59 protein-coding genes (2 of these 59 cut by a window edge) are annotated in these 54160 nt (G+C 70.9%); 35 read left to right on the forward strand and 24 right to left on the reverse strand.

Translation table 11 applies throughout. The features are described 5' to 3' along the window. Window positions 1-433: the beginning of an AsmA family protein gene (locus BLP95_RS11620; protein WP_089679708.1), read on the reverse strand. Its footprint begins 1922 nt before the window's first position; only the first 433 of its 2355 coding nucleotides appear in the window; it begins with the start codon at window positions 431-433; the stop codon falls past the left edge of the window. Beyond that, the gene (locus BLP95_RS11625; protein ID WP_143004421.1) at window positions 430-888 is read right to left on the reverse strand and encodes an acetyl-CoA sensor PanZ family protein; all 459 of its coding nucleotides are present in this window, start codon (window positions 886-888) and stop codon (window positions 430-432) included. Before BLP95_RS11625 ends, BLP95_RS11620 begins: the two co-directional genes overlap by 4 nt. Window positions 889-1044: 156 nt before the next feature. Here BLP95_RS11625 and hisB point away from each other — a divergent pair, with 156 nt between their 5' ends. Genes hisB through hisF form a run of 4 tightly spaced genes read left to right on the forward strand, consistent with a single transcriptional unit; the run spans window position 1045 to window position 3868 of the window. Then, on the forward strand, window positions 1045-1638 hold the full coding sequence (hisB, locus tag BLP95_RS11630; protein ID WP_089679604.1) for an imidazoleglycerol-phosphate dehydratase HisB: 594 nt from the start codon (window positions 1045-1047) through the stop codon (window positions 1636-1638). 30 nt (window positions 1639-1668) lie between these two features. Beyond that, on the forward strand, window positions 1669-2310 hold the full coding sequence (gene hisH, locus BLP95_RS11635; RefSeq protein WP_089679606.1) for an imidazole glycerol phosphate synthase subunit HisH: 642 nt from the start codon (window positions 1669-1671) through the stop codon (window positions 2308-2310). Window positions 2311-2343: 33 nt separating this feature from the next. Beyond that, complete coding sequence (hisA, locus tag BLP95_RS11640; RefSeq protein ID WP_089679608.1) at window positions 2344-3090, forward strand: 1-(5-phosphoribosyl)-5-[(5-phosphoribosylamino)methylideneamino]imidazole-4-carboxamide isomerase; 747 nt, start codon at window positions 2344-2346, stop codon at window positions 3088-3090. A gap of 4 nt (window positions 3091-3094) precedes the next feature. Beyond that, the gene (gene hisF, locus BLP95_RS11645) at window positions 3095-3868 is read left to right on the forward strand and encodes an imidazole glycerol phosphate synthase subunit HisF (RefSeq protein WP_089679610.1); all 774 of its coding nucleotides are present in this window, start codon (window positions 3095-3097) and stop codon (window positions 3866-3868) included. 58 nt (window positions 3869-3926) lie between these two features. Here the strand turns inward: hisF and BLP95_RS11650 are convergent, their stop codons facing one another. Both BLP95_RS11650 and BLP95_RS11655 read right to left on the reverse strand, forming a co-directional pair. Next, window positions 3927-4511, reverse strand: a complete 585-nt coding sequence (locus BLP95_RS11650) for a YjaG family protein (RefSeq protein WP_023004364.1) — start codon at window positions 4509-4511, stop codon at window positions 3927-3929. A gap of 173 nt (window positions 4512-4684) precedes the next feature. Next, window positions 4685-4978, reverse strand: coding sequence for an MGMT family protein (locus BLP95_RS11655; protein WP_089679612.1), 294 nt, complete (start codon window positions 4976-4978; stop codon window positions 4685-4687). A 54-nt stretch (window positions 4979-5032) separates the two neighbouring features. On the opposite strand from BLP95_RS11655, the gene BLP95_RS11660 reads away from it, so the two are divergent. After that, window positions 5033-5728 carry a type 1 glutamine amidotransferase gene (locus BLP95_RS11660; RefSeq protein WP_023004362.1) on the forward strand — a complete coding sequence of 232 codons (696 nt, stop codon included), beginning with the start codon at window positions 5033-5035 and terminating at the stop codon, window positions 5726-5728. Here BLP95_RS11660 and mnmH read toward each other — a convergent pair. From mnmH to BLP95_RS11685, 5 genes are all read right to left on the reverse strand, one after another. Further along, on the reverse strand, window positions 5697-6824 hold the full coding sequence (gene mnmH / locus BLP95_RS11665) for a tRNA 2-selenouridine(34) synthase MnmH (protein WP_089679614.1): 1128 nt from the start codon (window positions 6822-6824) through the stop codon (window positions 5697-5699). The two genes, BLP95_RS11660 and mnmH, sit on opposite strands and share 32 nt — an antisense overlap. Then, a complete protein-coding gene (selD, locus tag BLP95_RS11670) occupies window positions 6821-7858 on the reverse strand; it encodes a selenide, water dikinase SelD (RefSeq protein WP_089679616.1) in 1038 nt (345 codons plus the stop codon). The genes mnmH and selD overlap by 4 nt, the downstream gene beginning before the upstream one ends. A 140-nt stretch (window positions 7859-7998) precedes the next feature. After that, window positions 7999-9381, reverse strand: a complete 1383-nt coding sequence (radA, locus tag BLP95_RS11675; protein WP_089679618.1) for a DNA repair protein RadA — start codon at window positions 9379-9381, stop codon at window positions 7999-8001. Window positions 9382-9462: 81 nt separating this feature from the next. After that, entirely contained in the window at window positions 9463-9912 is a 450-nt protein-coding gene (locus tag BLP95_RS11680; protein WP_023004358.1) for a copper resistance protein NlpE N-terminal domain-containing protein, read from the reverse strand. A 93-nt stretch (window positions 9913-10005) separates the two neighbouring features. Beyond that, window positions 10006-10905 carry an AEC family transporter gene (locus BLP95_RS11685; RefSeq protein WP_089679619.1) on the reverse strand — a complete coding sequence of 300 codons (900 nt, stop codon included), beginning with the start codon at window positions 10903-10905 and terminating at the stop codon, window positions 10006-10008. A gap of 117 nt (window positions 10906-11022) precedes the next feature. Between BLP95_RS11685 and hisC the strand changes: the two genes are divergently transcribed. Then, a complete protein-coding gene (hisC, locus tag BLP95_RS11690; RefSeq protein ID WP_089679621.1) occupies window positions 11023-12087 on the forward strand; it encodes a histidinol-phosphate transaminase in 1065 nt (354 codons plus the stop codon). 82 nt (window positions 12088-12169) lie between these two features. On the opposite strand, the gene BLP95_RS11695 is transcribed toward hisC, so the two are convergent. Then, a complete protein-coding gene (locus tag BLP95_RS11695) occupies window positions 12170-12964 on the reverse strand; it encodes an inositol monophosphatase family protein (protein WP_089679623.1) in 795 nt (264 codons plus the stop codon). Between the two features lie 161 nt (window positions 12965-13125). Here BLP95_RS11695 and BLP95_RS11700 point away from each other — a divergent pair, with 161 nt between their 5' ends. From BLP95_RS11700 to der, 14 genes are all read left to right on the forward strand, one after another. Further along, a complete protein-coding gene (locus tag BLP95_RS11700; protein ID WP_089679625.1) occupies window positions 13126-13875 on the forward strand; it encodes an RNA methyltransferase in 750 nt (249 codons plus the stop codon). A gap of 93 nt (window positions 13876-13968) precedes the next feature. Continuing rightward, the gene (gene cysE, locus BLP95_RS11705; RefSeq protein ID WP_089679627.1) at window positions 13969-14820 is read left to right on the forward strand and encodes a serine O-acetyltransferase; all 852 of its coding nucleotides are present in this window, start codon (window positions 13969-13971) and stop codon (window positions 14818-14820) included. Between the two features lie 300 nt (window positions 14821-15120). Further along, complete coding sequence (gene iscR, locus BLP95_RS11710; protein WP_023004352.1) at window positions 15121-15591, forward strand: Fe-S cluster assembly transcriptional regulator IscR; 471 nt, start codon at window positions 15121-15123, stop codon at window positions 15589-15591. A 32-nt stretch (window positions 15592-15623) separates the two neighbouring features. After that, window positions 15624-16781: an IscS subfamily cysteine desulfurase gene (locus BLP95_RS11715; protein WP_089679629.1), complete on the forward strand. Its 1158-nt coding sequence runs from the start codon at window positions 15624-15626 to the stop codon at window positions 16779-16781. A 37-nt stretch (window positions 16782-16818) separates the two neighbouring features. After that, on the forward strand, window positions 16819-17145 hold the full coding sequence (locus BLP95_RS11720; protein WP_023004350.1) for a HesB/IscA family protein: 327 nt from the start codon (window positions 16819-16821) through the stop codon (window positions 17143-17145). A gap of 210 nt (window positions 17146-17355) precedes the next feature. After that, on the forward strand, window positions 17356-17781 hold the full coding sequence (gene ndk, locus BLP95_RS11725) for a nucleoside-diphosphate kinase (RefSeq protein ID WP_089679631.1): 426 nt from the start codon (window positions 17356-17358) through the stop codon (window positions 17779-17781). Between the two features lie 210 nt (window positions 17782-17991). Then, window positions 17992-19119, forward strand: a complete 1128-nt coding sequence (rlmN, locus tag BLP95_RS11730) for a dual-specificity RNA methyltransferase RlmN (RefSeq protein ID WP_089679632.1) — start codon at window positions 17992-17994, stop codon at window positions 19117-19119. A 122-nt stretch (window positions 19120-19241) separates the two neighbouring features. Further along, window positions 19242-19976 carry a type IV pilus biogenesis/stability protein PilW gene (pilW, locus tag BLP95_RS11735; protein ID WP_089679634.1) on the forward strand — a complete coding sequence of 245 codons (735 nt, stop codon included), beginning with the start codon at window positions 19242-19244 and terminating at the stop codon, window positions 19974-19976. A gap of 37 nt (window positions 19977-20013) precedes the next feature. Beyond that, window positions 20014-21027 (forward strand): RodZ domain-containing protein, encoded by a 1014-nt coding sequence (locus tag BLP95_RS11740; RefSeq protein WP_089679636.1) that lies wholly within the window; start codon window positions 20014-20016, stop codon window positions 21025-21027. 10 nt (window positions 21028-21037) lie between these two features. Beyond that, window positions 21038-22153, forward strand: coding sequence for a flavodoxin-dependent (E)-4-hydroxy-3-methylbut-2-enyl-diphosphate synthase (gene ispG / locus BLP95_RS11745; protein ID WP_089679638.1), 1116 nt, complete (start codon window positions 21038-21040; stop codon window positions 22151-22153). A gap of 28 nt (window positions 22154-22181) precedes the next feature. Next, entirely contained in the window at window positions 22182-23495 is a 1314-nt protein-coding gene (gene hisS, locus BLP95_RS11750) for a histidine--tRNA ligase (RefSeq protein ID WP_281187379.1), read from the forward strand. A 30-nt stretch (window positions 23496-23525) separates the two neighbouring features. Further along, the gene (locus BLP95_RS11755) at window positions 23526-24203 is read left to right on the forward strand and encodes a YfgM family protein (protein ID WP_089679640.1); all 678 of its coding nucleotides are present in this window, start codon (window positions 23526-23528) and stop codon (window positions 24201-24203) included. Next, window positions 24200-25348, forward strand: a complete 1149-nt coding sequence (gene bamB / locus BLP95_RS11760) for an outer membrane protein assembly factor BamB (RefSeq protein ID WP_089679642.1) — start codon at window positions 24200-24202, stop codon at window positions 25346-25348. The genes BLP95_RS11755 and bamB overlap by 4 nt, the downstream gene beginning before the upstream one ends. After that, window positions 25345-26748 carry a ribosome biogenesis GTPase Der gene (gene der / locus BLP95_RS11765; protein ID WP_089679645.1) on the forward strand — a complete coding sequence of 468 codons (1404 nt, stop codon included), beginning with the start codon at window positions 25345-25347 and terminating at the stop codon, window positions 26746-26748. Before bamB ends, der begins: the two co-directional genes overlap by 4 nt. A gap of 234 nt (window positions 26749-26982) precedes the next feature. Here der and BLP95_RS11770 read toward each other — a convergent pair whose 3' ends face one another. Next, window positions 26983-27849 (reverse strand): ATP-binding protein, encoded by an 867-nt coding sequence (locus BLP95_RS11770; RefSeq protein ID WP_089679647.1) that lies wholly within the window; start codon window positions 27847-27849, stop codon window positions 26983-26985. A gap of 276 nt (window positions 27850-28125) precedes the next feature. On the opposite strand from BLP95_RS11770, the gene BLP95_RS11775 reads away from it, so the two are divergent. After that, a complete protein-coding gene (locus tag BLP95_RS11775; RefSeq protein ID WP_089679649.1) occupies window positions 28126-28929 on the forward strand; it encodes a M48 family metallopeptidase in 804 nt (267 codons plus the stop codon). 4 nt (window positions 28930-28933) lie between these two features. After that, window positions 28934-29191: a hypothetical protein gene (locus BLP95_RS11780; RefSeq protein WP_089679650.1), complete on the forward strand. Its 258-nt coding sequence runs from the start codon at window positions 28934-28936 to the stop codon at window positions 29189-29191. A 16-nt stretch (window positions 29192-29207) separates the two neighbouring features. Here the strand turns inward: BLP95_RS11780 and aroE are convergent, their stop codons facing one another. The 5 genes from aroE to BLP95_RS11805 are packed head-to-tail and all read right to left on the reverse strand — an operon-like array spanning window position 29208 to window position 33813. Next, window positions 29208-30020, reverse strand: coding sequence for a shikimate dehydrogenase (gene aroE / locus BLP95_RS11785; RefSeq protein ID WP_089679652.1), 813 nt, complete (start codon window positions 30018-30020; stop codon window positions 29208-29210). Next, complete coding sequence (hemF, locus tag BLP95_RS11790; RefSeq protein WP_089679654.1) at window positions 30017-30943, reverse strand: oxygen-dependent coproporphyrinogen oxidase; 927 nt, start codon at window positions 30941-30943, stop codon at window positions 30017-30019. Before hemF ends, aroE begins: the two co-directional genes overlap by 4 nt. 44 nt (window positions 30944-30987) lie before the next feature. Beyond that, window positions 30988-31545 (reverse strand): L-threonylcarbamoyladenylate synthase type 1 TsaC, encoded by a 558-nt coding sequence (gene tsaC / locus BLP95_RS11795; protein ID WP_089679656.1) that lies wholly within the window; start codon window positions 31543-31545, stop codon window positions 30988-30990. 47 nt (window positions 31546-31592) lie between these two features. Then, a complete protein-coding gene (dprA, locus tag BLP95_RS11800; RefSeq protein WP_089679658.1) occupies window positions 31593-32714 on the reverse strand; it encodes a DNA-processing protein DprA in 1122 nt (373 codons plus the stop codon). Between the two features lie 7 nt (window positions 32715-32721). Next, on the reverse strand, window positions 32722-33813 hold the full coding sequence (locus tag BLP95_RS11805) for a LysM peptidoglycan-binding domain-containing protein (RefSeq protein ID WP_089679660.1): 1092 nt from the start codon (window positions 33811-33813) through the stop codon (window positions 32722-32724). 164 nt (window positions 33814-33977) lie between these two features. Here BLP95_RS11805 and def point away from each other — a divergent pair, with 164 nt between their 5' ends. From def to BLP95_RS11840, 7 genes are all read left to right on the forward strand, one after another. Further along, the gene (gene def, locus BLP95_RS11810; protein WP_089679662.1) at window positions 33978-34490 is read left to right on the forward strand and encodes a peptide deformylase; all 513 of its coding nucleotides are present in this window, start codon (window positions 33978-33980) and stop codon (window positions 34488-34490) included. Window positions 34491-34596: 106 nt separating this feature from the next. After that, window positions 34597-35586 carry a methionyl-tRNA formyltransferase gene (gene fmt / locus BLP95_RS11815; protein ID WP_089679664.1) on the forward strand — a complete coding sequence of 330 codons (990 nt, stop codon included), beginning with the start codon at window positions 34597-34599 and terminating at the stop codon, window positions 35584-35586. Beyond that, on the forward strand, window positions 35583-36944 hold the full coding sequence (gene rsmB, locus BLP95_RS11820) for a 16S rRNA (cytosine(967)-C(5))-methyltransferase RsmB (protein WP_089679666.1): 1362 nt from the start codon (window positions 35583-35585) through the stop codon (window positions 36942-36944). The genes fmt and rsmB overlap by 4 nt, the downstream gene beginning before the upstream one ends. Before the next feature lie 62 nt (window positions 36945-37006). Further along, a complete protein-coding gene (locus BLP95_RS11825) occupies window positions 37007-37213 on the forward strand; it encodes a dodecin (RefSeq protein WP_023004329.1) in 207 nt (68 codons plus the stop codon). Between the two features lie 104 nt (window positions 37214-37317). Then, window positions 37318-38691 (forward strand): Trk system potassium transporter TrkA, encoded by a 1374-nt coding sequence (gene trkA / locus BLP95_RS11830; protein WP_023004328.1) that lies wholly within the window; start codon window positions 37318-37320, stop codon window positions 38689-38691. A gap of 13 nt (window positions 38692-38704) precedes the next feature. Further along, the gene (locus tag BLP95_RS11835) at window positions 38705-40153 is read left to right on the forward strand and encodes a TrkH family potassium uptake protein (protein ID WP_089679668.1); all 1449 of its coding nucleotides are present in this window, start codon (window positions 38705-38707) and stop codon (window positions 40151-40153) included. 257 nt (window positions 40154-40410) lie between these two features. Beyond that, the gene (locus BLP95_RS11840) at window positions 40411-41646 is read left to right on the forward strand and encodes a TraB/GumN family protein (protein WP_089679670.1); all 1236 of its coding nucleotides are present in this window, start codon (window positions 40411-40413) and stop codon (window positions 41644-41646) included. A gap of 152 nt (window positions 41647-41798) precedes the next feature. On the opposite strand, the gene BLP95_RS11845 is transcribed toward BLP95_RS11840, so the two are convergent. The 3 genes from BLP95_RS11845 to aceK form a co-directional block, all read right to left on the reverse strand. Beyond that, the gene (locus tag BLP95_RS11845; protein WP_089679672.1) at window positions 41799-42578 is read right to left on the reverse strand and encodes a tRNA-uridine aminocarboxypropyltransferase; all 780 of its coding nucleotides are present in this window, start codon (window positions 42576-42578) and stop codon (window positions 41799-41801) included. A gap of 63 nt (window positions 42579-42641) precedes the next feature. Further along, complete coding sequence (locus tag BLP95_RS11850) at window positions 42642-43376, reverse strand: SIR2 family NAD-dependent protein deacylase (protein WP_089679674.1); 735 nt, start codon at window positions 43374-43376, stop codon at window positions 42642-42644. A 72-nt stretch (window positions 43377-43448) separates the two neighbouring features. Beyond that, a complete protein-coding gene (aceK, locus tag BLP95_RS11855; protein WP_089679676.1) occupies window positions 43449-45194 on the reverse strand; it encodes a bifunctional isocitrate dehydrogenase kinase/phosphatase in 1746 nt (581 codons plus the stop codon). A gap of 166 nt (window positions 45195-45360) precedes the next feature. Here aceK and BLP95_RS11860 point away from each other — a divergent pair, with 166 nt between their 5' ends. Genes BLP95_RS11860 through BLP95_RS11875 form a run of 4 tightly spaced genes read left to right on the forward strand, consistent with a single transcriptional unit; the run spans window position 45361 to window position 48479 of the window. Further along, a complete protein-coding gene (locus BLP95_RS11860) occupies window positions 45361-46539 on the forward strand; it encodes a cation diffusion facilitator family transporter (RefSeq protein WP_089679678.1) in 1179 nt (392 codons plus the stop codon). Window positions 46540-46592: 53 nt separating this feature from the next. Beyond that, window positions 46593-47381, forward strand: coding sequence for a pseudouridine synthase (locus BLP95_RS11865; protein WP_089679712.1), 789 nt, complete (start codon window positions 46593-46595; stop codon window positions 47379-47381). 4 nt (window positions 47382-47385) lie between these two features. Beyond that, a complete protein-coding gene (tcdA, locus tag BLP95_RS11870) occupies window positions 47386-48237 on the forward strand; it encodes a tRNA cyclic N6-threonylcarbamoyladenosine(37) synthase TcdA (protein ID WP_089679681.1) in 852 nt (283 codons plus the stop codon). Between the two features lie 17 nt (window positions 48238-48254). Next, window positions 48255-48479 (forward strand): DUF1653 domain-containing protein, encoded by a 225-nt coding sequence (locus BLP95_RS11875; RefSeq protein ID WP_089679683.1) that lies wholly within the window; start codon window positions 48255-48257, stop codon window positions 48477-48479. Window positions 48480-48576: 97 nt separating this feature from the next. On the opposite strand, the gene bfr is transcribed toward BLP95_RS11875, so the two are convergent. The 5 genes from bfr to lptF all read right to left on the reverse strand — a co-directional run bounded on the left by bfr (window position 48577) and on the right by lptF (window position 52148). Continuing rightward, complete coding sequence (gene bfr, locus BLP95_RS11880; protein WP_023004318.1) at window positions 48577-49059, reverse strand: bacterioferritin; 483 nt, start codon at window positions 49057-49059, stop codon at window positions 48577-48579. Between the two features lie 151 nt (window positions 49060-49210). Further along, window positions 49211-49417, reverse strand: a complete 207-nt coding sequence (locus BLP95_RS11885; protein ID WP_089679685.1) for a (2Fe-2S)-binding protein — start codon at window positions 49415-49417, stop codon at window positions 49211-49213. A gap of 102 nt (window positions 49418-49519) precedes the next feature. After that, a complete protein-coding gene (locus BLP95_RS11890; protein ID WP_089679687.1) occupies window positions 49520-49990 on the reverse strand; it encodes an RDD family protein in 471 nt (156 codons plus the stop codon). Between the two features lie 14 nt (window positions 49991-50004). Further along, on the reverse strand, window positions 50005-51069 hold the full coding sequence (gene lptG / locus BLP95_RS11895) for an LPS export ABC transporter permease LptG (RefSeq protein ID WP_089679689.1): 1065 nt from the start codon (window positions 51067-51069) through the stop codon (window positions 50005-50007). Further along, the gene (gene lptF / locus BLP95_RS11900; RefSeq protein WP_089679691.1) at window positions 51066-52148 is read right to left on the reverse strand and encodes an LPS export ABC transporter permease LptF; all 1083 of its coding nucleotides are present in this window, start codon (window positions 52146-52148) and stop codon (window positions 51066-51068) included. Before lptF ends, lptG begins: the two co-directional genes overlap by 4 nt. A 137-nt stretch (window positions 52149-52285) precedes the next feature. On the opposite strand from lptF, the gene BLP95_RS11905 reads away from it, so the two are divergent. Beyond that, window positions 52286-53806 carry a leucyl aminopeptidase gene (locus tag BLP95_RS11905; protein ID WP_089679693.1) on the forward strand — a complete coding sequence of 507 codons (1521 nt, stop codon included), beginning with the start codon at window positions 52286-52288 and terminating at the stop codon, window positions 53804-53806. A gap of 296 nt (window positions 53807-54102) precedes the next feature. Then, a protein-coding gene (locus BLP95_RS11910; RefSeq protein ID WP_089679695.1) for a branched-chain amino acid aminotransferase crosses the window boundary here: on the forward strand, window positions 54103-54160 show its start. Its footprint extends 1043 nt past the window's final position; only the first 58 of its 1101 coding nucleotides appear in the window; its start codon is at window positions 54103-54105; its stop codon lies off the right edge, out of view.

Genomic DNA, 54160 nt, shown 5'->3' on the forward strand with positions numbered 1-54160 from the left:
CCTCCTGGTCGGGCGCGGCCAGGCGCTCCACCAGGGGCTCCCAGTTGCCGCGCCCCTGCTCGTCACGAGCCAGGTTGAGGCGCAGGCCGTTGAGGGTCATGCCGTCGATGGCCACCTCGCCGCGCAGCAGCGAGGCCACCCCCAGGCTGACCTCGGCGCGCTGGAAGGCCATGAAGGCGGGATCCTCTCCCGCCGCCTGCGCCGGCAGCCAGGCCTGGGCCTGCTCGACGCTGACCCCGAGCCGCGGATAGAAGGACCAGGCGATGGGCCCCTCCAGGGCGAGGCTCAACCCGGTCTGCTCCTGCACCACCGCCTCGAGACGGGGCTTGAGGTCCTCGGGATCGAGGAAGGTGGTGACATAGACCACCGCCGCCACCGCCAGCACGGCGACGATGCCGATGGCGGCCAGCAGGGTGCTGAGCAGTCGCTTCATCGCGGGACCTCCGGAGGCTGGCCGGGCAGCACCAGGCGATAGTGGTCGCCGTCGCGGTCGAGTCGGTAGCCGAGCCGCGAGAGCAGCACCTGGTCGGCCATCTGCAGCTGGGAGGCCTCGGCGCACAGGCGACGCCCCTCGCCGGCAGCCGCCTGGCCGACCAGTGCCAGCAGGCGTGTGCCCACCCCGCGCCGGCGGGTCGGCTTGCGCACGCAGAAGTGCGACAGCCACCAGGCCGTGCCGTCGTCGCGGCGCGCCACGGCACCGATCAGGCGGTCATTGAAGCGGGCGCAGAGGAAGGCGTGCCCCACCGCCAGATGCTGTTCGATGAAGGCGTCGACCGGAGCGGGCAGCCGCTCGGCGGGGGCATCGGCGTAGATGCGGGCGAGATCGGTTCGGGCCTGGGCATCCGCTTCCCAGGCGCCCCGATCGACGGGGTGCAGAGTCACCGGCATGAAAAGAACCTCCCTGGGCCGGGACGGCAGCGGGCGCCACCGTGCGACGGGCAATATGGTGAATGGAGGCATTGTAGCGGATGGGCGTCGCGATTCTCTATAATGGCGGCTTCGTCATCGCCCCTTCCCACTGCGCCCCGGCGCTGGAGAGCCTCAATGTCCGAGCGTATCGCCACGGTCAGCCGTGACACCCAGGAGACCCGGATCCGTGTCTCCGTCAACCTCGACGGCAGCGGCAAGCTGAACTGCGAGACCGGCGTGCCCTTCCTCGATCACATGCTCGACCAGGTGGCCCGCCACGGCCTGATCGACCTCGACATCCACGCCGAGGGCGACCTGCATATCGATGACCACCATACCGTCGAGGACCTCGGCATCACCCTGGGGCAGGCCTTCGACCAGGCGATCGGCGACAAGCGCGGCATCTACCGCTACGGCCACGCCTACGTGCCGCTGGACGAGGCGCTCTCGCGTGTGGTGGTGGACTTCTCCGGCCGCCCGGGGCTGTTCATGGACGTCGCCTTCACCCGCGCCGCTATCGGCCGCCTGGATACCCAGCTGTTCCAGGAGTTCTTCCAGGGCTTCGTCAACCACGCCCGGGTGACCCTGCACATCGACAACCTGAAGGGCGAGAACGCCCACCACCAGGCGGAGACCATCTTCAAGGCCTTCGGCCGCGCCCTGCGCATGGCCGTGGCGCCGGACCCGCGCATGGCCGGCCAGATGCCCTCCACCAAGGGCAGCCTGTAAGGCCCTGTACCACGCAACGAGGAGCGCCCCATGACCATTGCCGTCATCGACTACGGGATGGGTAACCTGCATTCCGTCGCCAAGGCACTGGAGCACGTCACCCACGAGAACGTGGTGGTCACCCGCGACCCCCGCCGCATCCTCGGCGCCACTCGCCTGGTGCTGCCCGGCCAGGGCGCCATCCGCGACTGCCTCGGCGAACTGGAGAGGACCGAGCTGCGCGGCCTGGTGGAGGAGCTGCTGGCCAACCAGGAGAAGCCCCTGCTGGGCATCTGCGTGGGCCAGCAGATGCTGCTGGAGCGCAGCGAGGAGAACGGCGGCGTCGACTGCCTGGGCTTCCTCGGCGGCGAGGTGAAGCGCTTCCCCGCCGACATGCGCGACGACCTGGGCCAGCGCCTCAAGGTGCCCCACATGGGCTGGAACCTGGTGCACCAGCACCGCCGGCACCCGCTGTGGGAGGGCATCGACCAGGACGAGCACTTCTACTTCGTGCACAGCTACTACGTGGCCGCCAGCGACGAGGCATGCGTGTACGGCACCACCGACTATGGCCGCGTCCAGGCCCACGTGGCCATCGGCCGCGACGCCACCTTCGCCGTGCAGTTCCACCCCGAGAAGAGCTCGCGGGCCGGCCTCAGGCTGCTCGAGAACTTCGTACAATGGACGCCCTGAGCCGCGCCCATCCCGAATCCACAGGAGCCTGACATGCTGGTAATTCCCGCCATCGACCTCAAGGACGGCCAGTGCGTGCGCCTCAAGCAGGGGCGCATGGACGACGCCACCACCTACGGCGACGACCCGGTGGCCATGGCCGAGCGCTGGGTCGACGCCGGCGCCCGCCGCCTGCACCTGGTGGATCTCAACGGCGCCTTCGAGGGCAAGCCGGTCAACGGCGAGGCGGTGACCGCCATCGCCCGCCGCTACCCGACGCTGCCGATCCAGATCGGCGGCGGCATCCGCAGCGCCGAGACCATCGAGCACTACCTGGCCGCCGGCGTCTCCTACGTGATCATCGGCACCAAGGCGGTCAAGGAGCCCGACTTCGTCGGCGAGATGTGCCGCGCCTTCCCGGGCCACGTGATCGTCGGCCTCGACGCCCGCGACGGCTTCGTGGCCACCGACGGCTGGGCCGAGGTCTCCCAGGTCAAGGCGGTGGACCTGGCCAAGCGCTTCGCCGACGACGGCGTCGCAAGCATCGTCTACACCGACATCGCCCGGGACGGCATGCTCAACGGCGTCAACGTCGAGGCCACCGCGGCACTCGCCCGCGACGGCGGCCTGCCGGTGATCGCCTCGGGCGGGGTGACCAACCTCGACGACCTGCGTGGCCTGGCGGCCGCCCGGGAGCCCGGCATCCTCGGCGCCATCACCGGCCGCGCCATCTATGAAGGCAGCCTGGACCTCGCCGAGGGCCAGCGGCTGTGCGACGAACTCGCCCGCGAAGGGAGCTGACACCATGGGACTCGCCAAGCGCATCATCCCCTGCCTCGACGTCGACGCCGGCCGCGTGGTCAAGGGGGTCAACTTCATCGGCATCCGCGACGCCGGCGACCCGGTGGAGATCGCCCAGGGTTACAACCAGCAGGGCGCCGACGAGATCACCTTCCTCGACATCACCGCCAGCCACGAGGACCGCGGCACCACGGTGGAGATGGTCGAGCGCATCGCCGGCGAGGTGTTCATCCCCCTCACCGTGGGTGGCGGCATCCGCACCTGCGATGACATCCGCACCATGCTCAACGCCGGTGCCGACAAGGTCTCCATCAACACCGCCGCGGTCACCAATCCCGAGTTCGTGCGCGAGGCCGCCGAGCGCTTCGGCAGCCAGTGTATCGTGGTGGCCATCGACGCCAAGAAGGTCTCCGCCGAGGGCGAGCCCGAGCGCTGGGAGATCTTCACCCACGGCGGGCGCCGCCCCACCGGCCTCGACGCCGTGGAGTGGGCGAAGAAGATGGTGGAGTACGGCGCCGGCGAGCTGCTGCTCACCAGCATGGACCGCGACGGCACCAAGGCCGGCTTCGACCTGGGCGTGACCCATGCCATCGCCGAGGCGGTGAGCGTGCCGGTGATCGCCTCCGGCGGGGTGGGCAACCTCGACCACCTGGTGGAGGGCGTGGTCAAAGGCGGCGCCGACGCCGTGCTCGCCGCTAGCATCTTCCACTTCGGCGAGTACACCATCCCCGAGGCCAAGCGCTATATGGCCGAGCGCGGCATCGAGATGCGGCTGTAGGCAAGCGAAGGGCCCGCCACTTGGCGGGCCCTTTGCGTTTCGGCCGGCGTGCCGGCGACTACTCCTCGGCGGAGAGCCCCAGGTTGCTGACGCCCTCGTTGCGCCCCAGCCGGCGCAGCGCCTTGAGGGCATCGCGATCCAGCGGGCCCGCCTCCACCGCCTCCAGCACCGCGTCCTGGAAGTCGTTCTCGTCCGCCATCAGCGGATGCTCGCGCACCAGGGCGGCCAGGCGCTCGCCGTCCTCCTCGCCCTCGGTCAGCTCGATGAAGGCTCGCACGCCTCCTCGCGACGCACGGCTCACCTCCAGCACCGCCTCGGGCGCCTCGCCCTGCAGGGTGTCGAGCAGCGCCGAGAGCGCCGCCACCGCTTCGGTGGCACGCCGCGCCCCGAAGCTGTCGTCCCCCTCCGGCGGCGCCAGCTCGGCGAGCTTCTCCGCCTGGCGCTCGAAGTCGATCCGCGCCTCCCTGACCGAGAGACGCTCCCAGACCAGCTCGAGGATGGCGCGCAGCCCCGCCGGGTTGCCGTGGCCGGTGGTCTGGGCGTAGAGCGCATAGTTGGGCAGCAGCCGCTCGCACAGCGCCGCCATGAAGGCCTGCTGGCGGCGCGGCTCGAGGCCCTGCAGGCGCTGAAAGAAACCGCTCATGGACTCTCCTTGACGTGTACCTGTCTAAAATCTGTGCCTTTAAGCTCACAAAATCAGCGAGGCCCCGGGGATAGGGCGAAGAGGGGGTCCGAGGACCAGGGAAGGCCGAGGTAGCGCACAAGGAGGTATTCACAGCGCCCCCTCGCAGACCTATCGCCGGGACAGCCCGAGCGTCACGGCCACATCCGCTCCGCCGGCGCCCGGCCGCGGGCATCCAGCAGTACCCCCTCGGCGGCCAGGCGCTGGCGCTGCTCCGCGGCGCCGGGATGGTCGGCCAGCTTGCGCGAGGCGGTGATGATGCGAAACCACGGCAGGCCGTGGTCGGAGGGCAGCTCGCGCAGGGCACGCGCCACCAGCCGCGGCGTGGCCCCCTCGGCCATGGCGGCGATGCGGCCGTAGGTGGTCACCCGCCCCGGCGGGATCTCGGCGATGACGGTCAGGACCTGTTCCCTCCAGCCGGCCTTCATGTACCCTTGCGCTCCCCTATCCGTTGCATCCGATCCGCTGGCGAGGTTTCCCCCATGCATGTTCATCTGCTGCAGCACGACCCGCACCGGGGTCCGGCACGCCTGGCCGACTGGCTGACCAGCATGGGCCACAGCCACACGGTGTTCCACCTCGACGCCGGCGAACTGCCGCCCAGGCTCGCCGACGGCGACGCCCTGATCCTGCTCGACGGCCCCGAGGGCCCCCTGGACAGCGACCGGCTGCCGTGGCTGAAGGGCGAGCGCAAGCTGGTGGCGCGCGCCCTGGATGGCCACAAGCCGCTGCTCGGCATCGGCTTCGGAGCCCGCCTGATCGCCGAGGCGCTGGGCGCCGTGGTGGCCCGCGGGACCTTCGCCGAGACCGGCTGGCACCCCGTCACCCTGGCCGCGGAGAACGGCCTGGACCTGCCCGAGCGGTTCGACGCCTTCATGTGGCACCGCGAGGTCTTCTCCCTGCCCGAGGAGGCCGTGGCGCTGGGCGGCAGCGCGGCGAGCCCGCTGCAAGGCTTCGCCTGGGACGGCGGCCGCGTGCTGGGCCTGCTCTGCCACCTGGAGGCCACCGCCGAGAGCGTCGAGGCGCTGCTCGCCCATGTAGCCCCGCCCGAGGGCAGCGACGCCAGCCCCCACGCCCAGGACGCCGCGGCGATGCTCGCGGACCCGCGGCGCTTCGACCGCCTCGCCCCGCTGCTCGACCGCCTGCTCAGCCAGTGGCTGCGGAGCGCTGCGGCGTGACCGCCCCCTGCTCCTCGGACCACTGCCGGGCCACCGCCAGGCAGCTCTCCCAGTCGCCTACGTGGAGGAAGTGGCCCGGGTCGCGCTTCTCCAGCTGGTAGCGGTACATGGGGTCGTAGTACTCGGTGAGCAGCGGCGCCAGCCACGCCTCGTGGGCCTGGGGGTTGCCGCGCTCGTGCTCGCGGAAGGCCTGCGCCTGGAGCCGCTGCAGCCGCGCCAGGCGTGCGCTGCCCAGGCGCTTGCGCAGCTTGGCCAGGGACTCCTCCAGCTGCTTGCGCATCAGCGTCCAGCCCAGCCACTCGCCGCACTGGCGACGATAGACCGCCCACAACTCCTCGATGTAGTCGCGATGGATCTGCGCCAGGCGCCAGTCCAGCGGCATCTCCACCCGCACCCGCGGGGCGCGCTGCATCGCCTCCCAGAAGGCCAGCGGCAGGTTGGCGCCGCCGATATGGCGCGACTCGTCCTCGACCACCACGGGGCCCGGCAGGTCGAGCAGGTGCCGCCCCATGGCGTGCTCGAAGTCGATCTGGCTGGGCGCCTCCAGGGGGTGGCGGCCGAAGGCGGAGCCCTTGTGACGGGCGCAGCCCTCGAGGTCGAGGCCGTTGTCCAGGGCCAGCACCAGGTCGGTCTTGGCGCAGCCGGTGAGGCCGCCCACCACCAGCAGCGGCTGTTCGGCGGCGGCGTCGATGCGCGCGCAGAGCGCCTGGCGCATCGCCTTCCAGCCGCCGCGGATGCGCGGCCGGGTGATGCCGGCCTCGGCCAGCCACTGCTGGGCGATCTGCGAGCGCAGCCCGCCGCGGAAGCAGTAGACGATGGCGTCGGGGTGGCGCGCGAGCAGCTCGCGCCAGGCCGCCACCCGCGCCGCCTTGACCTCGCCGCCGACCAGCCGCTCGCCCAGGGCGATCGCCGCGGTCTGGCCGCGCTCCTTGTACTCGATGCCGACCAGGTGGCGCTCGTCATCGTCCATCAGCGGCAGGTTCACAGCCCCCGGCAGCGCTCCCTGGGCGAACTCCACCGGGGCCCGCACGTCGATCAGCACCCGCCCCTCGCGCAGCAGCGCGAGGTCGGGCTCGACCAGCGGCAGCTCGCTCATCCCTGCACCTCGAGGCGCGCCGCGCCCCGCGCCGGGACGATCTCGCCGAAGGGCGCCAGGGTCAGGCCGTGCTGGCGGCCGATGCGCTCCACGTCATCCTCCCAGGCCGGGTCCACGGCGAGCAGCAGGCCGCCGGAGGTCTGGGGGTCGCAGAGCCACTGCCAGTGGGCCTCGTCCATCTCGGGCAGGCTCTCGCCCAGCGCCTGGCGGTTGCGCAGGGTGCCGCCGGGCACCGCGCCCCGGCGGCGATAGGCTTCGGCCTCGGCCAGCCGCGGCAGGCGGCGGAAGTCGATGCGGGCGGCCACCTCGCTGGCCTGGCACACCTCGATCAGGTGGCCGCCGAGGCCGAAGCCGGTGACGTCGGTCATGGCGTGCACCCCGGCGATCCGCGCCAGCTCCTCGCCGATGCGGTTGGCGCGCAGCATGGTCTCCCGGGCCAGCCCCTGGTGGCCGGGCTCCAGCAGCCCCTTCTTCTCGGCGGTGGTCAGCATGCCCACCCCCAGCGGCTTGGTCAGGAACAGCAGGTCGCCGGGCCTGGCGCCCTTGTTGAGCTTGAGGTGGGCGAGGTCGACCAGGCCGTTGACCGCCAGGCCGAAGATCGGCTCCGGGGCGTCGATGGAGTGGCCGCCGGCCAGGGCCACGCCCAGCTCGCGGCACACCGCCTGGGCCCCGGCCATGACGTCGCCGGCCACCTCGGCGGGCAACGTGTCCAGCGGCCAGCCGAGGATGCCCAGCGCCATCACCGGGGTGCCGCCCATGGCGTAGATATCGCTGATGGCATTGGTGGCGGCGATGCGCCCGAAGTCGAAGGGATCGTCGACGATGGGCATGAAGAAGTCGGTGGTGGCGATCATCCCACGGCCGTCGCCGAGGTCGTAGACGGCGGCGTCCTCGCGGCCCTGGTTGCCGACGATCAGCCGCGAGTGGGTCGCCCCGGGGCCGGCCTTGGCCAGGATGCCGTCGAGCACGTCGGGGGCGATCTTGCAGCCGCAGCCGGCACCGTGGCTGTACTGGGTCAGGCGGATGGCGCTCATCGAAGTCTCCTCTGGTTCGTTACCGGTCATTCTACACCAGGGGCCTCGCCGGACGTCTCAGGTGGAAATACCGCTCAAGGCTTCCCCGGTGACAGGCCTTCGCTATCACAGCATGATCAACGCGATAGCCACACACATCGCTACAGCGCCTCCAGGGCGTCGGCGAGCTTGTCCACGGCGACCACCTCCATGCCCTCGGGGCTGCGCTTGGGGGCGTTGCCCCGCGGCACGATGGCGCGGGTGAAGCCGTGCTTGGCGGCCTCGACGATGCGCTCCTGGCCGCTGGGCACCGGGCGGATCTCGCCGGAGAGCCCCACCTCGCCGAACACCACCAGCTCGCGGGGCAGCGGCCGGCTCTGCAGGCTGGAGACCACCGCCAGCAGCACCGCGAGGTCGGCGCTGGTCTCGAGCACCTTCACGCCCCCCACCACGTTGAGGAAGACGTCCTGGTCGCCGGTGAAGAGCCCGCCGTGGCGGTGCAGCACGGCGAGCAGCATGGCCAGGCGGTTGGCATCCAGGCCCACCGCCACCCGCCGCGGGTTGCCCAGCGGCGAGTCGTCGAGCAGTGCCTGCACCTCTACCAGGATGGGGCGGGTGCCCTCCCACACCACCATCACCAGGCTGCCCGGGGCCTGCTCCTCGGTGCGCGACAGGAAGATGGCGCTGGGGTTCTTCACCTCCTTGAGGCCGTGCTCGAGCATGGCGAAGACGCCCAGCTCGTTGACCGCGCCGAAGCGGTTCTTCTGGCCGCGCAGGGTGCGGAAGCGCGAGTCGGCGCCGCCCTCCAGCAGCAGCGAGGCATCGATCATGTGCTCCAGCACCTTGGGCCCGGCCAGGGTGCCATCCTTGGTGACATGCCCCACCAGCAGCAGCACGGTGTCGCTGCCCTTGGCGAAGCGGGTCAGCGCCGCGGCGGATTCGCGCACCTGGGCCACGCCCCCCGGCGCCGAGGCGATCTCCTCCAGGTGCATGGTCTGGATGGAGTCGATGATCAGGATCTCCGGGCGCTCGCGCTCGGCCACCGCCAGCACCGTCTCGACGCTGGTCTCGGCCAGCATCTTGAGCCCCTGGGTGGGCAGCTGCAGGCGGTGGGCGCGCATCGCCACCTGGGAGAGCGACTCCTCGCCGGTGACGTAGAGCACCCGGCGCGACTGGGCCAGCTTGCAGGCGGTCTGCAGCAGCAGGGTCGACTTGCCGGCGCCGGGGTGGCCACCCAGCAGCACCGCCGAGCCCGGTACCAGGCCGCCGCCCAGCACCCGATCGAACTCGGCGAAGGTGGAGGAGAGCCGGGGCACCTCGCCGAGGTCGACCTGGGCCAGGTCGACCACCTCGCGGGTCAGGGCGCCGGCGTAGCCGCTGCGCGCCGCGCCCGCGGCGGCACCACCGCCTGCCCCGGGCCGCGCCGTGGCGAGGCGCACCTCGCTCAGGGTGTTCCATTCCCGGCAGCTGGTGCACTGCCCCTGCCACTTGCGGTACTCGGCACCGCACTCGGTGCAGACGAAGGCGCTCTTTGCCTTGGCCATGGCTCTCTCGTCACTTGGGGTGGCTGACAACGGCAGGGGGCGGCCCAAGGCCGCCCCCGTTTCACGCGCTGGCGCGGGCGATCACTGCCGCTGGAGCTGCAGCATCTCGCTGTTCTGGAAGCGACGACGCTGGGGGTCGATCAGCTCCAGGGTCTGGGGGTCGAGGCGCAGGAAGTAGTAGATCTGCCCCTCGCCGTCCGGCGTCAGCTCGTAGACGGTGGCGTCGGGCTCCTCGGCGGTGCCCTGCAGCACCTCCCAGTTGCCGGCGTAGTTCTCGTCCGGCGGGCTCTGCGGATGGCCCCGATAGGAGGCGTTGAGCTCGAAGGTGCGCTCGCCGGCGGCGGCCTGCTCGTCGCCGCGCAGCAGCACGTCGAGGTCGATGCCGTCGCAGTTGCGGCACGGCAGGGTGCCCTGGTAACGCTCCTCGTCGGGCTCCACGGCGGCGCCGTCGGGGCCTCCGGTGGGGCCGGCGGCACAGCCGGCGAGCAGTGCGAGCAGCGCCGAGCCGGCAAGCAAGGTCCTGATTTGCATATGTGTCCTCCTGGGCAGTGGGCGTGACACCGTGTACCGCTGTCCACGGCGGCCTGAGTCACAGCATAACCGCTGACACGCCCGGCGCACAGGTCAGCCGCCGACGCCGGCCTGCACATGGGCGAACACCAGCGCCAGCACCACCGGCATCACCACCAGCGACCCCAGGTTGCCGATCAGCACCAGCGAGGCGACCTTGTGGGGCTCCTGGCGATACTGCTCCGCCACCAGGTAGTTGAGCACCGCCGGCGGCAGCGCGGCGAACACCCACAGCGCCGCGGCCTGCAGGCCGGAGAGCCCCAGCCACCACACCAGCGGGGCGGCCAGCACCAGCCCCGAGAGCGGGCAGAGCACCGCCCCCAGCAGGCCGGTCTTCCAGTCGGAGAAGTCGATGTCGAGCATGCGCACGCCGAGGGCGAAGAGCAGCAGCGGGATGCACACCCCGCCCAGCATGTGCAGCGCCTCCAGCAGCCAGCCGGGCAGCGGCAGCCCCAACAGGTTGACCGCCAGGCCGGCGAAGGTAGCCAGCACGATGGGCAGGCGCAGGATGCGCAGCAGCGACGAGCCGGGGCTGAGCATCCACAGCCCCACCGTGAAGTGCAGCAGCATCTCGACGATGAACAGCACCACCGCCGCCGGCAGCGCCGCCTCGCCGAAGGCCAGCAGCAGCAGCGGAATGCCCATGTTGCCGGAGTTGTTGAACATCATCGGCGGCAGGAAGGTCTTCACCTCCAGCCCCAGCCAGCGCACCAGCGGCCACAGCACCAGCCCCGAGCCCAGCACCACCACCACGCCGCCCAGCGCCAGGCCGGCATACTCCTCCAGCGGTGCCTGGCCGTCGGCCAGCACCGCGAACACCAGCATGGGCACGAAGAGCTCCATGTTGAGGGTGTTGAGGGTGGCGATGTCGGGGCTGCGGAAGCGGCCGTAGAGGGTGCCGCAGCCGGCGATCAGGAATACCGGCAGCAGGGTGGCAAGGATCTGGGCGGTCATCGCGGACTCTTGTGATGTGGGCTCGGATGGCCGCCCAGCCTAGCACGAAGGCGGCTTGCGCGGCCCGGCCGCGCGGGTCACCATGCCCCCATCCCCTCCCAGACCCGAGCGAGAGCCATGAGCAAGTTCTGGAGCCCCGAGGTACGCGAGCTGACACCCTACGTGCCCGGCGAGCAGCCCCGCGAACGCCTGATCAAGCTGAACACCAACGAGAACCCCTACCCGCCGGCCCCGGGGGTCGAGGCGGCGCTGCGCGACTTCCCCGCCGACCACCTGCGCCGCTACCCCGACCCCGAGTCCCGCGCCCTGCGCGAGGCGCTGGCCGAGGCGCTCGGCGTGGCGGCGGAGAACGTCTTCGTGGGCAACGGTTCCGACGAGGTGCTGGCGCTGGCCTTCCAGGCCTTCTTCCGCCAGTCGCGCCCGCTGGAGATGCCGGCGATCACCTACAGCTTCTACCCTGTCTACTGCAGGCTCTACGGCGTCGAGCGCCGCGCCCTGCCGCTGGCTGCCGACTGGACGGTGGACCTGGACGCCTTCTCCGCCGAGGCGGGCGGGGCGATCTTCGCCAACCCCAACGCCCCCACCGGCCACGGCCACGGCCGCGTGGCCATCGCCGCCCTGCTCGAGCGGCTCAGCGAGGCGGTGGTGCTGGTGGACGAGGCCTACGTGGACTTCGGCGGCGAGAGCGCGGTGCCGCTGGTGGAGCGCTTCCCCAACCTGCTGGTCACCGGCACCTTCTCCAAGTCGCGCAGCCTCGCCGGCCTGCGCCTGGGCTATGCGGTGGGCTCCCGGGAGCTGATCGAGGGGCTCGAGCGGGTCAAGGACTCCTTCAACTCCTACCCGGTGGATAGCCTGGCCAGCGCCCTGGCGATCGCCTCCCTGGCCGACGACGCGCACTTCGCGGCCTGCCGGGAGCGGGTGATCACCACCCGCGAGCGCACCCGCGCCTCGCTCGAGCGGCTGGGTTTCGAGGTGCTGCCGTCCCAGGCCAACTTCCTGCTGGCGCGCCACCCCGACCAGGACGCCGCCCAGCTGTTCGTGGGGCTGCGCGAGCGCGGCATCCTGGTGCGCCACTTCAACACCGAGGCGCTGCGCGACCACCTGCGCATCAGCATCGGCACCGACGACGAGATGACAAGCCTCGTCGAGGCCCTGGAGCTGCTCTGCCAGGCGCCGGCCTGAACGCCGACACCAGGCGGCCAGAAACGCGAAAGCCCCGCGACGCCGAAGCGTCGCGGGGCTTTCTTATGCCGGGCCCGGGGGCTCAGAAGTGCGGCTTGAGCTGCTGCACCAGGGCCTTGTAGAGGCGCGGCCCGGCCGCCATCAGGCGCCCCTCCACGGCCACCGTGGGCTGGCCGTCGGGGGTGCCCATCAGCGCCCCGGCCTCCTTGAGCAGCAGGGTGCCGACGTGCATGTCCTGCTCCTCCAGGCCCAGCACGAAGGCGGCATCGGCGCGGCCGGAGGCGAGCTCGGCGAGGTCGAGCAGGCCGCTGCCGGTGGCGCGCTGGGTCTCCACCACCGGGCCGAGCTGCTGCACCAGGGTCAGGTAGTCGGGCAGGTAGCGGTTGCGCAGCCAGGTCTCGGGCAGCCCCATGGCGATGCGGGTGCCACCGACGGCGTGGCTCTTGGGCACGCGGATGCGCTTGCCGTTGTGCTGGGCGCCGCGGCCCCGGCTGGCCAGGTACTCGTCGTCGCTGAAGGGACAGATCACCACCGCATGCTCCGGACGGCCCTTGATCAGGCACACCAGCGACAGGGCGAAACCGGGGGCGGCGACGCCGAGGTTGGAGTAGCCGTGGAAGGGTTCGATGCGCCACAGCACGTCGCGGCCCTCGCCCTCTCCCTCGCGGTGGGGCGTGAAGCGACCGGCGACGCCGTGCTGGGGGTAGCCGCGGGAGAGCTGACGCACGATCAGCGACTCGGCGTTGCGGGCGGCGTCCTCCAGCAGGCGGTCGAGGTTGTGCTCTTCGTGGGCGTTCTCGATGCGCTCGCGGATGCGCAGGAACTGCTCGCCGGCGCTGCGGGCGGCGCGCAGCGCGAATTGGACCATCGGATGCATGATCGGGCCTTGGGAGTCGGTGGTGTTAAAGAACGGGCGTTCGCGTCGAACGTTGGCGCGAATCCTAGCAGAAGCGCGCGGGGCGCGCCATCGGGCTCGAAGCACGAGGCCGGCGTGCTAGACTTCCCTCCTTCCGCTCCACCAGCCTCACGGGAAGCCCCATGCTCGACCGCCTGCGTATCGTCCTGATCGGCACCAGCCACCCCGGCAACATCGGCGCGGTGGCCCGCGCCATGCACAACATGGGCCTGGCGGACCTGGCCCTGGTCGCCCCGCGCTGCGAGCCGATCACCGCCGAGAGCGTGTCGCGGGCCTCCGGCGCCGACCACCTGGTCCACGCCGCCCGGGTGGTGGACACCCTGGAGGAGGCGGTGGCCGACTGCACCCTGGCGGTAGGCGCCAGCGCCCGCTCGCGCACCCTGCCCTGGCCGATGCTCACTCCTCGCGAGCTGGGCGCACGCCTGCCCGAGGAGCTGGCCGGCCCGGACGCCCGGGTGGCCCTGGTGTTCGGCCGCGAGGACAGCGGCCTGAGCAACGCCGAACTGCAGCGCTGCCATGCCCATGTGCATATCCCCACCAACCCGGACTTCAGCTCGCTGAACCTGGCCGCGGCGGTGCAGGTGCTGGCCTACGAGTGCCGCCTGGCCTGGCTCGAGGGGCAGCCGGCCGAGCCGCCCGAGCCCGACCAGGCGCTCGCCACCCACGCCGAGCTCGAGCACTACTTCGCCCACCTCGAGCGCACCCTGGTGGCCATCGGCTTCCACGACCCGGCTACCCCGCGCCAGCTGATGGCCCGGCTGCGCCGCTTCACCCTGCGCGCCCGGCCGGAGCGCATGGAGCTCAACATCCTGCGCGGCATCCTCTCGGATACCGAGAAGCTCGCGCCGCCCCAGAGCGACGCCGAGCGCTGAGCGCCGCCTTGAAGGGGGCACGCGCCGCCCCCACACTGAAGCCATTCCCCTGGCGGCATGCCGCCCGCCCCACCCATTCCCAAGGACCGCCGCATGTTTCGACGCCTGCGTGAGGACATCAACAGCGTTTTCGACCGCGACCCGGCGGCACGCAACTTCCTGGAAGTGCTGACCAACTACCCGGGCCTGCACGCCCTGCTGATCCACCGACTCAGCCACCGCCTGTGGCGCGCCAACCTGCGCTGGCTGGCGCGCAGCCTCTCCACCTTCTCGCGCTGGCTCACCGGCATCGAGATCCACCCCGGCGCCACCATCGGCCGGCGCTTCTTCATCGACCACGGCATGGGGGTGGTGATCGGCGAGACCGCCGAGGTGGGCGACGACGTCACCCTCTACCAGGGGGTGACCCTGGGCGGCACCAGCTGGAACAAGGGCAAGCGCCACCCCACCCTGGAGGATGGCGTGATCGTCGGCGCCGGTGCCAAGATCCTCGGGCCCTTCAGCGTCGGCGCCGGCGCCAAGATCGGCTCCAACGCCGTGGTCACCAAGGAGGTGCCGGCCGGCGCCACCGTGGTGGGGATCCCCGGCAAGATCGTCAAGCGCGACGAGCCCGATGCCGCCGAGTCGCTGGAGGTGGATCCCGAGCGCCGCGAGGCGATCCGCCGCAAGTTCGGCTTCGACGCCTACGGCGTCAGCGAGGACATGCCCGACCCGGTGGCCCGCTCCATCCAGGCGATGCTCGACCACATGCACGCGGTGGACGAGCGCCTGGAGCGCATGTGCCAGACCCTGCGCAAGGTGGATGCCAGCTACCGCGAGGGCGAGCTGCCGGAACTGCGCGACGAGGACTTCGCCGAGGTGCTCGACGACGCCTGCAAGATGCCGGAGAAGGCCCCGGCCGCCGAGGCAACCGCGAAGGCCGGCGAAGGGGAGCGACGGGGCTAGGGCAACCAAAAGGCTATAGCAGTTATCCATGCGGCAATAGCGAAAGGCGACGGGGACAGGCCGAAGAGGGGGTCCTATGCCAGGGATGGCATCGGTAGCGCCCAGGGACGGGTTCACAGCGCCCCCTCGCAGGCCTGTCGCCGGGAAAGCCTTGAGCGGTGCTTCCATCTGCGATTGCCCTGAGGCCACCGCTAATGGTTGACCATGCCACTGGGTCTTTCCCATAATGCACGGTCAGTTCGACCGCTCCCCCCGGAGCCGACGCTTACCCAACGCCGCCCAGGCGGCGCCGAGGACGCCATGCGCCTGACCACCAAGGGACGCTACGCCGTCACCGCCATGCTCGACCTGGCGATGAATGCCCAGCACGGCCCCGTCTGCCTGGCCGACATCTCGCGCCGGCAGGAGATCTCGCTCTCCTACCTCGAGCAGCTGTTCGCACGGCTTCGCCGCGCCGGCCTGGTGGAGAGTGTGCGCGGCCCCGGCGGCGGCTACCTGCTGGCCCGGGCGCCGGAGGCGATCTCGGTGGCCAGGGTGATCGACGCCGTCGACGAGTCCGTGGATGCCACCCGCTGCGGCGGATTGTCCGACTGTCAGCAGGGTGACACCTGCCTCACCCACCACCTGTGGATCGAGCTGTCGGAGCAGATACACGGCTTCCTCGACGGCGTCACCCTGGGGCAGCTGGCCGGCCGCCAGGAGGTCCAGCGGATCGCCGGCCGCCAGCGCCGTCGTCATGGCGACGACGGCATCCTCGCCTCGGCGCCCTGATCGCCAGGCCGAACCCGAGACATCCCGAGGCCATGACCACACCCGTCTATCTCGACTACGCCGCCACCACCCCCGTCGACCCCCGGGTCGCCGAGACGATGGCGGGCTACCTGACCCTCGACGGCATCTTCGCCAACCCCGCCTCGCGCAGCCATATGCTCGGCTGGCAGGCGGAGCAGGCGGTGGAGAGCGCGCGTCGCCAGGTGGCCGACCTGATCGGCGCCGACCCGCGCGAGATCGTCTGGACCAGCGGCGCCACCGAGGCCGACAACCTGGCGCTGACCGGCTTCCTGCGCGCCAATCGCCACCGCGGGCGGCACCTGGTCACCTCGGTGATCGAGCACAAGGCGGTGGTGGACACCGCCGAGGCCCTGGAGGCCGAGGGCTTCGAGGTCACCTGGCTGACCCCGGGACAGGACGGCCGGGTGACCCCGGAGCAGCTGCGCGAGGCGCTGCGCGAGGACACCGTGCTGGTGTCGCTGATGGCGGTGAACAACGAGCTGGGGGTGATCCACGACCTCGCCGCGCTCGCCGAGGTGGCCCACACCGGCGGCGCCGCCTTCCATGTCGACGCCGCCCAGGCGGTGGGTCGCATCGACCTCGACGTGGAACGCTCAGGGATCGACCTGATGTCGCTCTCCGGGCACAAGGCCTACGGCCCCAAGGGCGTCGGCGCCCTCTATGTCAGGCGCCACCCGGACATCCGCGTCGAGGCGCTGATCCACGGCGGCGGCCACGAACGCGGCATGCGCTCCGGCACCCTGCCCACCCACCAGATCGTCGGCATGGGCGAGGCCTTCGCCCTGGCCGGGGCCGAGGGCGAGGCCGACCAGGCACGCATCACCGCGCTGCGCGACCGCCTGCTCGCGGGGCTCGCCGACCTCGACGGCATCCATCGCAACACCCTGGTGGAGGCCGCCGTGCCCAACATCCTCAACCTCGCCTTCGAGGGAGTGGAGGGCGAGTCGCTGCTGATGGCGCTGCGCGATATCGCGCTCTCCACCGGCTCGGCCTGCAACTCGGCGAGCGTCGAGCCGTCCTACGTGCTGAAGGGCATCGGCCTGCCGCGCCCCCTGGCGCTCGCCTCGCTGCGCTTCAGCTTCGGCCGCTTCACCACCGAGGCCGACATCGACCGGGCCCTTTCGGCCCTGCGTCACGCCCTGACCGGCCTGCGCCGCCGGGCGATCTGACGCCCCCTGACCGCACCCACTCACAGGAGTCACGACCATGGCGCACCTCACCATCACCGACGCCGCCGCCGAGCAGATCCGCCGGGTGCTGGCCGAGCGCGGCCAGGGCCTGGGCCTGCGCGTCTCGGTCAAACCCAGCGGCTGCTCCGGCTACAGCTACGTGCTCGACTTCGCCGACGAGGCGGCCAATGACGACACCTGCTTCGAGGAGCACGGGGTCAAGGTGTTCGTCGCCCCGGATGCCCTGGAGATGCTCGACGGCAGCGAGGTCGACTACGTCAACGAGGGCCTCAACCGCTACTTCCGCTTCAACAACCCCAACGTCAAGGACCAGTGCGGCTGCGGCGAGAGCTTTTCGGTCTAGGTTCAAAGCATTCGTGCGATCCGAGGCGCACCGCGCCTCGCCATCGGCGACGATTGTTCAACGCCGCCGCGGGGCGCTATAATCCCGGCCCAGTCGGCGCATCGCCGAACCGCATCACCCTGATCGCCGCGCCGCCCTCGCTTCCCCAAGCCCGAGGGCGGCGCGGCGCTATCCTTCACCCCTTCGTTCATTCCCTCTGGAGACATGCCCATGGCTACCCAGCGCACCCTGTCCATCATCAAGCCCGACGCCGTCGCCAAGAACGCCATCGGCGAGATCATCTCTCGCTTCGAAAAGGCCGACCTCCAGGTCGTCGCCGCCAAGATGCTCAAGCTCGACGACGACAAGGCCGGCGGCTTCTACGCCGAGCACAAGGAGCGTCCCTTCTTCAAGGACCTGGTCGGCTTCATGACCTCCGGCCCGGTGGTGGTGCAGGTGCTCGAGGGCGAGGACGCCATCGCCAAGAACCGTGAGCTGATGGGCGCCACCAACCCCAAGGAAGCCGCGCCGGGCACCATCCGCGCCGACTTCGCCGAGACCATCGACGCCAACGCCGTGCACGGCTCCGACTCCCCCGAGTCCGCCGAGCGCGAGATCGCCTACTTTTTCGGTGCCGACGAGATCTGCCCGCGCTGAGGAAACACTGATTTATTGCTGCGCTCGATATCTTGGTCGCCGGCGGTGCTCGAAATCCTCACCTAGTACCGCATAGGCTCCGGTTTCTCCGCTCCGGCGGCGACCAACCTTTCTTCGCTCGCGACATAAATCAGCAGTTTCCTCTGGTAGCTCTCCTTGCCCGGCGGGGGCCCTGTCCCCGCCACCCCTACTCCAGACCCGCTGACCGCCATGACCGCTGATACCGCACCCCAGAAGACCAACCTGCTCGGCATGTCCCGCGAGGAGATGGAAGCCTTCTTCCTCTCCATCGGCGAGAAGAAGTTCCGTGCCGCCCAGGTGATGAAGTGGATCCACCACGAGGGCTGTGACGACTTCGCGGCCATGACCAACCTCTCCAAGGCGCTGCGCGCCAGGCTCGAGGAGGTCGCCGAGATCCGCGGTCCCGGCGTGGTCTACGAGGGCACCTCCAGCGACGGCACCCGCAAGTGGGTGCTGGAGGTCGAGGACGGCAGCTACGTGGAGACGGTGCTGATCCCCGCCGACAACGGCAAGCGCCGCACCCTGTGCGTCTCCTCCCAGGTGGGCTGCTCGCTGGACTGCAGCTTCTGCTCCACCGGCAAGCAGGGCTTCCAGCGCAACCTCACCGCCGCCGAGATCATCGGCCAGGTGTGGGTCGCCCAGCGCAGCGTGGGCCCGCGCAAGGACACCGCCAACCGCCCGGTCACCAACGTGGTGATGATGGGCATGGGCGAACCGCTGCTCAACTACGACAACGTCGTGCCGGCCATGAAGCTGATGCTCGACGACAACGGCTACGGCCTCTCCAAGCGCCGCGTCACCCTCTCCACCTCCGGGGTGGTGCCGATGCTCGACCGGCTCGGCGACGAACTCGACGTGAGCCTGGCCATCTCGCTGCACGCCGCCAACGACGAGCTGCGCAACGAGCTGGTGCCGCTCAACCGCAAGTACAACATCCGCACCCTGCTGGACGCCTGCCACCGCTACCTGGCCAAGTGCGACGACACCCGCATGGTCACCATCGAGTACACGGTGATCAAGGACGTCAACGACCAGCAGGAGCATGCCCGCCAGCTCGCCGAGCTGCTGCGCGAGCTGCCGTGCAAGATCAACCTGATCCCCTTCAACCCCTTCCCCCACTCCGGCTACGAGAAGCCCTCGCGCAACCAGGTGATGCGCTTCCAGCAGTGGCTGTATGAGCTGGGCTACACGGCACCGATCCGCTCCACCCGGGGCGACGACATCGACGCCGCCTGCGGCCAGCTGGTGGGTCGGGTGAAGGACCGCACCAAGCGCCACGCCCGCTATATCCAGTCCATCCAGATCGACGCCGACTGAGCGGGGGCCGCCTTGACTTCAACCGGGCACAGCGCTTTGATGGGCAGGCCCTGTCTCCCCCCGGCCTCCGTCAGCCCGCGGCACGCCGCCGGAGGGAGCCCGTCGACCCTGGGGAGGAGTCCATGACCCGCCGCACGACCGCACGCCCGCTGCTGCCCGCCATCGCCCTGCTCGGCGCGCTGTGGTTGGCCGGCTGTGCCACCCAGCCCCAGGGCATCGCCGGTGGCGACACCGAGGCCAGCCCCGCCGACGCCTACACCCAGCTCGGCGTCGCCTACCTGGAGCGCGACAACCTGCGCCGCGCCATGGGGGCGCTGAACCGCGCCCTGGAGATCGCCCCCGACGACCCCGAGGCGCTCCAGGCCATGGCCATGGTCTACCAGCGCCAGGGAGAGGGGCAGCTGGCCGACGAGACCTTCCGCCGGGCGCTCGCCGCGAGCCCCGACTTCACCCGGGGACGCAACAACTACGCCGCCTTCCTGTACGATCAGGGCCGCGTGCGCGAGGCGTGCGAGCAGCTCGAGCGGGCCTCCACGGACGCCCAGTACCCCAACCGCGCCCAGCTGTTCGCCAACCTGGGGCAGTGCCGCCTGGAGCTCGGCGAGGTCGGCGCGGCGCGCGCCAGCCTGCAGCGCGCCCAGGAGATCGACCCCCGGGCACCGCGCAGCTACTTCACCCTGGCGGAGCTCGAGTACGCCGCCGGCAACCTGCCCCGGGCACGGACCCAGATCGAGGCATTCATGCGCCTGGCGGGCCCGCGCCCCGAGGCGTTGCGCCTGGCCAGTGACATCGCCCGCGGCCAGGGCGACCGGGCCACCGCCGCCTTCTATACCCAACAGCTGGAGGGGCGCCCCTAGCGCCCGTCCCGAGACCATCACCGAAGGATGCGCCGCCATGAGCGACACCCACGAACCGGACCTGCACGCTGACGCCTCGGCCTCGCCCGGCGAGCAGCTGAGGCGCGAGCGCGAGCAACAGGGCCTCTCGCTCACCGAGGTGGCCGACGCGCTCAACCTGCGGCCGGCGGTGATCCGCGGCCTGGAGCAGGACAGCTACGAGGAGGTGCCCATCGCCACCTACCGGCGGGGCTACCTGCGCGCCTATGCCCACCTGCTGGGCATCGATGACGCCCCGGTGCTGGAGGCCTACCGCGCCCGCTTCGGCAGCGAGGACGCCGCCCAGCGCCGGGTCGCCCCGGTGCAGGTCACCAAGCCCCCCTCGCGGCTGGGCGCCTGGCTGTTCCGCCTGGTCACCCTGCTGGTGCTGGCCGGCCTGATCGGCCTGACCCTGATGTGGTGGCAGAGCCGCGGCGGCAACGAGCCGCCCGGCCTCGGCGACAGCGACCCGGTGTCGGTCGATCGCCTGGTGGGCGGCGACGCCGAGACCGGCGACGCCGGGACCGGCGACGCCGCGCCGGCCGCCACCGCCGAGCCCGAGAGCCTGCCGCCGCTGCCCGAGGAGGCGCCGGAGGCCAGCGTCGACACTACCGCCGACGCCCGCGATGCCGAGCCAGCGATGGCCGATGCCGCCGGCACCGAGGCGACCGCCGAAGAGGCCACCGCGGGTGAGGCGCCGGTCGCCGAGGACGCCGCCACGCCGGATGCCGCCACCGCGGCGCAGGCGACCACCCCCGAGCCGGCTGCCGCCGAGGACGAGGCCGTCGACCCGCGCCGCCTGAAGCTGACCTTCAACGAACAGTCCTGGACCGAGATCTTCGACGCCAACAATCAGCGCGTCTTCGTCGGCCTGCAGGAACCCGGCACCACGGCCAGCGTCGAAGGCGAGCCACCCTTCCGCCTGACCGTGGGCAACGCCACCGGCGTCGAGCTGGTCTGGCGGGGCGAGAGCGTTGACCTCGGCGCACGCGCCGGCGCCAACAATGTCGCCCGCTTCACTCTGGGAGAATGATTCCGTCACCATGCACGCACAATCCCCCATCGTCCGTCGCAAGTCGCGCCAGATCCATGTCGGCAAGGTCGCCGTCGGGGGCGATGCCCCCATCTCGGTGCAGAGCATGACCAACACCGACACCCTGGATGTCGCCGCCACCGTGGCCCAGATCCGCCAGCTGGAGGCCGCCGGTGCCGACATCGTGCGCGTCTCGGTGCCCAGCATGGAGGCCGCCGAGGCCTTCGGGCGCATCAAGCGCGAGGTCGCGGTCCCGCTGGTTGCCGATATCCACTTCGACTACAGGATCGCCCTGCGCGTCGCCGAGCTCGGCGTCGACTGCCTGCGCATCAACCCCGGCAACATCGGCCGCGAGGATCGGGTGCGTGCGGTGGTCTCCGCCGCCCGCGACAACGGCATCCCGATCCGCATCGGCGTCAATGCAGGCTCCCTGGAGAAGGACCTGCAGAAGAAGTACGGCGAGCCCACCCCGGCGGCCCTGGTGGAGTCGGCCATGCGCCATATCGACCACCTCGACCGCCTCGACTTCCCCGACTTCAAGGTCAGCGTCAAGGCCTCCGACGTCTTCATGGCGGTGGCCGCCTACCGCGACCTGGCCGGCCGCATCGAGCAGCCACTGCACCTCGGCATCACCGAGGCGGGCGGGCTGCGCTCGGGCACCGTCAAGTCCTCCATCGGCCTCGGCATGCTCTTGATGGACGGTATCGGCGACACCATCCGCGTGTCGCTGGCCGCCGATCCCGTCGAGGAGATCAAGGTCGGCTTCGACATGCTCAAGAGCCTGCGCCTGCGCAGCAAGGGCATCAACTTCATCGCCTGCCCCAGCTGCTCGCGCCAGAACTTCGACGTCATCGGCACCATGAACGCCCTGGAGGAGCGCCTCGAGGACATCATGACCCCGCTCGACGTCTCGGTGATCGGCTGTGTGGTCAACGGCCCCGGCGAGGCCAAGGAGAGCGATGTCGGCCTCACCGGCGGCTCGCCGGCCAACCTCGTCTACCTCGACGGCAAGCCCGCCTCCAAGCTGCGCAACGACCACCTGGTCGACGACCTCGAGCGGCTGATCCGCGACAAGGTGCGCGAGAAGGAGCAGGCCGAACAGGACGTGATCGCCCGCGACGCCTGAGTCGCCGGCACCCACCAAGGAGCCATCGTTGAGCAAGTCCCAGGAAAGTCAAAAAGAGCCAGGCAAGAAGAAGATCCAGGCCATCCGCGGCATGAACGACCTGCTCCCCGAGCAGTCGCCGCTGTGGCAGTACTTCGAGGGTCGCGTGCGCACCCTGATGGCGCGCTACGGCTACGCCGAGATCCGCACCCCCATCGTCGAGCAGACCGCCCTGTTCGCGCGCTCCATCGGCGAGGTCACCGACATCGTCGAGAAGGAGATGTACACCTTCGAGGACCGCAACGGTGACAGCCTCACCCTGCGCCCCGAGGGCACGGCGAGCTGCGTGCGCGCCGCCATGGAGCATGGCCTGCTGCACAACCAGACCCAGCGCCTCTGGTACCAGGGTCCGATGTTCCGCCACGAGCGCCCCCAGAAGGGCCGCTACCGCCAGTTCCACCAGGTCGGCGTGGAGAGCTTCGGCCTCGAGGGACCGGACATCGACGCCGAGGTGATCCTGCTCTCGGCGCGGCTGTGGCGCGAGCTGGGGCTGATGGAGCACGTCACCCTGGAGCTCAACTCGCTGGGCTCCGCGGAGGCCCGCGCCGCCTACCGCGAGCGGCTGGTCGCCTACTTCGAGCAGCATCGCGAGGTGCTCGACGAGGACTCGCGTCGGCGGCTGACCAGCAACCCGCTGCGCATCCTCGACTCCAAGAACCCCGAGATGGCCGAGATGCTGGCCGGCGCGCCGCGCCTGCTCGACCACCTGGACGACGCCTCCCGGGAGCACTTCGAGACCCTCTGTGGGCTGCTCGACGCCGCCGGCATCGACTACGTGATCAACCCGCGGCTGGTGCGCGGCCTGGACTACTACGGCCGCACCGTCTTCGAGTGGACCACCACGGCACTCGGCAGCCAGGGCACGGTGTGCGCCGGCGGCCGCTACGACGGCCTGGTGGAGCAGCTGGGCGGCAAGCCGACCCCGGCGGTGGGCTTCGCCATGGGCATCGAGCGGCTGGTCCTGCTGCTCGAGACCCTGGAGCTGATCCCCGACGCCGCCCGCGGCGAGCTCGACCTCTACGTGCTGCCCATGGACGACGCCGCCACCGGGGCTGCCCTGCAGATGGCGGAGCGCCTGCGTGGCGAGCTGCCCGGGCTGCGCGCCCAGCTGCACTGCGGCGGTGGCAGCTTCAAGAGCCGCATGAAGAAGGCCGATCGCAGCGGCGCCCGCCTGGCCCTGCTGCTGGGCGAGGATGAACTGGCCGAGGCCAGCGCGACGCTGAAGTTCCTGCGCGAGGAGCGTGACCAGCAGAGCCTGCCCCAGGCGGCGCTGGCCGAGACGCTGCGCGAGCTGCTGGCCTGACGCCCCACCGGACACACAAGGAGACCGCCCATGGCGGAGCTGAGAACCGAGGAAGAACAGGTCGAGGCCATCAAGCGCTGGTGGAAGGAGAACGGCCTCTCGCTGGTCGCCGGTGCGGCCATCGCCGTGGCCGGCGTGGTGGGCTGGAACGCCTGGCAGGGCTACCAGGAGAACCAGGCCACCGCCGCCTCCATGCGCTACCAGCAGCTGGTCAACCTGACCGGCGGCGCGAACCCGGAGATCGCCAACCCCGGCGAGGGTCGCGCCCTGGCGGCGGAGATCGTCGACGAGCATGGCAAGACCCTCTACGCCGACCTGGCACGCCTGCTGGATGCGCGCCTGGCGGTGGCCGAGGGTGACCTCGCCGGCGCCCGCGCCAGCCTCGAGGCGCTGATCGACCAGGCCCAGGCCGACTACGTGGCCGGCCTGGCGCGGCTGCGCCTGGCTCGCCTGCAGGTCGCCGACGAGGACGCCGAGGCGGCGCTCGCCACCCTTGAGGAGGGCGTGCCCGAGGCGCTGGCCGCCCAGCGCGCCGCCGTGCGCGGCGATGCCCTGAATGCCCTGGGGCGCGAGGCCGATGCCGCCGCGGCCTGGCAGGAGGCGCTGTCGCTGGCCGAGGCCAACGACCAGCCGCTCTACGGCGTGCAGCTCAAGCTCGACAACCTGGGCCTGGCAGCAGGCCCCGAAAACCAGGGGCTGGACTCATGAAACCGACCCTCCTGATCGCCGCCCTGGCGGGCCTGACCCTGCTCGCCGGCTGCGCCGGCAACGCCGTGGAGCCGGAGTATCCGCCCAAGGCGCTTGGTGACTTCGAGCCGAGCGCGGCGCTTTCCAGCGTGTGGCGCGAGGGCGCCGGCGACGGCCTGGGCCGCGCCGCCTACCCCATCGCCCCGTCCCGCGACGGCGACGCCCTGTTCGCCGCCGACTACCGTGGCGAGCTGTTCGCCTTCGACGCCGACGGCGGCGATACCCGCTGGGAGGTGGACCTCGAGGCGCCGATCTCCAGCGCGCTGACCGCGGTGGCCGGGGACGTCTACCTGGGCACCCGCAACGGCGAGGTGCTGGCGGTGAGCCAGCGCGACGGCAGCGTGCGCTGGCGTGCCCGGGTGCCCAGCGAGGTGCTCGCGGCCCCCCAGCCCAACCAGCAGTTGCTGATCGTGCAGAGCGTCGACGGCACCATCACCGCCCTGGACCGCGCCAGCGGCACCCAGCGCTGGAGCTACCAGGCTAACCTGCCCTCGCTGACCCTGAGGGGCACCGGCACCCCCATGACCATCGACCCGGTCACCTTCGCCGGCTTCGCCAACGGCCGCCTGGTCTCCCTGGACAACCGCAACGGCCAGCCGCTGTGGGAGCGGCGCATCGCCCTGGCCCAGGGCCGCAGCGACATCGAGCGCCTGGTGGACCTGGCCGCCCAGCCGGTGCTGACCCCCGACGGCCGCCTCTTCGTGACCAGCTACAACGGCCGCCTGGTGGCCCTGGAGGCGACCCGCGGCGAGCCGCTGTGGGCCCGCGACCTCTCCAGCTACCACACCCCCCTCGTGGTGGGCGACTTCCTGTTCGTGGTGGAGGAGTCGGGCCGCATCCTGGCCCTGGCCGCCGACAGCGGCGAGGAGGTGTGGCGCAACGCCGACCTGGAGGGCCGTCGACCCACCGCGCCGGCCTTCGCCGACGGCAAGCTGGTGTTCGGCGACTTCGAGGGCTACCTGCACCTGATCGACGCCCGCAGCGGCGAGATGGTGGGGCGCGAGCGCATCGACGGCTCCGGCATCGGCGTGCGCCCGGTCACCGACGGCAACCGCATCCATGTGCTGGCCAATGACGGCCGGCTCGAGACCCTGGAAATTCGATGACACCCGTGATCGCCCTGGTCGGCCGCCCCAACGTGGGCAAGTCGACCCTGTTCAACCGCCTGACCCGCTCCCGCGACGCCCTGGTGGCCGACTTCCCGGGCCTGACCCGGGACCGCAAGTACGGCAACGGCGTGCTCGGTGGCAAGGCCTACACGGTGATCGACACCGGTGGCATCAGCGGCGATGAGGCCGGCATCGACGCGGCCATGGCCGAGCAGTCGCTGGCCGCCATCGACGAGGCCGACATCGTGCTGTTCCTGGTGGACGCCCGGGCCGGGCTGAGCGTGGCCGACGAGGCCATCGCCAACCACCTGCGGGTCAACCAGAAGAAGACCTGGCTGGTGGTCAACAAGACCGACGGCCTCGACGAGGACAGCGCCACCGCCGAGTTCTGGGAGCTGGGCCTGGGTGAGCCGCGGCCCATCGCCGCCGCCCACGGCCGCAATGTCACCGCGCTGATCGACGAGGTGCTCGCCCCCTTCCCGGAGCGCGATGAGAGCATCCCGGCGGATACCGGCACCAAGGGCATCCGCATCGGCGTGATCGGCCGCCCCAACGTGGGCAAGTCGACCCTGGTCAACCGCCTGCTGGGCGAGGAGCGGGTGGTGGTGTTCGACGAGGCGGGTACCACCCGCGACGCCATCGAGATCCCCTTCGAGCGCCGCGGCAAGCCCTATGTGCTGGTGGACACCGCCGGGGTACGCCGCCGCAAGAACGTCCGCGAGGTGGCCGAGAAGTTCTCCATCATCAAGACCCTGGAGGCGATCAAGGAGTGCCATGTCGCCATCATGGTGCTGGATGCGCGCTCGGGGCTGGTGGAGCAGGACCTGCACCTGCTCGACTACGTGCTGACCACCGGCCGCGCCCTGGTGCTGGCGGTGAACAAGTGGGACGGCCTGGAGAGCGAGGCCAAGGAGAAGATGCGCGCCGAGATCAAGCGCCGCCTGGGCTTCGCCGACTATGCCGACCTGCACTTCATCTCGGCGCTGCACGGCACCGGGGTGGGCGACCTCTACCCCTCCATCGAGCGCGCCTTCGCCTCGGCCAACGCCCACTGGTCCACCAACCGCCTGACCACCATCCTCCAGGACGCCACCGAGGCGCACCAGCCACCCATGGTGCGCGGCCGGCGCATCAAGCTGCGCATGGCCCACCAGGGCGGCAGCAACCCGCCGATCATCGTGGTCCACGGCAACCAGACCGAGTCGCTGCCCGAGGCCTACCGCCGCTACCTGACCAACACCTTCCGCAAGGTGCTCAAGGTGCGTGGCACCCCGATGCGCTTCGAGTTCCGCTCCGGCAAGAACCCCTACGACAGGCTGGCCGGCGCCAGCGACCGCGAGAAGGCCAAGCAGCGCGAGCTGGGCCGCACCAAGGAGGCGCGCAGGAGCCGCCGCTGATCCCGCCCTCAACGTGCATGCAACGTCCGACCCGCCCCGGTAGCCCCGGGGCGGCGTCGTTACGGCTCTCCTGGGAGCCTGTCGGGTTTGACCGATCGTAACGAGAGATTCGGATTTCGAGACAAGTTTATCGATCTGATGAGGCGAATAGCGAGCTATTTAACGAATCAGATCGAATGAAATTGGCCGAAAGACCGGATCTCGCCGTAGATCGGTGTTAAGCCCGACAGGCTCCTAGCGCCCGTGAAGGCGCCGGCGGCCCACCCACTGGGTGGCGAACTGCCAGGCGCCGCGACCGCTGCGCCCGCCGCGCAGGGTGGCGAAGCGGATCGCCTCGGCGCGCGCCTCGGCACTCCAGTCCTCGCGACGTCCCAGCTGGGTGACCCAGTGGCAGCACGCCTCCAGGTAGACATCCTGGTTGAAGGGGTGGAAGCCCAGCCACAGCCCGAAGCGGTCGGAGAGCGAGATCTTCTCCTCCACGGCGTCGCCGTGGTGGAGCTCGTCGCCCACCAGTCGCGAGCCCTCGTTGTCGCTCATCGATTCCGGCAGCAGGTGGCGGCGGTTGGAGGTGGCGTAGAGCAGCACGTTGGGCGGTGGCCCGGTCAGGGCGCCATCCAGCACGCTCTTGAGCGCCTTGTAGGCGTCGTCGTGCCCCTCGAAGGAGAGGTCGTCGCAGTAGACCACGAAGCGGTGATCCTGATGGCGCAGCTGTTCCACCAGCATCGGCAGGCCGGCGAGGTCGTGGCGGTCGACCTGCACCAGGCGCAGCCCCTCTCCGGCCAGGCTGTTGAGCAGGGCGCGGATCAGCGACGACTTGCCGCTGCCCCGGGAGCCCCACAGCAGGGCGTGGTTGGCCGGATGGCCCTGCAGGAAGGCGCGGGTGTTGTCCACCAGCGCCAGCTTCTGGCGCTCGATGCCCAGCAGGTCGTCCAGGCTCAGGGCATCCCGGGGTGGCACCGGCAGCAGACGGCCGCCCAGGGCGTGGCGCTGCCACAGCGCGGCCACGTCCCGCGACCAGTCCACCTCCACCGGGGCCGGCGGCAGCCAGTGCTCGACGTGATCCAGCAGGTGCAGCAGGCGACGCGACAGCTCGGCGTCCATGTTTCTCTCCTTCTCCATGTCGATGTCGGCGCACAGACCGCATGAGGCGCCGGGGACAGGCCGAAGAGGGGGTCCTATGCCAGGGATGGCATCGGTAGCGCCCAGGGAGGGGTTCACAGCGCCCCCTCGCAGGCCTGTCGCCGGAGAAGCCTCATGCCATCAGGCACACCGTGTCAGTGGTTGACCTTGCAGGCGTTCCGGGTATCTTGTGGCGAACTCGGACGCCCGTCCAGCGTCTTACCCGACTGGATGCCACCGCCCCACAAGGAGACCCCCATGCGCTGGATCACGCCCCTCGCCGTCGGCGCCCTGTGCCTGACCCTGGCCGCCTGTACCACCTCCCCCACCGGCCGCCAGCGGTTGACCCTGGCCTCCGACGCCCAGCTCGACCAGATGGGCGCCCAGGCCTTCCAGCAGTACCAGCAGGAGCGTCCCATGGTGGGCGGCAGCCCCCAGCGCTATGTGCAGTGCGTGGCCGACGCCCTGGTGCGCGCGCTGCCGCCCCAGCAGCGCCAGGCCGAGAACTGGCAGATCCGCGTGTTCCGCGACGACTCGGCCAACGCCTTCGCCCTGCCCGGCGGCTACATGGGGGTCAACACCGGCCTGCTGGAGGTCGCCCGTAACCAGGACCAGCTGGCCGCGGTGGTCGGCCACGAGATCACCCACGTGCTGGCGCGCCATGCCAACGAGCGGGTCTCCACCCAGACCGCCACCCAGCTGGGGCTCTCGGTGCTCTCCTCGGCCGCGGGCCTGGAGGGCGCGGGCGGCCAGCAGCTGATGGGCGCACTGGGCATGGGCGCCCAGTACGGCATCCTGATGCCCTTCTCCCGCCGCCACGAGAGCGAGGCGGACGAGCTGGGCCTCTTCCTGATGGCCGACGCCGGCTTCGATCCCCGGGCCAGCCTGGCGCTGTGGGAGAACATGAGCGCCCAGGGCGGCGCGCGGCCGCCGGCCTGGCTCTCCAGCCACCCCAGCCACGGCCAGCGCACCCAGGACCTGCAGGCGCGCATGGACGAGGCCCTGGCTCGCTATGAGCGCGCCCGCCAGGCCGGCCGTACACCCGACTGCCCGAGGCCATGAGGCGATGCTGAGACTGGGACTGCTGCTGCTGATCGTCCCCATGCTGGTGCTGATGGGGGCCTACTTCTGGGAGTATGCGGGCGTGCGGGAGTGCGTCCTCGCCGGCGGCCACTGGGACTACCTGGAGGGGGTCTGCCGCGAGACGCCACAGCCCTTCGTCTCCTGGCTCGACCGAGCCCCCTGGCTGGTCAACGGCGGCATGCTGGTGTCGCTGGTCGGCCTGGCGCTGTGCATGGCGGGGCTCTATACCAAGCGGCGCTGAAGGGCGCCGCCGGGGGTCACAGGGCCTGGCGCAGCCGCTCCCGCACCGGGGCCGTCGCGGGGCGCTTGCCGCGCCACTGGAAGAAGGACTCCGCCGCCTGCTCCACCAGCATGCCGAGGCCGTCGAGGGGACGCGCGCCGCGCGCGGCGGCCCAGCGCAGGAAGACGGTGGGTTCGGCGCCATACATCATGTCGTAGGCGGTGGCGCCCGGGGCGAAGAGGTCGTCGGGCAGCGGCGGCAGGTCGCCGGCGAGGCTCGCGCTGGTGCCGTTGATCACCAGGTCGAAGGGGCCGGCCACGGCATCGAAGCCGCCGCCCTCGACCTCGCCAAGGTCATGGAAGTCGGCGGCCAGCCCCGCGGCCTTCCCGGCAGTGCGGTTGGCCAGGAACAGGCTCGCCGGCGCCTCGGCCAGCAGCGGCTCGAGCACGCCACGCACCGCGCCCCCCGCGCCCAGCACAAGCACCCGCGCGCCCCGCAGGGCGACGCCGTGGCCGACCAGGTCGCGCACCAGGCCCACGCCGTCGGTGGTGTCACCGTACGTAAGGCCGTTGCCGCCGAGGATCAGGGTGTTCACCGCCCCGGCGCGGCGGGCGCGCTCGCTGAGGGTGTCACACAGGCGGAAGGCCTCCTCCTTGAAGGGCACGGTGACGTTGGCGCCGCGGCCCCCCTCGGCGCTGAAGCGCCGCCAGGCCCCTGCGAAGTCATCCAGCGGCGCCTCGATGGCGGTGTACGCGATGGCCTCGCCCGTCTGCTCGGCGAAGGCGGCGTGGATCAGCGGCGACTTCGAATGAGCCACCGGGTGGCCGAAGACGCAGTAGCGGTCGGTCATGAGCTCTCCTCTTCCCCCAGCCAGTCCCGGGGGCTCAGGTAGTGGGCGTAGAGCGCCGCCTCGGGGCTGCCGGGCTCGGGGTGCCAGTCGTATGCCCAGCGCGCCAGGGGCGGCATCGACATCAGGATCGACTCAGTGCGCCCGCCGCTCTGCAGCCCGAACAGGGTGCCGCGGTCCCACACCAGGTTGAACTCCACGTAGCGCCCCCGGCGGTAGAGCTGGAAGTCGCGCTCGCGCTCGCCGAAGGGGGTCTCCCGGCGCCTGGCCACGATGGGCAGGTAGGCGTCGAGGAAGGCGTCCCCCACGGCGCGCTGGAAGGCGAAGCAGCGCTCGAAGCCCCCGTCGTTGAGGTCGTCGAAGAAGAGCCCGCCCACGCCGCGGGTCTCGTCGCGATGCTTCAGGTAGAAGTAGTCGTCGCACCAGGCCTTGAAGCGCGGGTAGACGTCGTCGCCGAAGGGGGCGCAGGCGTCCCTGGCCACCCGGTGCCAGTGCACCACATCCTCGTGCACCGGGTAGAAGGGGGTCAGGTCGAAGCCGCCGCCGAACCACCACACCGGCGACTCCCCCGCCTTCTCGGCGATGAAGAAGCGCACGTTGCCATGACTGGTGGGGACGTGGGGGTTCTCCGGGTGCAGCACCCAGGAGACCCCCACCGCATGGAAGCTGCGCCCGGCGAGCTCGGGCCGCGCCGCCGTCGCCGAGGGCGGCAGCCGCTCGCCGTAGACATGGGAGAAGTTGACCCCGCCCTTCTCGAACACCCGCCCGCTCTCGATCACCCGGGAGCGCCCGCCGCCGCCCTCGGGGCGCTCCCAGGCGTCCTCGCGGAAGCCGGCGCCGCCGTCCGCGGCGGCCAGGGCATCACACAGACGCTCCTGGAGGTCGAGCAGGTAGGTCTTGACATGGTCGAGTCGGGGATCGGCCAAGGGGTTCTCCTGAAGCAGCAAAGGATCGGGCGGCGAGGTATCGGTCAGTCGCGCAGCACCCGGCCGCTGACCAGGTCGCGGATGGTGCTGGGGCGTTCGAGGCCGCCGAGCTCGCCCTCGACGATGGCATCCAGGGCGTCGCCGAAGATGGCGCGCACCTCGTCGGCGCTCATGGCCGGCGGCTCGCTGGCGATGTTGGCCGAGGTGGAGACGATGGGGCCGCCGAAGGCGTCGCATAGGGCGGCCACCAGCGGATGGGCGCTGACCCGCAGGGCGACCCGGTCATGGTCGCCGCGCACCAGGGCGCGGCTGCGGCCGTTGTCCGGCACCAGCCAGGTGTTGGGCCCCGGCCAGCTGGCCGCCAGGGGGGCATGCAGCTCCGGCTGCAGCCCCTCGAGCCATTCGCCGAACTGCTCGATGCGCCCCGCCACCAGGATCACCCCCTTGGCGGGGTCGCGGCGCTTGAGGCGCAGCAGCCGGGTCAGCGCCGCGTCGTCGTCGGGGTCGCAGCCCAGCCCCCAGACCGCCTCGGTGGGGTAGGCGATCACCCCGCCCCGGCGCAGGGCGGCGATGGCATGCTCGATCTGGCGGGCCTGGCTCATGGGACGGCTCTCCTCGCGTGGCGGCGGCACAACGGCGAAGGATTCTATCACGGCGCCGAGAGGCGCACCCAGCCGCCGGCGACCCGCGCCGCCTGGCCCTCCAGCTCCAGCGCCAGCAGGCGCCGCTGGCACTCGGCGACATCCAGCCCGGTCAGCCCCACCAGGGTGTCGGCCGGGGTGGGGCTGCCGCTCAGCCAGCGCAGCAGGGGGTCGCTCGAGGACCCCGGCGACTCCGGGCCCCCCGGGGCCTCGGCCGCGGCGGCGGAGGGCGCCAGGGCGATGCCGGCCCACTGGGTCAGCTCGGCGAGGATATCGTCCACCTCGCGCACCAGCACGGCGCCCTGGCGGATCAGCCGCAGGCAGCCACGGGCCTGGGGGTTGTGGAGCGAGCCCGGCAGGGCGAAGACCTCACGTCCCTGCTCGCCGGCCAGCCGGGCGCTGACCAGCGAACCGCTCTGCTCGGCCGCCTCCACCACCAGCACGCCGCAGGAGAGGCCGGTGACGATGCGGTTGCGGCGCGGGAAGAAGCCGGCCCGGGCCGGGGTGCCCGGGGGATGCTCGGCCAGCAGCAGGCCGCCGGGCTCGCGCAGCCGCTGGTGCAGGCGGTGATGGCGAGGTGGATAGACCACATCGACGCCGCAGCCGAGCACCGCCACGCTGGCGCCGCCGGCGTCCAGCGCCGCCTGCTGGGCGGCGGCGTCGATGCCCAGCGCCATGCCGCTGACCACGCACCAGCCACGTCCGGCGAGCTCGCGGGCGAAGGCGCCGGCATTGGTCAGCCCTTCGCGGGTGGCACGCCGGGAGCCCACCATGGCCAGGCGCGGTGGCTCGAGGGCGGCAAGGTCGCCCCAAGCCCACAGCAGGGGCGGCGGGTCGGGGATCTGGGAGAGCAGCTCGGGCCAGGCAGGGTGGCCCGGGTAGAGCAGGTGGCGATCGTCGGCCTCGGCGACCCAGGCCAGCCGCGCCTCCACCTCGGCGGTGAGGGGACTGCGGGCGGGGTGGTCGAGCCACAGCCGCAGCGCGCTGGCGCACCGCGGCGGCAGGATCGCGAGCCAGCCGTCGGGCCAGGCCGGCTCACGGGCGGCAAGCTCGGCCAGGGCGCCCGCCCCGAGCCCGGGCAGCGCGGCCAGCGCCAGCCACTCCCGAGGGCCCAGCCGCGCCGCAGGCATGGTGGCCTCAGCGCAGGGCGGCGCTGACCGCCCGTTGCGGGTTGTGGACCCGGTCGCCCACGGAGAGGGTGCGGCTGGCCTTCATCACCAGGCCGTAGCTCATCTTCTCGTAGGGCCGAAACACCATCACCAGGCCGGCGTCCTCCCCCGGCAGGCGCAGCTGCTCGCCGGTGCGCGGGTCACTGACCAGCTCCCCGCGCTGCTCGACCATCAGCACATGGCCGGCCTCGAGGCCGTCGCGGCGGCCGCGGTCCAGCGCCACCACCTGCAGGCGGCCGATGAACTGCACCCCGCCGGGCACCGCCAGGATGGTGCCCTCCACCTCGCGCTCGGGGGCGCGGGGGACGAACTGGGTCACCAGGGCACGATCCTCCAGTGGCAGCACGATGTCCCCGTTGCGTACCTCCTGGCGCGAGGCGGTCACCTCGAGCACCGCGATCTCCTCCTCCTGGCGCTCGCGGCGGGCCTGGCCGACGCTCTCCAGCTCCAGGCCCAGCAGCTCGCCGCTGGCCGGGTCGAGGAAACGCTCACCCACACGGTAGAAGCCGACGCGCCCGCCACCAGGCACCTCGCCGCGCGCGTAGAGGCGGTCACCCACGCCGCTCATCAGGCGGCGGTCGTCGCCGCCCACCACATAGGCCAGCTCGTCGAGGGCCTCGGGATCCTCCACCACGCGATGCTCGCGCAGGAAGTGGCGGATCGCCTCCAGCGGGATCGGCTCGATCGCCTCGCGGTGGGGGATGGTGCGCATCTCCGGGGAGAGCCTGGCCTGCCCCTGGCCGCGCTCCAGGCCCAGGCAGGGTCGACCGCCGCAGTCGTAGAGGTAGATGACATCCCCGGGATAGATCAGGTGGGGGTTCTCGATCTGCGGGTTGACCTGCCATACCTCGGGCCACTGCCAGGGGTGGCGCAGGAAGCGCCCGGAGATGTCCCACAGGGTGTCGCCACGCACCACGGTATAGCGCTCCGGCGCATCGTGGCGCAGGTCGTCGTCCCAGTCGGGCCCCTGCGCCTGGACCATGGCGGCCACCAGCATGCCCAGCGCCGCCGCCGCGCCCAACACGCCGCGCCGCGCCCTGCCGTCTCGTCTCTGCTTCATCCCTGCTCTCCCCCGCGTGCCGACGGCCGCTGCCATGGAACGTCACCGGCGTGGTATAGTCTGAGGTTATCGATATGTTGTGCATCCGGCGCTGTCTGGCGCCGGGGCCACACCCTAGAATAGTGTCATTGTGTAAATGACAGCATAACGGTGAATCCAACGCCATGGCCAAATTACCCATCCTCGAGTATCCCGACGAGCGCCTGCGCACCCGGGCGGCGCCCGTGGCGGAGGTCGATGACGAGATCCGCCGGCTGGTCGACGACATGCTGGAGACCATGCACGACGCCCGCGGCATCGGCCTGGCGGCGACCCAGGTCGACGTGCACCGTCGGGTGATCGTCATGGACGTCAGCGACGACCGCACCAGCCCCCTGGTGCTGATTAACCCCGAGGTCACCCCGCTCGGCGAGGCGCGCGAGCCGATGCAGGAAGGGTGCCTGTCGATCCCCGAGTACTATGCCGAGGTCCCCCGCGCCCTGCGCGTGCACCTCAAGGCGCTGGATCGCGACGGCAAGCCCTACGAGCTGGAGGCCGACGGCCTGCTGGCACACTGCATCCAGCATGAGCTCGACCACCTCGAGGGGGTGCTGTTCGTCGACTACCTGTCGCCGCTCAAGCGCGACCGCGTGATGAAGAAGATGCAGAAGCGCCACAAGCTGATGCAGGGCGCCTGAGTCCGGCGCCACGTCCCGCGAAGGCCGACGCTCCCGCGTCGGCCTTCGTCGTTTCCGGCCCGCTCCGTTATCATGGGAGCATCGCCCACTGGCAAGGCCCGGATCCATGTCCCGACCCCTCGACATCATCTTCGCCGGCACCCCCGACTTCGCCGCCGAGAGCCTCAAGGCGCTGCTCGCCAGCCGCCACCGCGTGATCGCGGTCTACACCCAGCCCGACCGCCCCGCCGGTCGCGGCCGCAAGCTGACGCCGAGTCCGGTCAAGGCGCTGGCCCTCGAGCACGGTCTGCCGGTCCACCAGCCCCAGAGCCTCCGGGATCCCGCGACCCAGGCGGAGCTCGCCGCCCTGGGCGCCGACGTCATGGTGGTGGTGGCCTACGGCCTGATCCTGCCCCGGGCGGTGCTGGAGGCGCCACGGCTGGGCTGCCTCAACGTCCACGCCTCGCTGTTGCCGCGCTGGCGCGGGGCCGCCCCCATCCAGCGCGCCATCGAGGCGGGCGACACCGAGAGCGGGGTGACCATCATGCAGATGGACGAGGGGCTCGACACCGGCGACATGCTGCGGGTGCGCCGCACCCCGATCACCGCCACCACCACCGGCGGGGAGCTCCACGACACCCTGGCCGCGCTCGGCGGCGAGGCCCTCGTCGAGGCGCTGGACGCCCTCGCCGAGGAGGGCCTGGCCGCCACTCCCCAGCCCGAGGCCGGGGTCACCTACGCCGCCAAGCTCTCCAAGGCCGAGGCCGAGCTGGACTTCCGCGAGCCCGCCGAGGCCCTGGCCGCCCGGGTGCGTGCCTTCAACCCCTGGCCGGTGGCCTGGTGCGCCCTCGCCGACGACCGCCTGCGCCTGCTGCTGGCCGAGCCGGGGAGGCTCGCCGCCGGCGAGGCGCCTGCCGCCCCCGGCACCTTGCTGGCCCATGACGACACGGCCCTGCGCATCGCCTGCGGCCCCGCGGGTGACCAGGTGCTGCGGGTCACCCGCGCCCAGTTGCCCGGCGGCAAGGCGCTGCCCGTCGCCGAGCTGCTGCGCGCCCGCGCCGACCGCTTCCCCACCGGCCTGCGCCTGGGCCGCCACGACGAGGAGACCCCGGCATGAGCGATGCTCCCGGCAAGCCCCGCCGCCCCGCCTCCCGGGGCATCGAGAACGACGGCGGGCTGGCGGTACGCGCCGCCGCCGCCCGCGCCCTGGTGCCGGTGATCACCGGCAAGGGCTCCCTCACCGGCCTCGACGACCACCAGGTGGTGACCCGCGACCGCGCCCTGTTCAAGGCGCTCTGCTTCGGCGTCTGCCGTACCCTGCCGCGCCTCGAGGCGCTGGCCGGCCGGCTGCTGGTCAAGCCTTTCAAGGCCCGCGACGCCGACGTCCAGGCACTGCTGCTGCTGGGCATCCACCAGCTGCTCTACCTGCGGGTGCCCGCCCATGCCGCGGTGGGCGAGACCGCCGGTGCCGCCCGCCTGCTCGGCAAGGAGTGGGCCACCCGGGTGCTCAACGGCTGCCTGCGCCGCCTGCAGCGCGAGTCCGGCACGCTCCAGGCGGAGGTCGACCGCGACCCCGCCGTGGCCCTGCTGCACCCCAAATGGCTGCTCAAGGCGCTGCGCCAGGCCTGGCCCGACGACTGGCGCGCGGTGGCCGAGGCCAACAACGTGCCGGGGCCGATGACCCTGCGGGTCAATCGCCGCCAGGGCGACCGAGAGGCCTACCTGGATCGCCTCGCCGCCGCCGGCCTGGAGGCGCGCCTGTGCGCCCACGCCCCGGACGGCATCACCCTGGAGACGCCCTGCGACGTCCATGACCTGCCGGGCTTCGCCGAGGGCCATGTCAGCGTCCAGGACGAGGCGGCCCAGCTCGCCACGGTGCTGCTCGGCCCGGTGCTGGCACCGCGCCCAGGCGCACGGGTGCTCGATGCCTGCTGCGCCCCGGGCGGCAAGACCGCCCACCTGCTGGAGGTGTTCGACATCGACATGCATGCGGTGGACAGCGACGCCGAGCGGCTGGCCCGGGTCGAGGGCGCCCTGGAGCGCCTGGGCCTCGGCGCGCGCCTGGCCCATGGCGACGCCACCGCCCGCGACTGGTGGGACGGCACCCCCTTCGAGGCGATCCTGCTCGACGCGCCCTGCTCGGGCAGCGGCGTGATCCGCCGCCACCCCGACATCAAGCGCCTGCGCCGTCCCTCGGACATCAAGGCGCTGGCCGCGCTGCAGGCCCGGCTGCTCGACAACCTCTGGCCGCTGCTGCGCCCCGGCGGCACCCTGCTCTACGCCACCTGCTCGGTGCTGCCCGAGGAGAACCGCGACCAGATCGCCGCCTTCCTGGCGCGCACCCCGGACGCCCGGGCCATCACCCCGCGGGACGTGGCCTGGGGACGCCCTGCCGGCGAAGGCCGCCAGCTGCTGCCGGAGGTCGACAGCCACGACGGCTTCTTCTATGCCAGACTCAGGAAGGCCGATGCCTGACGCGGGAGGTCACCTTCCCGGCAGGCCGGCATGACCGTACGTCCACACGCGCCGGAGGCACCATGAGCCACCACACCTACAAGCACATCGAACTCACCGGCTCCTCGGAGCAGGGCATCGAGGCGGCCGTCGACAACGCCCTCGCCAAGGCCGCGGAGAGCCTCCACGGCATGCGCTGGTTCGAGGTCACCGACACCCGCGGGCATATCGAGCATGGTCGCGTGGCCCACTGGCAGGTCACCATCAAGGTGGGCTTCACCCTCGACTGAGGCCCACCCGCCTGTCCTTCCCGTGACGGCTGGTTTAGGCTAGCCGTCACGTGCTGCGGTGCACCAGCTGACGCCGCCCCTCGACCCAGCGGAATCCCCACGCGATGAAGATCATCATTCTCGGCGCCGGCCAGGTCGGCGGCACCTTGGCCGAACACCTGGCCCGCGAGGAAAACGACATCACCGTCGTCGACACCAACGGCGACAAGCTGCGCGAGCTGCACACCAAGCTCGACATCCGCACCGTGGTGGGCCCCGGCTCCTATCCCATGGTGCTGCGCCAGGCGGGCTGCGAGGACGCCGACATGCTGATCGCGGTGACCAGCCAGGACGAGGTCAACATGATCGCCTGCCAGGTCGCCCATACCCTCTTCCGCACCCCCACCAAGATCGCCCGGGTGCGGGCCACCGCCTACCTCACCCGCCGCGGTCTGTTCGCCCACGAGGCGGTGCCCATCGACGTGCTGATCAGCCCCGAGCAGGTGGTCACCGACCATATCCGCCGCCTGATCGAGCACCCCGGTGCCCTGCAGGTGCTGGAGTTCGCCGGCGGCCTGGTGCAGCTGGTCGCGGTCAAGGCGATCTACGGCGGCCCGCTGGTGGGCCAGGACCTGGCCTTCCTGCGCCGCCACATGCCCAGCGTGGATACCCGGGTGGCGGCCATCTACCGCCGCAACCGGCCGATCATCCCGCGCGGCGACACCGTCATCGAGGCCGACGACGAGGTGTTCTTCATCGCCGCCCGTCGCGACATCCGCGCGGTGATGAGCGAGCTTCGGCGCCTCGACCGCGACTTCCGCCGGGTGATCATCGCCGGCGGCGGCAACATCGGCGAGCGCCTCGCCGAGCACCTCGAGCACAGCCACCAGGTCAAGATCATCGAGCACAGCCTGGAGCGCTGCACGGTGCTCTCCGAGCGCCTCGACCGCACCGTGGTGCTGCACGGCAGCGCCACCAGCAAGCGGCTGCTGGAGGAGGAGAACATCGAGGAGTGCGACATCTTCTGCGCCCTGACCAACGACGACGAGGTCAACATCATGTCGTCGATGCTGGCCAAGCGCATGGGCGCCAAGAAGGTACTGACGCTGATCAACAACGCCGCCTACGTCGACCTGGTGCAGGGCGGCGAGATCGACATCGCCATCTCGCCCCAGCAGGCCACCATCGGCAGCCTGCTCACCCACGTGCGCCGCGGCGACATCGTCAACGTCCACTCCCTACGCCGCGGCGCCGCCGAGGCCATCGAGGCGATCGCCCACGGCGACACCCAGTCCTCGCGGGTGGTGGGCCGCGCCATCGGCGAGATCGAGCTGCCCCGGGGCACCACCATCGGCGCCATCGTGCGCGGCAAGGAGGTGCTGATCGCCCATGACGACGTGGTGGTGGAGTCCGGCGACCACGTCATCCTGTTCGTGATCGACAAGCGCCGTATCCGCGACGTGGAGCGACTGTTCCAGGTCGGGCTGACCTTCTTCTGACGGGGAGTCATCGATGAGCCTGCGCATGATCCTGCGCATCCTGGGGCTGCTGCTGATGCTCTTCAGCCTGACCATGATGCCGCCCATCCTGATCTCGCTGCTGTTCGGCGACGGCCAGTGGGACGCCTTCGCCGTGGCCATCGCCATCACCGTGGCCACCGGCGCGCTGATGTTCCTGCCCAACCGCCGCGCCCGCAAGGAGCTGCGCACCCGCGACGGCTTCCTGATCGCCGCCCTGTTCTGGAGCGTGCTGGCACTGTTCGGCTCGTTGCCACTGATGCTCACCGGCGAGGCGGCGCTCTCGGTGACCGATGCGGTGTTCGAGTCCTTCTCGGGGCTGACCACCACCGGCGCCACCGTGATCACCGGCATCGAGCACCTGCCCGAGTCGATCCTCTACTACCGTCAGCAGCTGCAGTGGCTAGGCGGCATGGGGATCGTGGTGCTGGCCGTCGCCATCCTGCCGACCCTGGGGGTCGGCGGCATGGCCCTCTACCGCACCGAGATCCCGGGCCCCCTCAAGGACTCCAAGCTCACCCCGCGCATCACCGAGACCGCCAAGGCGCTGTGGTACATCTACGCCTCGCTGACCATCGCCTGCATGCTCGCCTACATGGCCGCCGGCATGGACTGGTTCGACGCCCTGGGCCACAGCTTCTCCACCGTGGCCATCGGCGGCTTCTCCACCTACGACGCCAGCATCGGCCACTTCGACAGCGCCGCCATCGAGCTGATCTGCGTGTTCTTCCTGCTGGTCTCGGCGGTCAGCTTCAGCCTGCACTTCACCGCCTGGCGCCAGCGCAGCGTACTGCACTACTTCGAGGATCCCGAGGCACGCTTCCTGCTGCTGTTCCTGGCCGGGCTGACCACCATCACCGCCGTCTCGCTGTGGCTCACCGGCACCTACGAGACCGAGCTGGGGCTGCGCCATGCGCTGTTCGAGGTGGTCTCGGTGGCCACCACCGCCGGCTTCGCGGTGGCCGACTTCTCGCTGTGGCCCGGCGCCCTGCCCTTCCTGCTGTTCGTGGCCGCCTTCGTCGGTGGCTGTTCGGGCTCCACCGGCGGCGGCATGAAGGTGATCCGCATCATCCTGATCCTCAAGCAGGGCATGCGCGAGGTGATGCGCCTGATCCACCCCAGCGCGGTGATCACGGTGAAGATCGGCAAGGTGAGCGTGCCGGACGGCATCGCCCAGGCGGTGTGGGGCTTCTTCTCCGCCTACGTGATGCTGTTCTTCCTGATGCTGGTGGGGGTGATGGCCACCGGCGTCGACCAGGTCACCGCCTGGTCCACGGTGGGCTCGGCGCTCAACAACCTGGGCCCGGCGCTGGGCGAGGCCTCGGCCCACTACGGCGACCTGCCGACCCTGGCCAAGTGGATCCTGGTGATCGCCATGCTGCTGGGGCGCCTGGAGATCTTCACCGTGCTGGTGCTGTTCACCCCGGCCTTCTGGCGCCGCTGACACCTCAGGGCTATCGCAGTTAGCCATGCGGCGATAGCGAAAGGCGCCGTGGACAGGTCGGAGAGGGGGTCCGAGGACCAGGGATGGCCGAGGTAGCCTACAAGGACGAACTCGTAGCGCCCCCTCGCAGGCCTGTCGCCGGGTCAGCCTTGAGCGGTGCTGCCATCTGCGATAGCCCTGGATGACACCTCCCCCGGTTTGGCCAGGGACTGGCGTTCGTGGATAATCAACGCTTCACTCTCTCGAAGCGAGCCTCCATGACCGAGACCCAGGCCCCGACCCGCCCGGACGATGCCACCAGCGGCCCGCAGCGGGTCCTGCAGGTCGGCGAGACCCGCTACACCCTGCTCGGCACGGCCCACGTCTCCGCCGAGAGCGCCGCGGACGTGCGCCGGCTGATCCGTTCCGGCGAGTTCGACGCCGTGGCCATCGAGCTGTGCGACTCCCGCCACCAGAGCCTCACCAACCCCGACGCCCTGGGCGAGCAGGACCTGTTCCAGGTCTTCCGCCAGGGCAAGGCGGGGATGGTGGCGGCGAGCCTGGCGCTGGGCGCCTTCCAGCAGCGCCTGGCGGAGCAGTCCGGCATCGAGCCCGGCGCCGAGATGCGCGCCGCCCTGACGGAGTCGAAGCGGGCCGAGCTGCCGCTGCTGCTGATCGACCGCGACGTGGGGGTCACCCTCAGGCGCATCTACCACAATGTTCCTTGGTGGCAGCGTTTCTCGCTGTTCTCGGGGCTTCTTGGCAGCGTGATGTCACGCCAGGAGGTCTCCGCCGAGGAGATCGAACGGCTCAAGGAGGGCGACGTCCTGGAGTCCACCTTCAGCGAGTTCGCCGCCGAGTCCGTGCGTCTCTACACCCCGCTGATCAGCGAGCGTGACCGCTACATGGTGCTGCGCCTGGCGGAGGACGCCCCGCCGGGGCGCTACCGCAACGTGCTGGTGGTGATCGGCGCCGGCCACATGAAGGGCATGGCCGAGCAGTTCACGGCGCCGCTACCCGAGGCCCCACGCCCGGAGCGCGAGGCACTGGAGGCCACGCCACCGCCGTCGAAGATCTGGAAGGCGCTGCCCTGGCTGATCACAGGCCTGGTGCTGACCGGCTTCGCCATCGGCTTCTCGCGCAACACCGGCCTGGGCTGGCAGCTGGTGGCCGAGTGGTTCCTGATCAACGGCGTGCTCTCCGCGGGGGCGACCCTGGCGGCCCTGGCCCACCCGGTGACGGTGATCGCCACCTTCTTCGCCGCCCCGCTCACCTCGCTCAACCCCACCATCGGCGCCGGCTTCGTGGCCGCCGGGGTGGAGCTCTACCTGCGCAAGCCCAAGGTGCGCGACTTCTCCACCCTGCGCCACGACGTCACCGCCCTCAAGGGGTGGTGGCGCAACCGGGTGTCGCGCACCCTGCTGGTGTTCCTGCTAGCCACCCTGGGCTCCGCCGCCGGCACCTGGATCGCCGGCTTCCGCATCGCCGGCACCCTGTTCGGCGGCTCGCCTTGATCAATCCAGGAGCCCCTAGGGCCCGGGGCTGACCTGGCGACAAGCCTGCGAGGAGGCGCTGTGAATACCTCCATGTACGCTACCGACGCCATCCATGGCGTAGGACCTCCTCTACGGCTTGTCACCAGCGCCCCTATCTTTGCGTTATAGCGCTATCCCTTTCGCGCCAGCAGGCGCTGCATCGCCGCCGTCGGCGCCTCGATCTTCTCGAAGCGCCGGCTGGCGGCGTAGCTGTCGTTGAAGGCATCGAAGTAGTCGTCCAGTACCCCGGCGGCCTCGGCGTCTCCCCCCTGGCGCAGCAGCTCGGCGGCCACCTCGGCGGTGCACAGGTGCGCGGCAGAGGCCGGCTTGCGCAGCCGGTAGCGGGTCAGGCGCTCGGTGCGCAGCGGCAGCACCGGCAGGGCATCCAGGTAGGGGCTCTTGCGGAAGATGCGGCGTGCCTGGCGCCAGGTGCCGTCGAGCAGCAGGTAGACCGGGATGCGCCCCGCCGCCTTCGCCTCGGCCACGGCGTCGATGCCCACCACGCGCTCGGCGTAGTCGGGCTGGTCGTCGGGGAAGACCACGAAGGGGGCGAAGCGCTCGTCCGCCAACAGCGACAGCAGGCGCTCGTCGGGCGCGGTGCGGTACCAGGTGAAGACCTCGGTGTCGGGCAGCACATCGTGGATCAACCGCCCGGTGTTGGTGGGCTTGTGGTGCTCCATGGGATGGGTAAGCAGCCACACCCGTGCCTCGCTGTCGGCCGTCGCCGCATAGGGACAGAGGCAGTTGAGCATGGGCAGGTGGCACCCCGGGCAGCGCTCCACGAAACTGCCGCGCGCCTTGAACTCGCGGCGCGGCGGCCTCGGATGACCGGTGGCGGGGTCCCGGTCGAGCTCGGTCTCCGGCGCGCGCGCCTGGCGGGTCTCGGGGTCGTGGTAGCGGTCGTCCTGCATAGGGGGCCTGTCCGGGGCGAAAACGGGGGCGCATTCTAGCATGCGGCCTGCCCCCTGCCCGCCTCAGCCCAGCAGCGTCTCCGGGACCCACAGCCGCCCTTCGCGCCGCCAGTGGCGCACCAGCGCCGGCACCCCCTTGCCGGCGGGCTGGCTGAGCCGCGCCACCCCCGGCGGGGCCAGCGCCTCGACCTCAGGGTCGACCAGCACGCAGGGTGCGCCGAGGGGGGCATGCTGCAGCAGCGAGGCGGCCGGCATCACGGCCAGCGAGGTGCCCACCACCAGCACCAGGTCCGCGCCGCCGACGATCTCGCAGGCCTCCCCGAAGTGGGGCACCTCCTCGCCGAACCACACCACGTCGGGGCGCAGCTGGCTGCCCTTGTCGCAGATATCGCCCAGCTCGATGCCGCCCCGGGGCAGCGGGTAGTGCATGCGCCGGTCCACCGTGGAGCGGGCCTTGAGGATCTCGCCATGCAGGTGGAGCACCTGGCGCGAGCCGGCCCGCTCGTGGAGGTCGTCGATGTTCTGGGTGACGATGCTGACCCGGAAGCCCTGCCGCTCCAGGGCCGCCAGTGCCTTGTGGGCGGCGTTGGGGCGCGCCCGGCGCACCTGGTCACGACGGGCATTGTAGAAGGCCAGCACCCGCGCCGGGTCGCGCCGCCATGCCTCGGGCGTGGCCACCTCCTCGACGCGGTGGTCGGCCCACAGGCCATCGTCGGCGCGGAAGGTCTGGATGCCGCTCTCGGCGCTGATGCCGGCGCCGGTCAGCACCACCAGGTGGGGGGCACGCTGCGGGGTCATGGCACCTCCTCGTCTGCCGAACCGGTTCCCGGGACGACACTACCACCCGCCCCACGGAGCGGCCAGCCGCGGCTAGTGCACCAGGCCGTTCTCCTCGCCGCCGGCGAAACGCTGCTTATTGCGGTAGGGGTAGACGTCGATCACCCGGCCCTCGAGGATCGCCTGCTGCAGCCCCTGCCAGTAGTCGGCGTCGAAAAGCTCGGGGTGGAGCTGGGTGAAGAGCCTGCGCAGCCGGATATCGGCGAACAGGAAGGGCCCGAACTCCTCGGGGAAGATGTCGTTGGGCCCCACCGAGTACCAGGGCTCATCGGCCAGCTCCTGCTCGGGATAGAGCGGCTCCGGAATGTGCCGGAAGTGGCACTCGGTGAGGTAGCACACCTCGTCGTAGTCGTAGAACACCACCCGGCCGTGGCGGGTGACCCCGAAGTTCTTGAGCAGCATGTCGCCGGGGAAGATGTTGGCGGCGGCCATCTGCTTGATGGCGTTACCGTAGTCCTTGAGCACCGCGCGGGTCTCCTGCTCATCGCACTGCTCGAGGTAGAGGTTGAGCGGGGTCATCATGCGCTCGGTGTAACAGTGCTTGATGATCACCTTGTCGCCCCGCAGTGTGACGGTGGAGGGCGCCACCTCCAGCAGGTGCGCCAGGCAGTCCGGGGCGAAGTGGTCCTGGCGGGCGATGAAGTTGGAGAACTCCTGGGTATCGGCCATGCGCCCCACCCGGTCGTGGCGCTTTACCAGGCGGTACTTCTCGCGCACGTTCTCGCGGCTCATCGTCTTGCCGGGATCGAAGCGGTCCTTGATGACCTTGAACACGGTGCGAAACGACGGCAGCACGAACACCGCCATGACCATGCCGCGCACCCCGGGGGCGATGATGAAGCGGTCCTCGCGCCGGGCCACCTGGCGGTTGAGGGCGCGGAAGAACTCCGTCTTGCCGTGCTTGAAGAAGCCGATGGCGGCGTAGAGCTCGCCCTGGGGCTTGTCGGGCATCAGCCCCTGCAGGTAGTGGACGAACTCGCTGGGCACCACCACCTTGACCTGGAAGTAGGCGCGGGTGAAGGAGAAGATGATCGACACCTCGTCGGGCTCGATCAGCACGGTGTCCAGGCAGAGCCCCTGCCCCTCGGCGTGGAGTACCGGCAGCACCAGCGGCACCTGCTGGCCGCCGCCGCGTACGCGCCCCACCAGGTAGGCGCCCTTGTTGCGGTAGAAGACGCTCTTGATCAGCTCGATTTCGGCCTCGGGATCCGCGCGGATCGCCTCCGGCAGCAGCCGCTCGAGCGCCGCGGCGCCAAGGGCTGCGTCCCGCTCGAGGTCGATGAAGGGCGTCGTGAAGCGCGCCTCGCCCAGCGCCCAGCGCACCCCGCCCTGCCAGTCGCCGCCCACCCGGTGGTGCCGGCAGAGGGTGAGCCCGGAGTGGTGCGCCGCCCGCTCCCGGGAGCTGTAGACGAACATCCAGTCGTTACGGATATGGCGGTGGTGGAAGAGCGAGCAGAACATCGAGTTGAAGTAGGTCTCGGCGAGCTCGTAGTCGAGCCGCTGGGCGATCAGCTCGGCGTAGTGGGCCCGCGCCAGGCGCCAGCACTCGAAGTCGGTGAGGCGCTCCTCGTCGACGCTGCGCCGCAGCCGGGTCAGGGTATCCTCGACCTTCGCCTCGTAGAGGTTGATGCGCTCGGCCGAGGCCTGCTGCGCCTCGCGCCAGGCCGCCTCGGCGAAGCGGCGGCTGGCGTCCGCGGTGATCGCCTTGAAGCGCGAGCGGTACTCGTCGAAGCCATGCAGGATGGTGGCGGCGAGGCGGTAGGCGGGTGAAGTGGGCATGGACGGCTCCGGGCGACATCGGGCAGGCCCCCAGCATGCCCAGAAGCCGCCGACGGGGCGAGCCGACCATGGTGGCAGCGGCACCTTGCGCAAATCAGGACCTTTTCGGTACCATTTAGGCGATGCCGCCAACGCGGTTCCCCAGGGAAGCGCCCCAGGATCGACCATGCAGACCAATCCCGAGAAGCATCAGGCCACGCGCCGCATCACCCTGCTGTCGGTGGTCGTGAACACCGTGCTGGGGGTGGCCAAGATCGTCGTGGGCTGGATCGTCGGCTCGGCCGCACTGATCGCCGACGGCATCCACTCCTTCTCCGACCTGGTGACCGACGGCTTCGTGCTCGCCGCCTCCCACTACGGCCACCAGGGGCCCGACCACGACCATCACTATGGCCATGGCCGTATCGAGACCCTGGCCACACTGTTCCTGGGCAGCGTGCTGATCTTCGTGGCCGGCGGCATCGTCTGGTCAAGCCTCGACCGCCTGCTGGCCAACGCCGCGATCCCGCCCCCCGGCCTCTGGGCGATCCTGCTCACCATGCTGGCCCTGCTCGCCAAGGAGTGGCTGTTCCATGTCACCCGCCGGGTGGCGCGGCGCATCGGCTCCAAGGTGCTCGAGGCCAACGCCTGGCACCACCGCAGCGACGTGCTCTCCACCGGGGTGGTCACGGTGGCGCTGATCGGCAGCCAGTTTGGCGCCACCTGGATCGATACCCTGGCGGCGGTGATCGTCGGCCTGATGGTGGGCAAGGTGGGCTGGGACCTGCTGTGGGAATCCGGCCGCGAGCTGGTGGATACCGCCCTGCCGCTGGCCACCCAGGAGGAGATGCGCCGGGTGGCGATGAGCGTGCCCGGGGTGGAGGGAATCCACGACCTGCGCACCCGCCAGTCCGCCGGCCACACCATGCTCGACCTGCATGTGGTGGTGCCGCCGCGCATCAGCGTCTCCGAGGGGCACGAGATCGGCAACGAGGTGAGCCGCCGGCTGCGCAACGCCTTCCCCGCCCTCACCGACCTGACCTTCCACGTCGACCCCGAGGACGACGCCGGCGAGGGCGACCCCAGCCGCTTCCCCGGCCTGCCGCTGCGCCCCGAGGTGGAGGCCGCCCTGGCGCGGCGCTGGGAGGCGCTGGACGTCTGGCCGGAGATCCGCGAGATGGAGCTGCACTACCTGGAGAACGCCGTCACCGTGGTGATCTGCCTGGACGAGGCCTCCCCCCGGGACAGCCAGGCGGAGGCCCGGCGCCTGGAGGCCACTGCCCGCGACATCGACTGGCTCTCCCGCGTCGAGGTGCGCCGCCTGGCCGGCACGCCCTGGGTGCCGGCCGCCCCGGCACGGGGATGACATCGCCGCGGCGGACGGCGACAATGGCCGCCCTTCCCGAACCGGACCCGGCCATGGCAGACGAGCTGCGCCTTCTGCATCGCGATGAGCACCTGGTGGTGGTGCACAAGCCCGCCGGGCTGCTGGTGCACCGTACCGCCCTGGCGCGCGGCGAGCGCGAGTTCCTGCTGCAGCGCCTGCGCGACCGGCTCGGCCGGCGGGTCTACCCGGTACACCGCCTCGACCGCCCCACCTCCGGGGCCATGGTGTTCGCACTCTCCCCCGAGGTCGCCGCGCGGCTGGCAGAGGCCTTCGCCGGACGCGAGGTGGCCAAGCGCTACCTGGCGGTGGTGCGCGGCATCGGCCCCGAGGCCGAGCGGCTCGCCTACACGCTGCGCGAGGAGGACGGCCGGCGCCCCAAGGCGGAGATGCCCGCCCAGGAGGCGCTGACCGATATCCGGCGCCTGGACAGCGTCGAGCTGCCGGTTCAGGTGGACCGCTACCCCCGGAGCCGCTATTCGCTGATGGAGGCGCGCCCCCTGACCGGACGGCGCCACCAGATCCGCCGCCACCTCTCCCGGCGTGGCTACCCGATCATCGGCGACGCCAAGCACGGCAAGGGCAACCACAATCGCTTCTTCGCCGAACGGCTCGACGCCCCCCGGCTGCTGCTGGCGGCCGTGGGCCTGGCCTTCGACCACCCCGTCGAGGCGTATCGCCTGGAGATCGAGTGCGCCCTGGACGCCACCATGGCCGCGCTGCTCGAGCGCCTCGGCTGGGCCGGCCACCTGCCGCTGGATGCCGTGCGCCAGGAGCCCGCCACCGCGGCCAGCGTCCCCCACTCCCCCTTCGTCACCCCATAGGACCATGAGCGACCCCATCTCCGCCTCCCCCGCCAGCATCGTCGAGGACGACCACGCCCTGCGCTTCGGCGGCATCCGCCGCCTCTACGGGGCCCGCGCCTTCGCCCACTTCCGCCGCGCCCATGTGGTGGTGGTGGGCGTGGGCGGCGTGGGCAGCTGGGCCGTGGAGGCCCTAGCACGCTCCGGCATCGGCCGGCTCACCCTGATCGACCTCGACGACGTCTGCGTCTCCAACGTCAATCGCCAGCTCCACGCCCTGGACGGCAGCGTGGGTCGCCCCAAGGTGGAGGTGCTGGCCGAACGCTGCCGGGCGATCCAGCCCGGCATCGAGGTGGTGGCGGACGCCGCCTTCGTGACCCCCACCAACCTGGCCGAGCGCATCCCCGAGGACGCCGACCACGTCATCGATGCCATCGACAGCGTGGTGGCCAAGGCGGCGCTGATCGCCTGGTGCCGGCGGCGCAAGCTGCCGATCACCGTGACCGGCGCGGCGGGCGGGCAGACCGACCCCACCCGCATCCGGGTCGCCGACCTCACCCGCACCGAGCACGACCCGCTGCTGGCCAAGGTGCGCGCCAGGCTGCGCCGTGACTTCGGCTTCTCGCGCAACCCCAAGCGGCGCTTCGCGGTGGAGTGCGTCTACTCCGACGAACAGCTGGTCTATCCTGGCAGCGACGGCGAGGTGTGCTTCCAGAAACCCGGCAGCGGCGAGGCTACCCGCCTGGACTGTGCCTCGGGCTTCGGCGCCGCCACCTTCGTCACCGGCAGCTTCGGCTTCGTGGCGGCCTCGCGCACCCTGGCGCGCCTGGCCCGGCGGGCCGCCGAGGCGCCCTTCCCGGGCGATGATGCCCCATGACCCTTCAGGAGAGCCCCATGACCCGTCCGCATCCGGTTCCCGGCATCTACGCCCACTACAAGGGCAACCGCTACGAGGTGCTCGGCGTGGCCCACCATAGCGAGAGCGAGGAACCGCTGGTGGTCTATCGCGCCCTCTACGGCGACTACGGCCTGTGGGTGCGGCCGCTTGCGATGTTCACCGAGCTGGTGGAGGTGCAGGGCGAACCGGTGCCGCGCTTCGACCTGGAGAAGGCCTTCTGAGGCAGGCTCGCGGGCCAGGGCCTTAACGAGCACCGGCGCCACGATGGGCGCCGGTGTCGGGAGGGAAGTCAGGAAGGAATAAGGCGCTGGGCGGCGATCACTCGTCGCCGGCCTCCTGCATCTGCTTGAGCAGGTAGTTCTCGATGCCGACCTTGTCGATCAGGCCGAGCTCGGTCTCGATATGGTCGATATGCCCCTCCTCGTCCGCCAGCAGGTCACGGAAGAGGTCGCGGGTGACGTAGTCCTTGACCTGCTCGCAGTACTCGATGGCGGCGATATAGTCGTTGCGCCCCTCGTGCTCGATCTTGAGGTCGCACTCGAGCATCTCGCGCACGTTCTCGCCGATGTGCAGCTTGCCGAGGTCCTGCAGGTTGGGGATGCCCTCCAGGAAGAGGATGCGCTCGATCAGCTTGTCGGCGTGCTGCATCTCCTCGATGGACTCGTCGTACTCCCACTTGGCCAGCTTCTGCAGCCCCCAGTCCTTGTACATCTTGGCGTGCAGGAAGTACTGGTTGATGGCCACCAGCTCGTTGCCCAGGGCGCGGTTGAGGTGTTCGATGACCTTGCTGTCGCCTTTCATGTCGTAGCCTCTCGTGTGGCGGGAAGATGACGAAAGCTTGGCACGTGGCCGCGAGGCTTGCCAAGCCGTGTCATCCAGTCTAGCGGATCACGAAAGAAATCCAATGAAATCAGCTACATGTTAACGTCAACGAGAACGATGGCGATTGCCGTCAGACGGCGTAGGCGAGGTCCTCGGCGGCGGCCATCAGCTCCTCCCGGACCGCCTCGCGGGTGAGGCTCTTGCCCACGCAGGCGCACTTGCCGCACTGGGTGCCGCAGCCGGTCTCGGCCTGGACCTCGCGCCAGCTGCGTGCGCCCTCCTCCACCGCCTGGCGGATGCGGTGATCGGAGACCCCCTTGCAGATGCAGACGTACATGAGCTCACCTCGCGTTGGATAGCGAGATCAAATGTAAATGATTCCCATAGTGTATTGCAACCGCGAATCGACCTTTGTCTGATCCCGGTCAATCGACGGCGGCTATCGCTTGGGCAGCACCACCACCTGGGTCCCCGAGGCGATGTCGGGCCAGCTGCGCCGCTCGGGATCGAACAGCACCCACAGGTAGCCGAGCCCGAAGGCGGCAAAGGAGAGGCAGGCCACCGCGAAGCGCAGCATCGCCTGGCGCAACGAGATGGTGTAGCCGTCGCGAGTCTGCACCCGCAGCCGCCAGGCCTGCATGCCCAGGGTCATGCCCCCGCGGCACCAGAAGAAGGCGAAGAAGGCGAAGGCCGAGGCCAGCATGATCAGCCGCAGCGAGACGACCTGCGCCACCCCCGCGCCGACCTGTTCGGCGGGGAGCCCCACCAGGTGGCGCACCGCCAGCAGGTGCAGCCCGGCCACCAGGACCCAGATGGCCACCACCAGGAAGGCGTCGTAGAGCATGGCGCCCAGGCGGCGGCCGAGTCCGGCGGGCCAGACGTCGTCGAGCTGTGTGAAGCGGCGCGGCATGGGCCCTCCTCGTCTCAGCCGCTACGCCGCAGCAGCAGGATGCCCACCGCGGCGCAGATCAGGGTTGGCGCCAGCACCGCCCAGGCCGGCGAGAAGCCAAACAGGGTGGAGGCCGGCGCCAGCAGGTCCTGCAGGTACTTGAAGGTCAGGCCGGTGACCACGCCGTAGAAGACCCGGGTGCCGGCAGCGACGCTGCGCAGCGGGCCGAACACGAAGGAGGCCGCCACCAGCACCAGCGAGCCCATGGTCAGCGGCATCAGCAGCTTCTGCCAGAAGTAGAGCAGCGGCTGGGTCGCCTGCTGCCCCTGGTCGCGCAGATAGCGGGCGTAGGCCCACAGCTCGCTCGGCGCCTGGCTCTCCACGTCGCGCAGCAGCCGGGAAAGCTGGGCCGGGGTCAGTTCGGTCTGCCACTCGAGGGTGGCGTGCCGGCTCGCCTCGGTGCCCCCCTCGGCGAAGCGTGTCACGGCGACCTCCTCCAGCACCCAGCGCCCGTCGCGCCAGGCCGCGCGGTCGGCGCGCAGCGCCTCCACCAGGCGCTGTCCCGCGAAGCGGTAGCGGGTCAGGTCGAGCACGGTATCGTCGGCGCGGATGGCGCCGAAGCGGTAGAAGCTGTCGCCCTCGCGCTGCCAGCCGCCGCGCTCGGTGACCACCGCCCCGGCGCCCTGGATCCGCTCGACCCGCCAGGCGCTGGCGAACTGCTCGGTGCGCGGGGCGACGTACTCGGCGATCAGGAGCACGACCACCACCACCAGGATGATCGGCTTCATGGCCCCCCACAGGATCCGTGCCAGGGAACGCCCGGCGGCCCGGATCACGGTGAGCTCGTTGCTGGATGCCATGCTGCCCAAGCCGATCAGTGCGCCGATCAGCACCGCCACCGGGGCGTACTGGTAGAGCCGCCAGGGCAGGCGCATCAGCAGGTAGAGCAGCACCTGCAGGGCGCCGTAGTCGCCCTCCACGTCGCCCAGGTCGTTGATGTAGGTGATCACCAGGTCGAGGCCCAGCAGCACCAGCTGCACCACCAGGATGGCGCCCAGCACGTTGCGCGCCAGGTAACGGTCGAAGCGATCGGCGATCATCCGCTCATCCCCCGGCGCTGGGCCCGCGCCATCAGCCACAGCCCCAGCGCCAGGAAGCCGCCGTGGATCGGCCACATGCCCACCGCGGCCGGCAGGCTGCCGCGGCCGATGGCGTCCAGGGCCGCCAGCAGCAGGCTCAGGTAGGCCACGAACAGGAATATCGCCGGCAGCAGCTTGGCGAAGCGCCCCTGGCGCGGGTTGACCCGCGACAGCGGCATCGCCAGCAGGGTGAGGATGAACACCATCAGCGGCATCCCCAGCCGCCACTGCAGCTGGGCGCGCGCCGCGGGTGAGTCATCGCCGAGCAGCGCCGCGGTGGAAGCCAGCTCGGCCGAATCGAGTTCGCGCAGCGACTCGGCCCGGGAGAGGCGCACTGCGTAGGTCTCGAACTCCAGGCGCTCGGCCACCTGGCGGCCCGGTTCGACGCTGTAACGCTCGCCGTCGGTGAGCACCAGGAAGCGACTGCCGGTCTCGTCATCCACCGCCTGGTGGCCCGCCTCGGCGCGGGTCACCACGCTCTCGGGCGTGCCGTCGCTGCGCCGCTGGCGTTCGCTGATGAAGACCCCGCGCATCTCGTCGCCCTCCTCGCTGAAGCCCTCGGTATAGGCGGTACGCCCGCTGCCGAACTCCTGGAAGCGCCCGGGGCCCAGGGTGGTGAAGTCGACCCGGCTGCGCTGCTCCTCCAGCAGGGTCTCGGTCTGCAGGGCCCCCGCCGGGGTCAGCCACAGGCTGCACGCCCCGACCAGCACGGCCACCAGGGTAGCCGGCACCAGGCTGACCTGGAGCAGCCGGTTGGGGCTGGTGCCGCAGGCCACCAGCACGGTGATCTCGCTGTTGAGATAGAGCTGGCCGTAGGCAAGCAGGATACCGAGGAAGAAGGCCAGCGGCAGGATCAGCTCCATGAAGCCGGGCAGGTGCAGCAGCATCAGGGTGCCCAGGATATCGGCGGGGATCTCACCCTCGGCGGCGTTGCTGAAGTAGCGGATGAAGCGACTGCCCATGATCACCAGCAGCAGCACGCCGGCCACGGCGGCCATGGTCAGCAGGATCTCGCGGGTGAGGTAACGGAAGATGATCATGCGGCGTCTGCCATGCAATGGGGCCATGCCTTGGGTACACTGGAGCGACACGGCGACGTGCCGGCATTATCCAGAATCCCCCTGCGCTTGTAACCCCAATCCCCCGAACCCCCAACCGCTTGTCTTGTGGAGACGCCATGGAATTCCCTGTCAGGACGGGTAACCCCGCCAAGGTCGAGAGCGCCTGTCTCGTCATCCCGGTGTTCAAGGAGGGCGACCTGCTGCCCACCGCCTCGCGCCTCGACGATGCCAGCGAGCGGCTGGTGGGCCAGCTTCTCGACCGCGGCGACTTCGACGCCAGGCTGGGGAACGTGCAGCTGATCCCCTTCGCCCCGGGACTCTCCAGCGAGCGCCTGCTGCTGGTGGGCCTGGGCAAGCGCGACAAGTGCCAGGAGGCCGCCTTCCGCAAGGCCCTGGACGCCGCCTTCACCGCCCTGGTCGGGCTGCCGGTGGACGAGGTCGCGGTGGCCTTCACCGAGGTGCCGGTGGCCGAGCGCGACGCCGCCTGGAAGGCGCGCATGGTGGCCGAGGCCAGCCATCGGGCGAGCTACCGCTTCGACGCGTTCAAGTCCGAGAAGGCGCCGGCGCAGCGCCTCGCGCGGATCGAGCTGCTGGTGGGCGACGACGCCGAGGCCGACGCCGCGCGTGAGGGGGCGCGCATCGGCGACGCCGTGGGTCAGGGCATCAATCGTGCCCGCACCCTGGGCAACCTGCCGGGCAACGTCTGCACGCCGCGCTACCTGGCGGAGCAGGCCGAGGCGCTGGGCCAGGCCTCCGGCGGGGCGCTGGCGGTGGAGGTCCTTGACGAAGAGGCCCTGGAGGCGCTGGGCGCCCACAGCCTGCTCGCGGTGGGCCGCGGCAGTGCCGAGCCCTCGCGGCTGATCGTCATGACCTACCGGGGTGCCGAGGAGCCCGATGAGGCGCCTCACGTGCTGGTCGGCAAGGGCATCACCTTCGACACCGGCGGCATCTCGCTCAAGCCCGGCGAGGCCATGGACGAGATGAAGTTCGACATGTGCGGCGCCGCCAGCGTGTTCGGCACCGTCGCCGCGGTGCTCGCCATCAGGCCGAGGGTCAACCTGGTGGCTATCATCGCCGCCGCCGAAAACATGCCCGACGGCCGCGCCACCAAGCCCGGCGACATCATCAGGACGCTCAAGGGGCTCTCGGTGGAGGTGCTCAACACCGACGCCGAGGGTCGCCTGGTGCTGTGCGACGCCCTCACCTACGCCGAGCGCTTCGAGCCTGCCAGCGTGGTGGACATCGCCACCCTCACCGGCGCCTGCATCATCGCCCTGGGCCACCACGCCACCGGGCTGCTCGCCAACGACGACGACCTCGCCCTGGACCTGCTGGAGGCCGGCGAGGCGGCCTGGGACCGCGCCTGGCACCTGCCGCTGTGGGACGAGTACCAGCAGCAGCTCGACTCCAACTTCGCCGACCTGGCCAACATCGGCGGCAAGCCGGCGGGCACCATCACCGCCGCCTGCTTCCTCTCGCGCTTCGCCGACACCTTCCCCTGGGCCCACCTGGACATCGCCGGTACCGCCTGGAGCTCCGGCAAGGAGAAGGGGGCCAGCGGGCGGCCGGTGGGGCTGCTGACCCAGTACCTGCTCGACCGCGAGGCCGATGCCGTGGTGGAGACCGAGGCGGAATAGCGGGCATACCGCAACCACCTGCCACAAGGGGCGCCGGGGGCAGGCCGAAGAGGAGGTCTTTTGCCAGGGAAGGCAAAAGTAGCTCCCAGGGAGGGGTTCACAGCGCCTCCTCGCAGGTCTGCCGCCGGAACAGCCCCGAGGCAATCCTGAACTCGGTCATGCTGCAGGACTTGCGTTTTTTCGGCCCCGCCTTTCTCATGGTATCGACGACAATTCCACGACCCGGGCCCCGCTGGCCCGAGTTTCCTTTACCTCCCCGGGGCATGCCGCCCCGGGCGTAGCGGAGACCCCTTGCCGTGCCCACAGAGCGCTTCGAACTGCTTCCCAACGCCGCACCCACGGCCGACGCCGTCC

Origin of the sequence: Halomonas shengliensis, from assembly GCF_900104135.1 — a bacterium.
Lineage (GTDB): Bacteria > Pseudomonadota > Gammaproteobacteria > Pseudomonadales > Halomonadaceae > Halomonas > Halomonas shengliensis.

Bases quoted from the DNA above. Each gene is read 5' to 3' on its own strand.
- BLP95_RS11625 (WP_143004421.1), bottom strand. From the start codon at position 888: ATGCCGGTGACTCTGCACCCCGTCGATCGGGGCGCCTGGGAAGCGGAT.
- hisB (WP_089679604.1), top strand. From the start codon at position 1,045: ATGTCCGAGCGTATCGCCACGGTCAGCCGTGACACCCAGGAGACCCGG.
- hisH (WP_089679606.1), top strand. From the start codon at position 1,669: ATGACCATTGCCGTCATCGACTACGGGATGGGTAACCTGCATTCCGTC.
- hisA (WP_089679608.1), top strand. From the start codon at position 2,344: ATGCTGGTAATTCCCGCCATCGACCTCAAGGACGGCCAGTGCGTGCGC.
- hisF (WP_089679610.1), top strand. From the start codon at position 3,095: ATGGGACTCGCCAAGCGCATCATCCCCTGCCTCGACGTCGACGCCGGC.
- BLP95_RS11650 (WP_023004364.1), bottom strand. From the start codon at position 4,511: ATGAGCGGTTTCTTTCAGCGCCTGCAGGGCCTCGAGCCGCGCCGCCAG.
- BLP95_RS11655 (WP_089679612.1), bottom strand. From the start codon at position 4,978: ATGAAGGCCGGCTGGAGGGAACAGGTCCTGACCGTCATCGCCGAGATC.
- BLP95_RS11660 (WP_023004362.1), top strand. From the start codon at position 5,033: ATGCATGTTCATCTGCTGCAGCACGACCCGCACCGGGGTCCGGCACGC.
- mnmH (WP_089679614.1), bottom strand. From the start codon at position 6,824: ATGAGCGAGCTGCCGCTGGTCGAGCCCGACCTCGCGCTGCTGCGCGAG.
- selD (WP_089679616.1), bottom strand. From the start codon at position 7,858: ATGAGCGCCATCCGCCTGACCCAGTACAGCCACGGTGCCGGCTGCGGC.
- radA (WP_089679618.1), bottom strand. From the start codon at position 9,381: ATGGCCAAGGCAAAGAGCGCCTTCGTCTGCACCGAGTGCGGTGCCGAG.
- BLP95_RS11680 (WP_023004358.1), bottom strand. From the start codon at position 9,912: ATGCAAATCAGGACCTTGCTTGCCGGCTCGGCGCTGCTCGCACTGCTC.
- BLP95_RS11685 (WP_089679619.1), bottom strand. From the start codon at position 10,905: ATGACCGCCCAGATCCTTGCCACCCTGCTGCCGGTATTCCTGATCGCC.
- hisC (WP_089679621.1), top strand. From the start codon at position 11,023: ATGAGCAAGTTCTGGAGCCCCGAGGTACGCGAGCTGACACCCTACGTG.
- BLP95_RS11695 (WP_089679623.1), bottom strand. From the start codon at position 12,964: ATGCATCCGATGGTCCAATTCGCGCTGCGCGCCGCCCGCAGCGCCGGC.
- BLP95_RS11700 (WP_089679625.1), top strand. From the start codon at position 13,126: ATGCTCGACCGCCTGCGTATCGTCCTGATCGGCACCAGCCACCCCGGC.
- cysE (WP_089679627.1), top strand. From the start codon at position 13,969: ATGTTTCGACGCCTGCGTGAGGACATCAACAGCGTTTTCGACCGCGAC.
- iscR (WP_023004352.1), top strand. From the start codon at position 15,121: ATGCGCCTGACCACCAAGGGACGCTACGCCGTCACCGCCATGCTCGAC.
- BLP95_RS11715 (WP_089679629.1), top strand. From the start codon at position 15,624: ATGACCACACCCGTCTATCTCGACTACGCCGCCACCACCCCCGTCGAC.
- BLP95_RS11720 (WP_023004350.1), top strand. From the start codon at position 16,819: ATGGCGCACCTCACCATCACCGACGCCGCCGCCGAGCAGATCCGCCGG.
- ndk (WP_089679631.1), top strand. From the start codon at position 17,356: ATGGCTACCCAGCGCACCCTGTCCATCATCAAGCCCGACGCCGTCGCC.
- rlmN (WP_089679632.1), top strand. From the start codon at position 17,992: ATGACCGCTGATACCGCACCCCAGAAGACCAACCTGCTCGGCATGTCC.
- pilW (WP_089679634.1), top strand. From the start codon at position 19,242: ATGACCCGCCGCACGACCGCACGCCCGCTGCTGCCCGCCATCGCCCTG.
- BLP95_RS11740 (WP_089679636.1), top strand. From the start codon at position 20,014: ATGAGCGACACCCACGAACCGGACCTGCACGCTGACGCCTCGGCCTCG.
- ispG (WP_089679638.1), top strand. From the start codon at position 21,038: ATGCACGCACAATCCCCCATCGTCCGTCGCAAGTCGCGCCAGATCCAT.
- BLP95_RS11755 (WP_089679640.1), top strand. From the start codon at position 23,526: ATGGCGGAGCTGAGAACCGAGGAAGAACAGGTCGAGGCCATCAAGCGC.
- bamB (WP_089679642.1), top strand. From the start codon at position 24,200: ATGAAACCGACCCTCCTGATCGCCGCCCTGGCGGGCCTGACCCTGCTC.
- der (WP_089679645.1), top strand. From the start codon at position 25,345: ATGACACCCGTGATCGCCCTGGTCGGCCGCCCCAACGTGGGCAAGTCG.
- BLP95_RS11770 (WP_089679647.1), bottom strand. From the start codon at position 27,849: ATGGACGCCGAGCTGTCGCGTCGCCTGCTGCACCTGCTGGATCACGTC.
- BLP95_RS11775 (WP_089679649.1), top strand. From the start codon at position 28,126: ATGCGCTGGATCACGCCCCTCGCCGTCGGCGCCCTGTGCCTGACCCTG.
- BLP95_RS11780 (WP_089679650.1), top strand. From the start codon at position 28,934: ATGCTGAGACTGGGACTGCTGCTGCTGATCGTCCCCATGCTGGTGCTG.
- aroE (WP_089679652.1), bottom strand. From the start codon at position 30,020: ATGACCGACCGCTACTGCGTCTTCGGCCACCCGGTGGCTCATTCGAAG.
- tsaC (WP_089679656.1), bottom strand. From the start codon at position 31,545: ATGAGCCAGGCCCGCCAGATCGAGCATGCCATCGCCGCCCTGCGCCGG.
- dprA (WP_089679658.1), bottom strand. From the start codon at position 32,714: ATGCCTGCGGCGCGGCTGGGCCCTCGGGAGTGGCTGGCGCTGGCCGCG.
- BLP95_RS11805 (WP_089679660.1), bottom strand. From the start codon at position 33,813: ATGAAGCAGAGACGAGACGGCAGGGCGCGGCGCGGCGTGTTGGGCGCG.
- def (WP_089679662.1), top strand. From the start codon at position 33,978: ATGGCCAAATTACCCATCCTCGAGTATCCCGACGAGCGCCTGCGCACC.
- fmt (WP_089679664.1), top strand. From the start codon at position 34,597: ATGTCCCGACCCCTCGACATCATCTTCGCCGGCACCCCCGACTTCGCC.
- rsmB (WP_089679666.1), top strand. From the start codon at position 35,583: ATGAGCGATGCTCCCGGCAAGCCCCGCCGCCCCGCCTCCCGGGGCATC.
- BLP95_RS11825 (WP_023004329.1), top strand. From the start codon at position 37,007: ATGAGCCACCACACCTACAAGCACATCGAACTCACCGGCTCCTCGGAG.
- trkA (WP_023004328.1), top strand. From the start codon at position 37,318: ATGAAGATCATCATTCTCGGCGCCGGCCAGGTCGGCGGCACCTTGGCC.
- BLP95_RS11835 (WP_089679668.1), top strand. From the start codon at position 38,705: ATGAGCCTGCGCATGATCCTGCGCATCCTGGGGCTGCTGCTGATGCTC.
- BLP95_RS11840 (WP_089679670.1), top strand. From the start codon at position 40,411: ATGACCGAGACCCAGGCCCCGACCCGCCCGGACGATGCCACCAGCGGC.
- BLP95_RS11845 (WP_089679672.1), bottom strand. From the start codon at position 42,578: ATGCAGGACGACCGCTACCACGACCCCGAGACCCGCCAGGCGCGCGCG.
- BLP95_RS11850 (WP_089679674.1), bottom strand. From the start codon at position 43,376: ATGACCCCGCAGCGTGCCCCCCACCTGGTGGTGCTGACCGGCGCCGGC.
- aceK (WP_089679676.1), bottom strand. From the start codon at position 45,194: ATGCCCACTTCACCCGCCTACCGCCTCGCCGCCACCATCCTGCATGGC.
- BLP95_RS11860 (WP_089679678.1), top strand. From the start codon at position 45,361: ATGCAGACCAATCCCGAGAAGCATCAGGCCACGCGCCGCATCACCCTG.
- BLP95_RS11865 (WP_089679712.1), top strand. From the start codon at position 46,593: ATGGCAGACGAGCTGCGCCTTCTGCATCGCGATGAGCACCTGGTGGTG.
- tcdA (WP_089679681.1), top strand. From the start codon at position 47,386: ATGAGCGACCCCATCTCCGCCTCCCCCGCCAGCATCGTCGAGGACGAC.
- BLP95_RS11875 (WP_089679683.1), top strand. From the start codon at position 48,255: ATGACCCGTCCGCATCCGGTTCCCGGCATCTACGCCCACTACAAGGGC.
- bfr (WP_023004318.1), bottom strand. From the start codon at position 49,059: ATGAAAGGCGACAGCAAGGTCATCGAACACCTCAACCGCGCCCTGGGC.
- BLP95_RS11885 (WP_089679685.1), bottom strand. From the start codon at position 49,417: ATGTACGTCTGCATCTGCAAGGGGGTCTCCGATCACCGCATCCGCCAG.
- BLP95_RS11890 (WP_089679687.1), bottom strand. From the start codon at position 49,990: ATGCCGCGCCGCTTCACACAGCTCGACGACGTCTGGCCCGCCGGACTC.
- lptG (WP_089679689.1), bottom strand. From the start codon at position 51,069: ATGATCGCCGATCGCTTCGACCGTTACCTGGCGCGCAACGTGCTGGGC.
- lptF (WP_089679691.1), bottom strand. From the start codon at position 52,148: ATGATCATCTTCCGTTACCTCACCCGCGAGATCCTGCTGACCATGGCC.
- BLP95_RS11905 (WP_089679693.1), top strand. From the start codon at position 52,286: ATGGAATTCCCTGTCAGGACGGGTAACCCCGCCAAGGTCGAGAGCGCC.